53 protein-coding genes and 2 pseudogenes (1 of these 55 running past the window's edge) are annotated in these 57,671 nt (G+C 46.2%); 39 read left to right on the top strand and 16 right to left on the bottom strand.

What is annotated here, in order from left to right; translation table 11 throughout:
* Positions 1–1,341 carry the 3' portion of a YhgE/Pip family protein gene (locus tag ACFQ0N_RS34415; RefSeq protein ID WP_379334642.1) on the top strand. It extends 894 nt beyond the left edge of the window, so 1,341 of the gene's 2,235 nt are visible here — the last part of the coding sequence; its start codon lies off the left edge, out of view; it ends in the stop codon at positions 1,339–1,341.
* A 95-nt stretch (positions 1,342–1,436) separates the two neighbouring features.
* Here ACFQ0N_RS34415 and ACFQ0N_RS34410 read toward each other — a convergent pair whose 3' ends face one another.
* Positions 1,437–2,273: an AraC family transcriptional regulator gene (locus ACFQ0N_RS34410; RefSeq protein ID WP_379334641.1), complete on the bottom strand. Its 837-nt coding sequence runs from the start codon at positions 2,271–2,273 to the stop codon at positions 1,437–1,439.
* Positions 2,274–2,425: 152 nt separating this feature from the next.
* Here ACFQ0N_RS34410 and ACFQ0N_RS34405 point away from each other — a divergent pair, with 152 nt between their 5' ends.
* From ACFQ0N_RS34405 to melA, 3 genes are read left to right on the top strand one after another with little or no spacing between them, the layout of a single operon-like run.
* Positions 2,426–3,523: an FG-GAP repeat domain-containing protein gene (locus ACFQ0N_RS34405; protein WP_379334640.1), complete on the top strand. Its 1,098-nt coding sequence runs from the start codon at positions 2,426–2,428 to the stop codon at positions 3,521–3,523.
* The gene (locus tag ACFQ0N_RS34400; RefSeq protein ID WP_379334639.1) at positions 3,516–4,568 is read left to right on the top strand and encodes a Gfo/Idh/MocA family protein; all 1,053 of its coding nucleotides are present in this window, start codon (positions 3,516–3,518) and stop codon (positions 4,566–4,568) included. The genes ACFQ0N_RS34405 and ACFQ0N_RS34400 overlap by 8 nt, the downstream gene beginning before the upstream one ends.
* A 23-nt stretch (positions 4,569–4,591) precedes the next feature.
* Positions 4,592–6,004 (top strand): alpha-galactosidase, encoded by a 1,413-nt coding sequence (gene melA / locus ACFQ0N_RS34395; RefSeq protein ID WP_379334638.1) that lies wholly within the window; start codon positions 4,592–4,594, stop codon positions 6,002–6,004.
* 91 nt (positions 6,005–6,095) lie between these two features.
* Here melA and ACFQ0N_RS34390 read toward each other — a convergent pair whose 3' ends face one another.
* The 3 genes from ACFQ0N_RS34390 to ACFQ0N_RS34380 are packed head-to-tail and all read right to left on the bottom strand — an operon-like array spanning position 6,096 to position 9,861.
* Positions 6,096–7,220 carry a Ger(x)C family spore germination protein gene (locus tag ACFQ0N_RS34390; protein ID WP_379334637.1) on the bottom strand — a complete coding sequence of 375 codons (1,125 nt, stop codon included), beginning with the start codon at positions 7,218–7,220 and terminating at the stop codon, positions 6,096–6,098.
* Positions 7,217–8,317, bottom strand: coding sequence for a GerAB/ArcD/ProY family transporter (locus ACFQ0N_RS34385; protein ID WP_379334636.1), 1,101 nt, complete (start codon positions 8,315–8,317; stop codon positions 7,217–7,219). Before ACFQ0N_RS34385 ends, ACFQ0N_RS34390 begins: the two co-directional genes overlap by 4 nt.
* Positions 8,314–9,861, bottom strand: coding sequence for a spore germination protein (locus ACFQ0N_RS34380; protein ID WP_379334635.1), 1,548 nt, complete (start codon positions 9,859–9,861; stop codon positions 8,314–8,316). The genes ACFQ0N_RS34385 and ACFQ0N_RS34380 overlap by 4 nt, the downstream gene beginning before the upstream one ends.
* A 302-nt stretch (positions 9,862–10,163) precedes the next feature.
* Here ACFQ0N_RS34380 and ACFQ0N_RS34375 point away from each other — a divergent pair, with 302 nt between their 5' ends.
* The 11 genes from ACFQ0N_RS34375 (at position 10,164) to ACFQ0N_RS34325 (ending at position 21,792) form a co-directional block, all read left to right on the top strand.
* Positions 10,164–11,372: a sn-glycerol-1-phosphate dehydrogenase gene (locus tag ACFQ0N_RS34375; protein ID WP_379334634.1), complete on the top strand. Its 1,209-nt coding sequence runs from the start codon at positions 10,164–10,166 to the stop codon at positions 11,370–11,372.
* A gap of 30 nt (positions 11,373–11,402) precedes the next feature.
* Entirely contained in the window at positions 11,403–12,164 is a 762-nt protein-coding gene (locus tag ACFQ0N_RS34370) for a DeoR/GlpR family DNA-binding transcription regulator (protein WP_379334633.1), read from the top strand.
* Between the two features lie 39 nt (positions 12,165–12,203).
* Entirely contained in the window at positions 12,204–13,274 is a 1,071-nt protein-coding gene (locus ACFQ0N_RS34365) for an ABC transporter ATP-binding protein (protein ID WP_379334632.1), read from the top strand.
* Entirely contained in the window at positions 13,267–14,145 is an 879-nt protein-coding gene (locus ACFQ0N_RS34360) for a carbohydrate ABC transporter permease (RefSeq protein WP_379334631.1), read from the top strand. Before ACFQ0N_RS34365 ends, ACFQ0N_RS34360 begins: the two co-directional genes overlap by 8 nt.
* 30 nt (positions 14,146–14,175) lie before the next feature.
* Positions 14,176–15,009 (top strand): carbohydrate ABC transporter permease, encoded by an 834-nt coding sequence (locus ACFQ0N_RS34355; RefSeq protein WP_379334630.1) that lies wholly within the window; start codon positions 14,176–14,178, stop codon positions 15,007–15,009.
* Positions 15,010–15,087: 78 nt separating this feature from the next.
* Positions 15,088–16,449 carry an ABC transporter substrate-binding protein gene (locus ACFQ0N_RS34350; protein WP_379334629.1) on the top strand — a complete coding sequence of 454 codons (1,362 nt, stop codon included), beginning with the start codon at positions 15,088–15,090 and terminating at the stop codon, positions 16,447–16,449.
* Positions 16,450–16,499: 50 nt separating this feature from the next.
* On the top strand, positions 16,500–17,264 hold the full coding sequence (locus ACFQ0N_RS34345) for a glycerophosphodiester phosphodiesterase family protein (protein WP_379334628.1): 765 nt from the start codon (positions 16,500–16,502) through the stop codon (positions 17,262–17,264).
* A gap of 107 nt (positions 17,265–17,371) precedes the next feature.
* Complete coding sequence (gene ald, locus ACFQ0N_RS34340) at positions 17,372–18,490, top strand: alanine dehydrogenase (RefSeq protein WP_379334627.1); 1,119 nt, start codon at positions 17,372–17,374, stop codon at positions 18,488–18,490.
* Positions 18,491–19,179: 689 nt separating this feature from the next.
* Positions 19,180–20,439: a PucR family transcriptional regulator gene (locus tag ACFQ0N_RS34335; protein WP_379334626.1), complete on the top strand. Its 1,260-nt coding sequence runs from the start codon at positions 19,180–19,182 to the stop codon at positions 20,437–20,439.
* The gene (locus ACFQ0N_RS34330) at positions 20,436–20,891 is read left to right on the top strand and encodes a GNAT family N-acetyltransferase (protein WP_379334625.1); all 456 of its coding nucleotides are present in this window, start codon (positions 20,436–20,438) and stop codon (positions 20,889–20,891) included. The genes ACFQ0N_RS34335 and ACFQ0N_RS34330 overlap by 4 nt, the downstream gene beginning before the upstream one ends.
* 67 nt (positions 20,892–20,958) lie before the next feature.
* A complete protein-coding gene (locus tag ACFQ0N_RS34325) occupies positions 20,959–21,792 on the top strand; it encodes an amidohydrolase family protein (RefSeq protein WP_379334624.1) in 834 nt (277 codons plus the stop codon).
* Positions 21,793–21,966: 174 nt separating this feature from the next.
* On the opposite strand, the gene ACFQ0N_RS34320 is transcribed toward ACFQ0N_RS34325, so the two are convergent.
* Together ACFQ0N_RS34320 and ACFQ0N_RS34315 are read right to left on the bottom strand one after the other, a co-directional pair.
* Positions 21,967–23,670, bottom strand: coding sequence for an MMPL family transporter (locus tag ACFQ0N_RS34320; protein ID WP_379334623.1), 1,704 nt, complete (start codon positions 23,668–23,670; stop codon positions 21,967–21,969).
* A 65-nt stretch (positions 23,671–23,735) separates the two neighbouring features.
* Complete coding sequence (locus ACFQ0N_RS34315) at positions 23,736–24,041, bottom strand: hypothetical protein (protein WP_379334622.1); 306 nt, start codon at positions 24,039–24,041, stop codon at positions 23,736–23,738.
* 510 nt (positions 24,042–24,551) lie between these two features.
* Between ACFQ0N_RS34315 and ACFQ0N_RS34310 the strand changes: the two genes are divergently transcribed.
* The 3 genes from ACFQ0N_RS34310 (at position 24,552) to ACFQ0N_RS34300 (ending at position 29,210) form a co-directional block, all read left to right on the top strand.
* The gene (locus ACFQ0N_RS34310; protein WP_379334621.1) at positions 24,552–26,294 is read left to right on the top strand and encodes an ABC transporter ATP-binding protein; all 1,743 of its coding nucleotides are present in this window, start codon (positions 24,552–24,554) and stop codon (positions 26,292–26,294) included.
* Positions 26,295–26,432: 138 nt separating this feature from the next.
* A complete protein-coding gene (locus ACFQ0N_RS34305) occupies positions 26,433–28,499 on the top strand; it encodes an ABC transporter ATP-binding protein (protein ID WP_379334665.1) in 2,067 nt (688 codons plus the stop codon).
* A 303-nt stretch (positions 28,500–28,802) separates the two neighbouring features.
* Complete coding sequence (locus ACFQ0N_RS34300; protein WP_379334620.1) at positions 28,803–29,210, top strand: VOC family protein; 408 nt, start codon at positions 28,803–28,805, stop codon at positions 29,208–29,210.
* Between the two features lie 245 nt (positions 29,211–29,455).
* Here ACFQ0N_RS34300 and ACFQ0N_RS34295 read toward each other — a convergent pair whose 3' ends face one another.
* Both ACFQ0N_RS34295 and ACFQ0N_RS34290 read right to left on the bottom strand, forming a co-directional pair.
* On the bottom strand, positions 29,456–29,620 hold the full coding sequence (locus tag ACFQ0N_RS34295) for a zincin-like metallopeptidase domain-containing protein (protein ID WP_379334619.1): 165 nt from the start codon (positions 29,618–29,620) through the stop codon (positions 29,456–29,458).
* A gap of 190 nt (positions 29,621–29,810) precedes the next feature.
* Positions 29,811–30,798, bottom strand: a pseudogene (locus tag ACFQ0N_RS34290) (phage baseplate protein).
* Between the two features lie 1,278 nt (positions 30,799–32,076).
* Between ACFQ0N_RS34290 and ACFQ0N_RS34285 the strand changes: the two are divergent.
* Complete coding sequence (locus ACFQ0N_RS34285; protein WP_379334618.1) at positions 32,077–32,637, top strand: hypothetical protein; 561 nt, start codon at positions 32,077–32,079, stop codon at positions 32,635–32,637.
* A 77-nt stretch (positions 32,638–32,714) separates the two neighbouring features.
* Here ACFQ0N_RS34285 and ACFQ0N_RS34280 read toward each other — a convergent pair whose 3' ends face one another.
* The gene (locus ACFQ0N_RS34280) at positions 32,715–33,563 is read right to left on the bottom strand and encodes a lipoate--protein ligase family protein (protein ID WP_379334617.1); all 849 of its coding nucleotides are present in this window, start codon (positions 33,561–33,563) and stop codon (positions 32,715–32,717) included.
* Between the two features lie 89 nt (positions 33,564–33,652).
* Positions 33,653–34,126, bottom strand: coding sequence for a DUF6896 domain-containing protein (locus ACFQ0N_RS34275; RefSeq protein ID WP_379334616.1), 474 nt, complete (start codon positions 34,124–34,126; stop codon positions 33,653–33,655).
* A 535-nt stretch (positions 34,127–34,661) separates the two neighbouring features.
* Here ACFQ0N_RS34275 and ACFQ0N_RS34270 point away from each other — a divergent pair.
* Together ACFQ0N_RS34270 and ACFQ0N_RS34265 are read left to right on the top strand one after the other, a co-directional pair.
* On the top strand, positions 34,662–35,009 hold the full coding sequence (locus tag ACFQ0N_RS34270; RefSeq protein ID WP_379334615.1) for a hypothetical protein: 348 nt from the start codon (positions 34,662–34,664) through the stop codon (positions 35,007–35,009).
* 42 nt (positions 35,010–35,051) lie between these two features.
* Positions 35,052–35,522 carry a hypothetical protein gene (locus tag ACFQ0N_RS34265; RefSeq protein WP_379334614.1) on the top strand — a complete coding sequence of 157 codons (471 nt, stop codon included), beginning with the start codon at positions 35,052–35,054 and terminating at the stop codon, positions 35,520–35,522.
* Positions 35,523–35,604: 82 nt separating this feature from the next.
* Here ACFQ0N_RS34265 and ACFQ0N_RS34260 read toward each other — a convergent pair whose 3' ends face one another.
* The 3 genes from ACFQ0N_RS34260 to ACFQ0N_RS34250 all read right to left on the bottom strand — a co-directional run bounded on the left by ACFQ0N_RS34260 (position 35,605) and on the right by ACFQ0N_RS34250 (position 36,775).
* Positions 35,605–35,997, bottom strand: a complete 393-nt coding sequence (locus ACFQ0N_RS34260; protein WP_379334613.1) for a hypothetical protein — start codon at positions 35,995–35,997, stop codon at positions 35,605–35,607.
* 209 nt (positions 35,998–36,206) lie between these two features.
* On the bottom strand, positions 36,207–36,626 hold the full coding sequence (locus tag ACFQ0N_RS34255; protein ID WP_379334612.1) for an RNA polymerase sigma factor: 420 nt from the start codon (positions 36,624–36,626) through the stop codon (positions 36,207–36,209).
* 8 nt (positions 36,627–36,634) lie between these two features.
* Positions 36,635–36,775, bottom strand: a complete 141-nt coding sequence (locus ACFQ0N_RS34250) for a hypothetical protein (protein WP_379334664.1) — start codon at positions 36,773–36,775, stop codon at positions 36,635–36,637.
* A 341-nt stretch (positions 36,776–37,116) separates the two neighbouring features.
* On the opposite strand from ACFQ0N_RS34250, the gene ACFQ0N_RS34245 reads away from it, so the two are divergent.
* Together ACFQ0N_RS34245 and ACFQ0N_RS34240 are read left to right on the top strand one after the other, a co-directional pair.
* Positions 37,117–37,362 (top strand): hypothetical protein, encoded by a 246-nt coding sequence (locus ACFQ0N_RS34245; protein ID WP_379334611.1) that lies wholly within the window; start codon positions 37,117–37,119, stop codon positions 37,360–37,362.
* Positions 37,363–37,605: 243 nt separating this feature from the next.
* Entirely contained in the window at positions 37,606–38,223 is a 618-nt protein-coding gene (locus ACFQ0N_RS34240; RefSeq protein ID WP_379334610.1) for a hypothetical protein, read from the top strand.
* Between the two features lie 64 nt (positions 38,224–38,287).
* Here the strand turns inward: ACFQ0N_RS34240 and ACFQ0N_RS34235 are convergent, their stop codons facing one another.
* Positions 38,288–38,950: a hypothetical protein gene (locus ACFQ0N_RS34235; RefSeq protein ID WP_379334609.1), complete on the bottom strand. Its 663-nt coding sequence runs from the start codon at positions 38,948–38,950 to the stop codon at positions 38,288–38,290.
* Between the two features lie 478 nt (positions 38,951–39,428).
* Here ACFQ0N_RS34235 and ACFQ0N_RS34230 point away from each other — a divergent pair, with 478 nt between their 5' ends.
* The 6 genes from ACFQ0N_RS34230 (at position 39,429) to ACFQ0N_RS34205 (ending at position 47,438) form a co-directional block, all read left to right on the top strand.
* On the top strand, positions 39,429–40,472 hold the full coding sequence (locus ACFQ0N_RS34230; RefSeq protein WP_379334608.1) for an SRPBCC family protein: 1,044 nt from the start codon (positions 39,429–39,431) through the stop codon (positions 40,470–40,472).
* Positions 40,473–40,836: 364 nt separating this feature from the next.
* Positions 40,837–41,328, top strand: a complete 492-nt coding sequence (locus tag ACFQ0N_RS34225) for a hypothetical protein (RefSeq protein WP_379334607.1) — start codon at positions 40,837–40,839, stop codon at positions 41,326–41,328.
* Positions 41,329–42,000: 672 nt separating this feature from the next.
* Positions 42,001–43,038: a hypothetical protein gene (locus tag ACFQ0N_RS34220; protein ID WP_379334606.1), complete on the top strand. Its 1,038-nt coding sequence runs from the start codon at positions 42,001–42,003 to the stop codon at positions 43,036–43,038.
* A gap of 486 nt (positions 43,039–43,524) precedes the next feature.
* Positions 43,525–44,967, top strand: a complete 1,443-nt coding sequence (locus tag ACFQ0N_RS34215; RefSeq protein ID WP_379334605.1) for an N-acetylmuramoyl-L-alanine amidase — start codon at positions 43,525–43,527, stop codon at positions 44,965–44,967.
* Between the two features lie 10 nt (positions 44,968–44,977).
* On the top strand, positions 44,978–45,652 hold the full coding sequence (locus ACFQ0N_RS34210) for a GerMN domain-containing protein (protein ID WP_379334604.1): 675 nt from the start codon (positions 44,978–44,980) through the stop codon (positions 45,650–45,652).
* 1,417 nt (positions 45,653–47,069) lie between these two features.
* Positions 47,070–47,438, top strand: a complete 369-nt coding sequence (locus ACFQ0N_RS34205) for an SH3 domain-containing protein (RefSeq protein ID WP_379334603.1) — start codon at positions 47,070–47,072, stop codon at positions 47,436–47,438.
* Positions 47,439–47,696: 258 nt separating this feature from the next.
* Here the strand turns inward: ACFQ0N_RS34205 and ACFQ0N_RS34200 are convergent, their stop codons facing one another.
* Positions 47,697–47,975: a GerMN domain-containing protein gene (locus ACFQ0N_RS34200; protein WP_379334602.1), complete on the bottom strand. Its 279-nt coding sequence runs from the start codon at positions 47,973–47,975 to the stop codon at positions 47,697–47,699.
* Between the two features lie 118 nt (positions 47,976–48,093).
* On the opposite strand from ACFQ0N_RS34200, the pseudogene ACFQ0N_RS34195 reads away from it, so the two are divergent.
* The 6 genes and pseudogenes from ACFQ0N_RS34195 (at position 48,094) to ACFQ0N_RS34170 (ending at position 52,820) form a co-directional block, all read left to right on the top strand.
* Positions 48,094–49,388 (top strand): annotated as a pseudogene (locus ACFQ0N_RS34195) (IS1380 family transposase).
* Positions 49,389–49,766: 378 nt separating this feature from the next.
* On the top strand, positions 49,767–50,180 hold the full coding sequence (locus tag ACFQ0N_RS34190; protein ID WP_379334601.1) for a hypothetical protein: 414 nt from the start codon (positions 49,767–49,769) through the stop codon (positions 50,178–50,180).
* A gap of 42 nt (positions 50,181–50,222) precedes the next feature.
* Positions 50,223–51,029 carry a peptidase gene (locus ACFQ0N_RS34185; protein ID WP_379334600.1) on the top strand — a complete coding sequence of 269 codons (807 nt, stop codon included), beginning with the start codon at positions 50,223–50,225 and terminating at the stop codon, positions 51,027–51,029.
* 580 nt (positions 51,030–51,609) lie between these two features.
* Entirely contained in the window at positions 51,610–52,176 is a 567-nt protein-coding gene (locus ACFQ0N_RS34180) for a hypothetical protein (RefSeq protein WP_379334599.1), read from the top strand.
* A 100-nt stretch (positions 52,177–52,276) separates the two neighbouring features.
* Positions 52,277–52,417, top strand: a complete 141-nt coding sequence (locus ACFQ0N_RS34175; RefSeq protein ID WP_379334598.1) for a hypothetical protein — start codon at positions 52,277–52,279, stop codon at positions 52,415–52,417.
* 91 nt (positions 52,418–52,508) lie between these two features.
* Positions 52,509–52,820, top strand: a complete 312-nt coding sequence (locus ACFQ0N_RS34170; RefSeq protein ID WP_379334597.1) for a helix-turn-helix transcriptional regulator — start codon at positions 52,509–52,511, stop codon at positions 52,818–52,820.
* On the opposite strand, the gene ACFQ0N_RS34165 is transcribed toward ACFQ0N_RS34170, so the two are convergent.
* Positions 52,817–53,086 carry an AbrB/MazE/SpoVT family DNA-binding domain-containing protein gene (locus tag ACFQ0N_RS34165; RefSeq protein ID WP_379334596.1) on the bottom strand — a complete coding sequence of 90 codons (270 nt, stop codon included), beginning with the start codon at positions 53,084–53,086 and terminating at the stop codon, positions 52,817–52,819. The genes ACFQ0N_RS34170 and ACFQ0N_RS34165 overlap by 4 nt on opposite strands.
* Before the next feature lie 889 nt (positions 53,087–53,975).
* Between ACFQ0N_RS34165 and ACFQ0N_RS34160 the strand changes: the two genes are divergently transcribed.
* The 4 genes from ACFQ0N_RS34160 to ACFQ0N_RS34145 all read left to right on the top strand — a co-directional run bounded on the left by ACFQ0N_RS34160 (position 53,976) and on the right by ACFQ0N_RS34145 (position 57,304).
* The gene (locus ACFQ0N_RS34160; RefSeq protein WP_379334595.1) at positions 53,976–55,067 is read left to right on the top strand and encodes a YecA family protein; all 1,092 of its coding nucleotides are present in this window, start codon (positions 53,976–53,978) and stop codon (positions 55,065–55,067) included.
* Positions 55,068–55,165: 98 nt separating this feature from the next.
* Complete coding sequence (locus ACFQ0N_RS34155; protein WP_379334594.1) at positions 55,166–55,384, top strand: hypothetical protein; 219 nt, start codon at positions 55,166–55,168, stop codon at positions 55,382–55,384.
* Between the two features lie 801 nt (positions 55,385–56,185).
* Positions 56,186–56,746: a hypothetical protein gene (locus tag ACFQ0N_RS34150; protein WP_379334593.1), complete on the top strand. Its 561-nt coding sequence runs from the start codon at positions 56,186–56,188 to the stop codon at positions 56,744–56,746.
* Between the two features lie 369 nt (positions 56,747–57,115).
* Positions 57,116–57,304, top strand: coding sequence for a hypothetical protein (locus ACFQ0N_RS34145; protein ID WP_379334592.1), 189 nt, complete (start codon positions 57,116–57,118; stop codon positions 57,302–57,304).
* The last annotated feature ends 367 nt before the right edge of the window (positions 57,305–57,671 follow it).

The following is a 57,671-nucleotide window of genomic DNA, read 5'->3' as shown; positions in this document are numbered from 1 at the left end:
GCAGGCGGCGCATCGGATGCGGCAAACGCATCGAAGCAGCTTGCGGCGGGACTCGGCAAGGCCGAGACAGGCGCTGCCAAGCTGGAAGAAAGCGGAGCGAAAATCGCGCAAGCCCTTGAAGCGATGGCGAAGCAAAATGAACAATTAGCCGCTGATCCCGGCTTTCAGCAATTGCTGGCCGGCAGCAAGCAATTGGCAGCCGGATTGTCAGAATCGGCTAAAGCGCAAAAGCAGCTAAGCCAGGGAGCAGAGCAACTGGAGCAAGGGGTAGGCCAGTTGTCGGCCGGTGCCGCGACATTAAATGCGAAGCTGCAGGAAGCTTCCACAGGCGGCAAGCAGCTTGCTGCCGGCGGTCAAAAGCTGGAGGAGGGCGCTAATAAGCTGACGGCAGGCATGAAGCAGTTTGGCAGCAAATTCGCTGAGGCCAAAGCCGGCAGTGCGCAGCTCGCAAGCGGCGCCAAGCAGTTGTCCGGCGGCGCGGCAGAGCTTCATCAAGGCTTAAACACGCTGAAAACGAATGTCGCTCCGTTCGTCGACGGTTCGAAGCAATTGAAGGATGGCGCAGGCCAGGTCAGCTCCGGTCTGAATAAACTGCAGGATGGATCACAGGAGCTGTCAAGCAAGCTGGGCGAGGCGGCTGGCAAAACCTCCGATCTGCATGTCTCCGATTCGATGTACGATATGTTCGCAGGCCCTGTAGAATCTGATGTAAACCCAGTCAATGAAGTGCCGAACTACGGCACCGGCTTTGCGCCATATTTCTTGTCGCTAGGTTTATATGTCGGCGCTTTGGTATTGACAATTGTCTATGCGGTAAGAGAGCCTGCCATCAAGCCGACAAGCGGATGGAACTGGTTCTGGAGCAAGGCGCTGACGATGATCATTGCAGGTACGATTCAAGCGCTGGTCGCCGATGCGGCGCTGATGTACATTCTTGATCTGCAGGTAAAAAGCGTACCGCTCTTCCTGATGTTCTCAATCTTTACTAGCATCACCTTTATGATGCTGATTCAATTCCTGGTGACAACATTGCAAAATCCGGGACGGTTTATCGCGATCGTAATTTTGATTTTCCAATTAACAAGCTCGGCCGGTACGTTCCCGCTGGAGCTCATTCCCGAATGGCTGCAAAAAGTAACGCCTTGGCTGCCGATGACCTACTCGGTTTCCGGATTCAAAGACGTAATTTCGAGCGGCGACTATACCGCAATGTGGCATAACGCCGGCATGCTCGGCATATTTACCGCTTTGTGCATGATCGTGACAATGATCTACTTTATCATGGTTCATCGCAAAACGTCTTCTGCTTCAACGCAATCGGCAGAAGCGGCTATATCTTAATATTTCTTATGCGGCAGGCGCCATATGGTGTCTGCCGCGTCCATTTCTACCGAAGCCTTCACATTCGCTAGCCTGTGCGAGCGACAGAGCTCGCTTCATAGCTCCAGCCCCTCTCGCGTTTCCGACCGGTACCGGCCGGGCGACACCCCCGCCGTTTTCTTGAACAGGTTCTGAAAGTACGTCTCGCTTCGGTACCCGACCTTCTCGGCGATTTCCGCCATCGGCAGGCGCGTCGTCGCCAGATAGTGCTTGGCCACTTCCATCCGGTATCGGATCAGATACTGGATAGGCGTCAATCCGGTCTCCGATTTGAACACGTGGATGAGGTGATAGGCGCTCGTATGCGTCAAGTTTGATAACGCGCTGAGGTCAATATCGGTATGATAATTCTCCTCCATGAAGCGCTTCGCGAGGTGCACAAATTCCCTTGCCGGCCGTTTGCGGACTTCGTCTTCCTTGTAGTGCAGGAAGCGCACCAGTCGGCCCAACAGAACGCCCAGCAGTTGGTTCGCAATCAAGGTGGATTCCGGCCATGTGCTCTGCTTTTCCGCAATTATTTCCCCCAATAGCTGTTTCACCGGCAAGAAATGCTCCTTAAGCTCGATCATGGCCTCCTGATTCACGCCGAGCAAATGGTCCTGGGGCAAACCTTTAAGCTGTAAACCTCTAAAGCTGACGTACAATGCGGAAAATCGGTCGCCGTTGGACCGTTCTTCATGCCAAATGCCACGATTGTAGCACATCATGCATCCGGCTTGGGCATGATATGATTTGCCGTCCACGCGGAAATCCCCTTCCCCTTCCACGATCAACAGAAGCTCCGAGCAATCCTCGTGATGATGCAACGGATATTCGAAGCGGTCTCCGGCCTTCAATCGGAAATCCGCCCCTGCTAGCATTTCCGGCATCCTCGAGATTTTCGAATCGTCCATGTCAAGCAGCACTCCCCAATTTTCAATAGCCAATATTCGCAACTATGCGCATTGAACTTTATTTTACTCTTGATGTAAAGTGGTAGCAACAGCGGATTTAGAAGCGCTTCCACAAATAATGAATAAGTATCCGCTTGGAGAGGAGCGATGGAGTGGCTTTGAGGTTCAAAAAAAGACGGCTGAGCGACGAGACGTTCGAGGCTTGTTCGGTATTCGACGTCAATGGGAACGGACTGCTCGATATTGTCAGCGGCGCCTATTGGTATGAGGGGCCTGATTTCACCACCCGGCACAAAATTTGTGACATCTCTTCGCATGCACATTATCGGGACGACTTCTCTGACTATCCGATGGATGTGGACGGTGACGGCCGGATGGACATCATTACCGGCTCCTGGTGGAGCGAAGCGCTGCGTTGGCGCAGAAATCCAGGGGACAGCGGCTCGGAATGGGAGACGCTCACGATCGAGCCGACCTCCAACATCGAGACGATCCGCTACCTCGACATTGACGGCTGCGGTGTGCCCGAGATTTTTCCCAATACGCCGGGGACGCCTCAAGCATTCTACAAATTGATCCTGGATGAGCAAGGACGGGGAACGGGACAATTCCGCAAAACGGTCATCGGAGAACAGCCTAGCGGTCACGGGCTGGGCTTCGCGGACATTACGGGCAACGGCAAGATGGACGTTGTGTTAAGCGATGGCTGGCTGGAACAGCCTGACGATCCGTTCCACGGTCCGTGGACGTTTCATCCGGAATTTTCACTCGGCTCCGCAAGCGTGCCGATCCTCGGACACGACGTGAACGGAGACGGATTGTGTGACCTTATCGTGGGTCAGGCCCACGATTACGGGCTGCATTGGTACGAACAGGTTCGGGGGGAAGGCGGTACCCGCAGCTGGATCCGCCACGAGATCGACATGTCGGCCTCGCAGTATCACGATCTTGCGCTGGTGGACCTTGATCTCGACGGCGAGCTCGAACTGGTGACAGGCAAGCGGTATCTCGCCCACGACAACGATCCCGGTTTCGACGATCCGCTCGGGCTGTATTATTTTAAGATCAAGAATGGCCGGTTCGAGAAGTACGTTATCGATTACGGACCGGCGGGCGAAGCTTCCGGAAACGGGATTTACATGTGGATTCAGGATGTGACCGGCAACGGTTACCCCGACATTGTCGCTCCGGGTACGGAAGGCTTGTATTTATTCGAAAATTTAGGACCTGGGGAGAGAGACGATGGGTAAAATCAAAATTGGATTTGTTGGCGTCGGCGGCATGGGCCAGATGGCTCATCTGTCCAACTACGCCGTGCTGCGAGAAGAGTGCGAGGTTGTCGCGCTGGCGGAAGTGCGCCCGAAGCTGGCGCAAACGGTGGCGAATCGTTACGGCGTTCCACAGGTTTTCGCAAACCATGAGGATCTGCTGAACGGCGCGCAGGTGGATGCAATCGTGGCCCCACAGCCCTACCGTGCACATTATGCCATCATTCCGGATATTTTGCGGGCCGGTATTCCGGTCTTCACCGAGAAGCCGCTGTCGCTGACCGTCGAGAAGGGAGAGCAACTCGTACGCCTGGCCGAAGAGCACCGGGTATTGCATATGGTCGGCTACCACAAGCGGTCAGACCCGGCGATGGAATACGCCCGGAAACGGATTGAAGAATGGAAAGCAAGCGGGGAATACGGCAAGCTGCAGTACATTCGGGTGACGATGCCTCCCGGGGATTGGATTGGCGGCGCCGATGCTCCGCTCCAATCGGACGATCCGTATCCGCATTCCTCCATGGAGTCGGGACCCGAGTATTTCTCGGAGGAGCAGACGCGCGAGCTGGATTCTTTCGTCAATTATTACATCCACCAAGTCAACGCTATCCGTTTTCTATTGCATGAGCCTTACCGAATAACTTTCGGTGACCGGTGCGGCGTTTTGCTGACTGGAGAGAGCGACAGCGGTGTCACCGTCGCCCTGGAAATGGCCCCTTACCAGACCACCATCGAGTGGCACGAGAGCCTGCTGGTTTGTTTCGAGAAAGGGTTCGTGCGTGTCGATCTTCCGCCTCCGCTCGCCCGCCAGCAGGCTGGAAAAGTGACAATCATGAAGGACAACGGGCGGGAGCCTTCTTCCTATGAGTATCCCATCATGCCGAACCGTTCGGCCATGCGTCAGCAGGCAATGAACTTCATCGCCGCTGTGCAGGGTATCCGTCCGGTACCATGCGAGTCCAAGGAAGCGCTAGAAGATTTGAAGATTGCTCGGGACTATATCCGCTTGATGCAGCAGTATAAGTAAACCGGGAGAGGAAGGGTTCGCACATGAGAAGAATCGCGATTATCGGAGCTGGCAGCATCGTGTTCTGTAAAACACTTATCCTCGACATCATGGCAACACCGGAACTAGAAGACACTGAATTCGTGCTGATGGCGCCTTCAACCAGCAAAACCTCTCAGGTCAAGGCGTTCGCCGACAAGGTCATCGAAAAGAACGGCTTGAAATCCAAGGTCACGGTAACGACAGACCGTCGGGAGGCGCTTGCCGGTGCCAGCTACGTCATTACGTCGTTCCAAGTCGGCGGCGTGTCCGCCTTCGAACTCGACTACAAGATTCCGCTGAAATACGGCGTCGATCAATGCATCGGGGACACACTCGGTCCGGGCGGCGTGTTCCGGGCGCTGCGCAGTATTCCGGTCATGCTGGACGTGGCCCGTGATATGGAAGAGCTGTGCCCAAAAGCGACGCTGCTCAACTATGTCAATCCGATGGCGATGATCTGCTGGGCGCTGGGCGAGACGAACATTCAGTATGTCGGCCTGTGCCACGGTGTGCAGACGACGCTGGACCTGATCTCGGGGTACGTCGACGTACCGAAACACGAAATCGACTACGTCACCGCCGGCATCAACCATATGGGCTGGTTTATCGAGCTGAGCCATCAGGGTCGTGACCTGTATCCGCTACTGCGCGAGAAATTCGAGCAGCCGGAGTTTTATGTCAACGAGAAGGTGCGCGGCGAGGTGTTCCGCCATTTCGGTTACTTCATGACCGAGTCCACGGGACATCTGTCCGAGTATGTCCCGTGGTTCCGCAAAAATCAAAAAGCGCTCGATCTCTACTGCGACGAGCCTTCCTTCGGCGGAGAATCAGGGGCGTATTATAACTGGTGCGCCTACGTAGCCGACAAGTATAAGGAGAAGGACATACTCGCGGACGAATCGTACGACCTTCCCCCGCGGAGCGTCGAATACTGCGCCTACATCATCGAAGCGCTGGAGACGGGTAAAACGTTCAAATTCAGCGGTAACTTGCGCAACGACGGTATGATCTCGAACCTGCCGCCAGAATGCTGTTCGGAAGGAGCGGTTTTCGCCGACCGCACCGGCATCCATCGGACGATCATCGGCGACATTCCGCCCCAATGCGCGGCGCTGAACATGACGAACATCAACGTGCAGCGTCTTACCGTTCTAGCCGCCAAATCCGGCGACCCAGAGACCGTCGTGCAGGCCATCGCACTGGACCCGCTGACATCCTCGGTGCTGACGCTGAAGAAAATCCGCGACATGGTCATAGAAATGCTGGACGCCCAGCGCCATTGGCTGCCGCAATTCGGCAACCGCCGCCCGCGTCCGACGCCGGACATCGTCATTCCGGCAAACGTGAAGCGAGCCGAAGTGCCGATCGACCCCGCCCTAGCCGTCTTCTCGCGCTTCGGGGAACTGGCGAAATAAAACAAATTGCCTCGCATCTCTGCGGGGCGATTTGTTTTGTTGATAATCCGAATGAAGATCTTTGCCAAGCAGAAGAAGTGGCACAGCTCCCCTATTTAGTTACCCCTGTATCCATAATTTTCACGCTAACATCGACTCGGATGTCAGCCTCAGCCAAAGTTTCGTCCCAGTGCTTCTGCACCTTTTTCCAATTCTGATAAGTGTAGGCGCGCGCGTAAAGCCCGAGTCCGAGCGGGTCGACCTTTGCCCTTTGCAATTTGCGGAACAATGCCCCGTATTGGGCGCTTAGCTCTCTGGCAATCTGCTTTTCCAACTGGCCGGTATCTCCCTTAGCAGCGGGAAAAAGCTGCTCCGTAAGGTGAATTTGCAATTTAAGGCGCATACGATATTGATACTTGCCGTTCAGCAAGGATACTTTCGTGCCAGAGGAAACGCTGGAAGCGGTAAAGCTGGTTTTATCGTGTTTATAAAAGCTGCGCGAGTTTTCGCGTTCCGGCAAAGCAAGTGTGAACGGAAATTCTCCGCTATGGTGGACCTTTAAGAGCGAAAGCAATTTATTTTCCATCGGATTGAGAGTGAGGGCGTAGGTGCCGTCTTTTTTTAGCAATGCTGTCCCGACGATAAATAGATCATCATCCTCTTTAGTCAATCTGGTAATACTTGGTGTTACTGCCCGATCTGTCATTGTCCGGTGTAAATCCCGCAGCGTGGTCTTGACTGTAATATTCCGTTTCACTGCCGTAGAAAGCAATTGACTCAAATAGGTTGGCAGGCGCGGCTTGTCCTTGGGCGCAAAGGTAATGATATCTTTCACCTTGCCGTCAATCATAATGACGCGGGGAAGGATCGTGTTTTTATTGTCCCGGTAGAAAGGGTCCAGAAACTCAAACCAGCCGGCATGCTGCAGCACCCGTTTGCTGATAAAAACCGCTTGCGCTTTGCCGCCCATTGTCATGGCGATTACACGACGGTCGAACTCTTCCCTCGATTGCCGCAAAGAAATCGATTTGATCTCTATTTGCTCTTCTTTGGTCTTGGCTTCGTTGCTGAAGACGGGGCTGGATGAGGAGAAAAGCAGCTGATTATTTTCATCCAGATCGATGCCGATCAGCAGCGGAAAAGTAACATCCTCTACACTGGTCTGGTCTTTGCAGCCAACGAGCAGAGAGAGACAGATGAACGCCGTCAGCAGAGCTCTTAGCATGCGAATCGTCAAGGGAGCACCTCCTTGCGGAAGCGGCGGTAAATGATCACATACAGCCACAGCAAGACTGGAAACAGATAGGCGATGCCGATGCTGAATTGTCCCAGCCAGGTTTGCCATATACTCGTTTCATCCCATGACGGCTTCAAGAAAGCTACAGCCAGCACGGAGATGACAAGGAGAACGATAGCATAGGGGCTATGGTCCTGTTTGCCCAGCATTTGGCTTGTGCTAAAGGCGGCGCAAAACAAATAGGGAGCCCAGGAGGTAGAAACGACCAGCAAATAAAAAGCAAGAAAAATAAGGTCGAACCGCTCCAAAAAGCGGAATTCGAACACTTTCAACAGGCTGAGCAGGGGCTGGTTGTAATGGGTAATTTCATCCGGGCTGAAAAAGACAAAACAAATAACAGTCACATAGATGTAGAGCATTGCTGTCAGCGAATTGGCGGCGATGACGCCTAGCGGAGCCCATTTTTTTTTGTTCAGGAAAGGATAGAGAAAAAATGTAATTTCAAACCCGACAAGCGAGTACGCTGTTTTATTGACGCTTTTCAGCACCGGCATTACCCCTTCTTTGAAAAAAGGCAGCAAATGCAGCCAATAGCTCTCCTTCAGTACAAGCAGGAAAATAAAAGGCATAGCGAATGTCAAGTAAAATACCAGCTCACTGTATCGGCCCAGCACCGTCCAGCCGCTTCGCACGACGAGCAGGGTAGATATGGCAAATAACGCCATAATAATATAATCGGAGGTCATCGGCAGAAACCAGGCTTTAATATAGAGAAGGGCTTTTACTTGAATAAACCAGCCATAATAAGCGAAATACAGGGTAATCGGGATCAGGAAGACAAGCGAAAATATTTTCCCGAACAACCGTCTGAGCAAATCATACAGGGTATCGTCAGGATAATGCTTGAAAATGCGGATGATGATCAGGCTGGCAGCAATATTGAGCGCCCAGCCGATCAAGAGCGACATCCATCCGTCTGTTCCGGCTATCTCTGCCAGTTCCCGCGGGAGTGACATAACGCCCATACCGACTTGAGCGCCATGAATAAGGAAGATGAACTGCATGATTGTAAGATTGTTCATCGCATATTTTTTCATGGAGCATCTCCTTTGCTGCGGCTGTTGCCTGCTCGTTTTGACTGGATTGGCCGCGCGCCCTTTGGTCGCTTGATCATCGTCCAGACCGGCAAACGAACGAAGGTGTCCTTCATATCCGGCCAACGAAACGGAGCAAGCGGGGTGCCGTATGGCGTACCGAGCGATTCAAGCCCAGCCAGATGGGAAAGCAACACCATAATGCCGACGATGATCCCGACAATACCGAACATAGAGGCGATGAACATCATCGGAAAACGGAGCAGGCGTATGGCCGTCCCCATGTCGTAGTTCGGAATAATGAAGGAAGCGATGGCGGTTGAAGCGACCACAATGACCATAATGTTGCTGACAATGCCGGCTTGTACAGCCGTCTGGCCGATAATGATGCCGCCGACAATGCCGACGGTCTGGCCTACAGGGGCCGGCAGGCGCACACCGGATTCTCGCATCATCTCAAGTGTAATCTCCATCATCAGCGCTTCGAGCAGCGGATGGAAGGGGACGCGGGTTCTGGATTCGGCAACTGAAAATAAGAGCTGGACCGGCAAAACCTCGTAATTAAATGAGATGAAGGCAATGTATAGCGCGGGCAGCAGCAAAGCGATAACAAAAGCGAGAAAACGCATTAGACGGATAAAAGAAGAGATGAGCCAGCGCGTGCTGTAGTCATCGATGTTTTGAAAAAAGGAAACAAAGGTAGTCGGTGCGATTAATACGTTAGGAGATTTGTCCAAAATGACGACAAATCGTCCTTGCAGCAATTGCGAGACGGCGGAGTCCGGACGTTCTGTCAAAATGAACTGCGGGAAAGGCGAGTAAGGGTTGTCCTCGATATATTCCACAAGCTCCCCTGTATTAAGGACCGCATCGACTGTAATGTTCTGCAGGCGATCCTCTAATTCTTGCAATACTTCCGGATGAGCTACGTCTTCCAAATACATAATCCATGCTTTGGAGCGGCCGCGGCGGCCGATTATCAGCTCTTTCGCTTTTAATTCCCGGCTGGGGACGTATCTGCGGATTAAGGCAATATTTTGCGTGCCGGTCTCGACAAAGCCTTGATGAGCTCCTTTGAGCGAAGTCTCAATTTGCGGATCTTCAATGGAGCGCTGCGGCCATCCCTTTGTATCCAGAATGATGGCTTTCTGCTGGCCATCGATAAAGAGCGCCGTGCTGCCATGCAAAATGCTTTCATCGATTTGCTCCCACGATGAAGTCGTAGTAAAGCTGCCGATATTGGGGAAAACGGGCAGCTTTGTTGCTTGCTGTGAATGATCCTGCTGCGTAAGCGTTTGGAGAATATCGCTGTTGATCGTCCTTTTATCGGTCAGACTGTCAAAGAAGACAATCGCTGCCGCTGTATCCGTACCGCCGATTGTCAATTGCCGGATGACAAGATCGGGTGTCAATGGAAAACGGGAGTGAACCATTTCCAAATTGGCGGCGAGATTAGGCTGGGTTTTCTCCTGCTGACGGGGGCGGTTAGAGCCGGAATTTCGCTTCGGTTTAAGCAATTTTAGCAGTAAGCCAAGCATAGATACCATCCTTCATGTTGAAATGAGCTAACGAATTGGATGCTGTTCTATATTGTGGCTGACGATTGAAAAATTATCCCTCTTTTGCCATGCTAAATGTCGAATGAGCTGGAGCTATGGGCAAAGGTATCCGGCCAAAATGATTAAACTCACTCTCGGCTTTCATCCGTATTTACAAATTTTATACTTGGAAATAACATTCGCATAATATTGCAGAATTATAGTATAATACGAGTGAAAGAGAGCAAAAGTGGACATCATATTGCAAAAATGTGCGCATTTGTGTTCATTTCACGAGAGGTTGGTACAATATGACTGATTTAGTTAGCAAAATCAAGCAATCGGCAAGAGCGCTAGGCGAAGATGCTTGCCGGCAAGTGGCGCTGGATATGATTTGTATTGATCCTGGCGCACTTGCGCAGGTCGCTCCTTATATAGCGGGCAAATCCTATCAGCGGGTTGCGCTTGCGGCAGATGAGGCGACCTATGCAGCAGCGGGCAAGGAACTGGAAGACATGCTGGCAGCAGCGGGGATTCATGTGCAAGTCACACTGATTAAACCGGACCTGCAAGGCGATGTAGTTGCGGACGAGCGCGCAGTCATTCAGCTTATACTGGCGATTCAGCAGCAGCAGGCGGAAGCAGTGCTCGCTGTAGGCGGCGGAACGATTCACGATATTGTCCGCTATGCGGCTTACACGACAGGACATCCTTTTATATCCGTCCCGACAGCGCCGTCGGTAGATGGCTTTAATTCCAAAGGCGCACCGCTAATCGTCCGCGGAGAAAAAATAACGATCCCGGCCATCGGACCGGACGCCATCTTTGCCGACCTGCATGTATTGGAGAAGGCCCCGGCCTCATTAATTGCCGCCGGGTTTGGCGATATGCTGGGCAAATACACATCGCTGTTTGATTGGAAGTTCGGAGCGATTATCGCCGGCGAGCCATACTTGCCGGTATCGGCAGAGCTTACTGCCGAAGCGCTCCAGCAATGTGTGGCGCAGGCCGATTTGATTGCAGCGGGCCGCGAGGAAGGAATACGGACGCTGATCACCGCACTTGTTCAATCGGGTCTTGCCATGCTGCTTTTCGGCAAATCGCATCCGGCATCGGGTTCCGAGCACCATTTGTCCCACTATTGGGAAATGGAGTATTTGCGCCTCGGCAAACGGCAGCTGCTGCATGGCGCCAAGGTAGGCGTCGCTTGTTTGCAAATCAGCAGGCTATACCACCAGCTCGCTGAACAAGGGATAGCGCTGGCGGCAGAGCATTGTACAGAACAGCAATTGCAGCAGGCCGAGCGGCTGACAAGCAATTGGACGGAAATTGCCAGCAGCATCAAGCAAATTCCGCAGGAGGAGACGCTGCGCGCCTTGCTGCAAAAAGTAGGGGCGCCGGTAACTACTGCCGAGCTTGGAATAGAAGGCGAGCTGCTGGCAAGAAGCTTGCGCGAAGCGCATCTGGTGCGGCCTGAGCGTTATACGCTGCTTCGTCTTAAGAACGAATGGGGTCAATAGACTTCTGCTGAATCGAATGGAGGAACTGCCGTGCTGCCAGTTGAACGAAAAATGAAAATTGTCGAGTATGTACGAAAACATAGAACAGCAACGATTGTTACATTAGCCCGGGAGTTTGGCGTGCATGAAGCGACGATTCGGCGGGATTTGATGGAGATTGAACAGGACGGCTTGCTTAAGCGGACGCATGGCGGCGTCATTGTCGAGCAGTGGACGCATGACGAACCATCGTTCAGCGAACGATCGACCCATAAGCTTGATCAGAAGGAGCGGATCGGCCGGCAAGCGGCAAGTCTTGTCGAGGACGGGGATCATATTATTATCGATTCAGGAACGACAACCGTGCATATTGCCAGAAATCTGGTTTATCGCTCCAACATTACAGTCGTCACAAATGATATCAATGTAGCGGCAGAGCTGCGTGATGCTGCCGGTGTAAAAGTAATATTGACTGGCGGCGAGCTGTATCCGTCAAGCTATATGCTCAATGGCATGTTTACGGATTATGTGCTGCAATCGCTCCATGCGTCAAAAGCATTTATCGGCACGCCGGCTCTGCATCCACAGCACGGACTTATGCATCCGGAGGCGGCGCTTGTGCCGGCCAAGCAGGGAATGATCCGGGCGGCAAGCGAAATTATTGTCGTCACCGACGACAGTAAAATCGGCAAGCTGTCGCTTCATACTGTAGCGCCTAATAGTGCGATTCATATGCTGATTACCGGAAAAGAAGCCTCCGAGGAAACATTGCAGCAGTTCCGGGAAAGCGGGATAACGGTGCATGCCGTCTAAACTGAATTTTTGGGCCGAATAGGACGAGGAGGGGTTTTCGTGGCGTCGATAGAATTGGTCCGCGTAACCAAGACGTTCGAAAAGAACGATGTCATCAAAGATTTGCATTTAACGATCGCGGATGGAAGCTTTACGGTCCTTGTTGGACCTTCGGGATGCGGCAAAACGACATTGCTGCGGATGATCGCCGGTATTGATCCTCAAACTGCAGGATCGGTGCTCATTGGCGGCAAAGATGTCACCAGCATTGCGCCCGGAAAACGCGGAGTGGCGATGGTATTCCAAAACTATGCCATCTATCCGACTATGAGCGTTAGAGAAAATATTGAGTTTGGCCTGAAAAACAATAAAGTAGACAAAGAAGAACGGAAGCGGCTGGTCGAGACGATCAGCGCTACCGTCGGCCTGGCAGATTACCTCGATCGCAAGCCGTCAACCTTGTCCGGCGGACAAAGGCAGCGCGTTGCGCTGGCCAGGGCGATGGTGAAGAAGCCGTCGGTCTTTCTGATGGATGAACCGCTGTCCAATCTGGATGCCAAGCTGCGGGCGCAAATGCGTCTGGAATTGATCGAGCTGCATAAGCAGCTTGGCACAACGTTCGTCTATGTAACCCACGATCAGGTGGAAGCGATGTCGATGGCGGACAATATCGTGCTGATGAACAAAGGGGTTATTCAGCAGGAAGCTCCGCCGGATGGAATGTACCATGATCCGAGCAATTTGTTTGCTGCGCAGTTTATTGGCGTTCCGCCTATGAATATCGGCGAGCTGAGCATGAATGGCGCGAAGTTCGGCTTCCGGCCGGAACGGGCGCAGGTGAGGCCGGCCGGGCAAGCTGGCGGAACGAACCCGGATCATTTTTCGATGACAGGTATGATCGTTACTAGAGAAATGCTCGGTTCGGAGACGCTGTATCAGGTTCGGAGAAGCGATGGAAACGCATACATGGTCAAATGTTTGGAAGATTTGTTCGCGGTTGATCAGGAAGTGCAGATCGATGTCGCGCCTGAGCACTTATTTTTCTTTGCAGAGGACGGCAGCCGCATTCGCCGGGATGATCGGTCCTATGCGGAATATATGAGGGCATTGAGAGGGATGCGCAATGGATAACCGGAGCAAATGGGCTGTTGTGCGGCCATATGTCATGATCGCGCCTGCGATGATCGGGATTTTTGCTTTCGTCGTTTATCCAATCATGTATCTAATCTATCTCAGCTTTTATAAATACAACTTGATGAACAAGGCAAAGAGCAAGTTTATCGGACTCGACAATTTCTCGCAAATTTTCACACGTCCTGATTTCTATAAGGCGCTATCGAATACGTTTATCTACACCGTTTGTGTTGTTGTGCTGACGATCGCCATATCGATGGTGATTGCGCTCTGGCTGAGTAAAAAGAGTAAAATCAATACGATTGTACAAGCGGGCATTTTTACACCTCATATCGTATCTGTCGTATCGATCTCGCTTGTGTGGCTATGGATGATGGAGCCGAATCTCGGATTTCTTAACTATGTGCTGAAAACGTTCGGTTTGCCGACCTCGCAATGGCTGCAAAGCTCCAAAACGGCGATGGCCTCAGTTATTATAGTGTCGGTGTGGCAAGGAATCGGCTATTATGTGCTCATCATTGTGGCCGCCTTACAAAGTATTCCGCCAAGTATTTACGAAGCAGCTGCACTGGATAATGCCAGCAAGTGGAGAGTATTTTACAAAATTACATTACCGATCATTTCGCCTCAGCTGTTCTTTATTCTTGTTATTATGACAATCGGATCATTCAAAGTTTTTGACACGGTGCAAGTGATGACCGGCGGGGGCCCGAATGGAGCCACTAATACGATTGTGTACTATATTTACGGCTTCCGTACAACAAATATTGGCTACTCGGCAGCTACTGGTGTTGTCCTATTGGCGGTGATCGGGCTGCTGACCTTCCTTTACTTCCGGCTGTTGTCGAAAAAAGTACATTATCAATGAGTAGGAGCTCGAGAAAGGAGAGCGTATACGTTGAAGACGATGGAATGGAAATATGTAAAAGGGACGGTCAGCCTGCTGCTGAAGGCTGTTGTTATGCTAATTTTTATTTTTCCGTTTTTATGGATGATTTCGACTTCACTCCAGACGTTCCGCGAGACGATGGCCTTTCCGCCAACATGGATTCCAGCTGTGCCGCAATGGAGCAATTTCATAACAGCACTGAATGCCGGGCCGTTTCTGCTGTATGCGCGCAACTCGGTGATTGTGACAGGATCGATTATCGTCATCCAATTGCTTGTCATGATTCCGGCTGCATACGCCTTTGCCAAATATAAATTTGCCGGTAAAAGTATACTGTTCGGACTTGTGCTGCTCGCGTTTATGATTCCGTCCCAGGTTACCTTTATTCCTGTATATATGATGATGGCGGACTGGGGCTTAATCAAGACATTGCTGCCGCAAATTTTGCCGTTCATGTCCAGTGCATTTGGTATCTTTTTGCTTCGACAATATTTTATGCAAATTACGAATGAGGTGGTGGAAGCGGCACGGCTCGATAACGCCAGTGAATTTAATATTATTTGGAATATTATGATTCCGATGGCCAAGCCTGCACTGGCGACAATCGCTTTGTTCAGTTTTGTCAGCCACTGGAATGATTACTTCTGGCCGTTAATTATGACCGATACGGCGTCGATCCGTCCATTGACGCTCGGTATTGCCAAGCTGCGCGAGACTGAAGGTATTAGCAACTGGCATATCATTATGGCCGGCAATGTCCTCCTGGTTGTTCCGATACTCGCTGTATATCTGTTCTGCTCCAAGCAAATTGTGAAGGCTTTCGTTTATTCCGGTATCAAATAACGGGATAGCTGCTGGCTGCTGGCAGAAGCATTCCCTTCAAAATAAAAAGCTGTACCATATTATGGGAGGTAAAGTGAGATGAACAGAACAAAAACATCCGTATTACTTACATTAACGATGGTGGTTGGAGTGCTTGCCGGTTGTTCCGGCGGGAATGGAGGGTCGAATGGCGGGGTGGTAAACAAAAGTACAAACACGGGTGTTAATACAGGTACAAATGCCGAGAAGTCTAGCGATACAACGCAAACAAATGACACAGCTGACAAAGTGACGGTTCAATTCTGGCATTCACTGGGTGGGAAGAATGGGGAGTATATCGATGGTTTGATCAAGCGCTTCAATGATTCGCATCCTGATATCGAGGTTGTCGGCACCTTCCAAGGCAATTATGACGAGACGGTAACGAAGCTGCAGCAAGCCGTTGCTTCCAATACTGCGCCGGATGTAACGATGCTGGAGCGTGCCTATGTCCAAATGTTTGCCGATTCGGAAGTGCTTGAGGATTTGACGCCGTTCCTAACCTCTTCGAGCATGAGCGCTGATGATTTTACTGCTGGTCTGATGGGACATTCCACATTCAATGACCAATTGGTATCTTTGCCGTTAAATCGTTCTACACCAATTTTGCATGTGAACAAGACATTGCTAGATGAGCAGGGACTGGCGGTGCCAACGACTTGGGAAGACATGAACAAAGTGGCGAATGCGATGGTGATCAAAGAAAATGGCGAATTCAAGCGTTACGGTCTGACGATGCCGTATGACACTTGGTATCCGATTGCGATGATTACGCAAGCTGGCGGCAAGTTCTTCAACGATGATGTCAAATCAGAAGGATTTGTCGATAACGGTGTTGGCGAGCATGTATTCAAGGAACTGAAGGAAATGCAAAATTCGGGCGCGCTCTACTATCCGCCAGCTCAGGATTCCGGCAACATTACGAACCAAATGTTCGTTGGCGGTAAAGTGGCAATGATGTACCAATCTACTGGCACAATCGGCAGTCTGACAGATACAGTCGATTTCGACTATGTTACAGCGTTTCTGCCGAAAGATAAAGTTCATGCTACACCTACTGGCGGCGCCAATGTGGCGATGATGGCCGGCTCGCAAAATAAAGATGCAGCATGGACATTCATTCATTGGATGGAAACTGATTCACAAGGCGCCCTGCAATTTATATTGCAATCCGGATATCTGCCATTTACGAAAAAAATGGTAGAGTCGGAAGAGATTAAAGCGCTTTGGGCAAAAGAGCCGAATCGCAAAGTTGCCTATGACCAGCTCGAATACGCGATCGATACCAATAAAGCGGTCGTTTGGCCTGAAGTGATGCATGAGTTTTTCTCGGCGATCGAAGCCATCATGTATGACAGTAAAGACATTCCGGCAACGCTCGCGACGTTCAAGAAGGAAGCGGACCGTATTTTGACTCAATAAAATGAACAAACACCGATCGATGTCGGGTCTTGGTGCAGGAGGAGATCATTATGACAATCGAAAGCTTGGAGCAAACCACGTCAATCGTCGTATCCGCCCATCGCGGGTACAAGTCGGACTATCCGGAAAATACGCTGCTCGCCTTTGCCGAAGCGCTGAAGCTGGGAGTTGAAATGCTTGAATTTGATCTGCATATGACCAAAGACGGGACGGTCGTCGTCATTCATGACAAAACTGTCGATCGCACGACCAATGGCACAGGCGCGGTGAGCGGCTTTACACTGGAGGAAATCAAGCGCCTGGATGCAGGCAGCTGGTTCGGCAAGCCATTCGCAGGCTTGCAAATTCCGACATTGGCCGAATTATGCGATTTACTGGCCGAGTATCCTGCCGTTCTGCTCAATGTTGAGGTGAAGAGCGGCCCGCGTGCAAAGGAAGTAGCAGATGCTGCGATTGCGATGCTAAGGCAGTATAATTGCTTGGAACGTTGTGTCTTTACTTGCTTCGATGCTGACATTATCGCCTATTTCAATGATAAGCATAGTGTAAAAACACAAGGCTTTCCGGGCGACGTAATGAGCAATTTCCAGGCTGGCGAACAAGGCACCTATTCTAAAATGTGGGCAATCGGGCTGGAAATGAGCCGGATGACGCCGCAAATAGTTAAGGAGTACCGCGCAATGGGGCTGCAGGTATGGTGCTACTGCCCGGATACTGTGCAGCAGGTTTATTATGCGCTCGGCTGCGGCTCGACTGTTATGACGTGCAACAACCCGCTGCCGGCCCTGAAACTCAGAGAGCTGTTGATTGTGTAAATATACAAAATTTCTTTGGCATCTTCATGTAAAACACTAAATGCAGCGCTTACAATCTGTGGTACGATCTCTACAGCACTCATTCCGCCACAGAAGGAGCAACGTTCATGCGAATTGGGATTCCAAAGGAAATCAAAAACAACGAAAATCGTGTTGCTATTACACCGGCAGGTGTAATGACGCTGCATAATGCCGGCCATCATGTCATGGTTGAAGCGGGAGCGGGCGGCGGCAGCGGGTTTAGCGATGAGGATTATAAACTGGCAGGCGCCGAGCTCATAGCAGAAGCATCTGAGGTATGGGGCAAGGCCGATATGATTATGAAGGTCAAAGAGCCGCTTGCCAGTGAGTATGGCTATTTCCGCCCGGGGCTCATCCTGTTCACTTATTTGCATTTGGCTGCTGAGCCGGCGCTTGCGGCAGCGCTCAAGGAAACAAAAGTAACCGCAATTGCTTATGAAACGATTGCGGTCAACCGCACATTGCCGCTGCTTACGCCGATGAGTGAAGTTGCTGGCCGCATGGCGATCCAGCTGGGCGCTCAGTTTTTGCAAAAGCCCAATGGCGGGCAAGGCATACTGCTTTCGGGCGTTCCGGGCGTTGACCGCGGCCGCGTCACCATTATCGGCGGCGGCGTCGTCGGGACGAATGCGGCGAAGATGGCGCTTGGCTTGGGCGCCGAGGTTACCATTATTGACTTGTCGGCGGATCGCCTTCGCCAACTGGACGACATTTTCGGCGCGCAAATTCAAACGTTAATTTCTAATCCCTACAATATAGGCAAAGCTGTAGCCGCAGCGGATTTGCTGGTTGGCGCCGTCCTTATTCCCGGCGCGAAGGCGCCGCGACTCGTTACGGAGGCGATGGTCAAAGCGATGCGCCCGGGCTCCGTTATCGTCGATGTCGCGATCGACCAGGGCGGTATTGTCGAGACGATCGACCGGGTGACGACTCATGACAATCCGGTATTCGAAAAGCATGGCGTGCTGCATTATTCGGTAGCCAATATGCCGGGCGCAGTGCCTCGCACTTCCACGATTGCGCTGACGAATGCAACGGTTCCGTATGCACTGCAAATCGCCAATCTTGGCGTCTCGGGAGCAATTGCCGCTAATCCTGCGCTGCGCAGCGGCGTCAATACTGCAGGCGGCCATATTACATGTCCGGCAGTAGCGGCTGCTTTCGGCGAGCCGTGTGCGGAAGTAGAGGAAATGGTCGTCAATTAAAAAAAAGATGGGGCAGAACGTTGCGTTCTGCCTCATCTTTTTTTAGTTGCGAAAGGGTGGGACCCGGCAACTGTGAGCCATGCGGACATACGATCCGTTACTGGCTCGAAAAACAACGATTCTGACGATTCTATATGAAAAATCATACAGAATTGGCCTTAGGGAAGGCGAAATCGATGAATCTGTATGAAAAATCATACAGAATTGATCATTTTGCGCTAATTCTGACGATTCTATATGAAAAATCATACAGAATTGACCTTAGAGCAGGCGAGATCAATGATTCTGTATGAAAAATCATATAGAATTGTGGGATTTTATAATGAACGAAACCGACATCCCTCTTTTGCATCACGTAGATTACTTTTGGCGAGAATGGTAGTAAGAAAAACCATCACCCAAAAAGCAGAGCTACAAACAAAAAAAAGGAGTCGGTTTACTATGAGTATGTCCACAAAATACATTGCTTATACGTGACCAAAGCAAAAATTGCAGTGGCTTTTGCAGAGGAAGGAAGTAACGGAACCACGATCCGCTCAGGCCCGCTTTGCCCACACTTACAGCTGTCCACAATTAATAGACTGCCTCCTCTGTTTCGTAGCGACCACTCGTCAGCGCTTTTATTCCCTGCAAGCTTCGTAGTATACTTAATCTGATAATGTTACAGTCTGCTTGCGGAGGAACGAAGGATGAGAGAAGCGGAAGCTGAGTTCAAGGGTGTCTATGATAATTTGGAGTCGCTTGCCGATACACTGAGTGAGACGCTGCAAGCGCAGCTGACGATCGAAGATAACCATCATAATGTTATCGCATACAGCTCTCATCCGTTTGAGAATGATCATGCCAGGTTGGCTACGATTGTAGGAAGGCGGGTGCCGGAGGCGGTTATCGCCGGGCTGCGCAAATGCGGAGTGATGCAGCAGCTCGAAGCCTCTTTGCAGGCGGTGAGAATTCCGGCAGTAGCGGAAGTGGGGCTGGGCCCGCGGCTTGCTGTTTGTGTGAGAAGACAGGAGGAAATTCTTGGATATATATGGGTCGTTGATAGAGGCAATCTGATTCCGGGCGAAGCGGAGCGAGCATTGGAAGGGGCTGCAGAAGCAGCCAAGCATTTTTTGCTTAAGCGGCGCAGCCGGCGTACGAAGCAGGAGCATTTACAAAATGAATTTTTATGGAAAATATTGACACATTCCTATGCGAGCTCGGAAGCTTTGATTATGCAGGATGCCGCTGAACTGGCGATTACACTGCCGCCATCCTACTGCATCGTTATTTTTGATTTCCAGCATGCTGTGACGGCAGAGCAGCTGGACCGCATTCGCAACGGGATAGCGGCGGCAGAAGCGCAGATGCAGCCTATTATGCTGACGGCTGACCATACCCAAGTGATTGGCGTATTTTCGGCGAAAATGATGCAAGCAGGCAAAGGGAAGATGGCGCAGATGACAGCTTTGCTTGCGGGCCGCTTGCAGGAGCAAGGCCGGCCTTCTGTGATGGCAGGGTGCAGCCGGGTAGAAGGATCCTATACGCGCGCCGCCCAAGCATATAGTGAAGTTAGCGAGCTGCTAACGGTCAAACGGCTGCTGCCCGTCCAGACAAGACAGATCTGGCACTATGAGGATCTGGGATTTCTGATGCACTTGCCGCTTATTATGGAGCAGAAAAGAAGAAAGGGACTGGCCAGCCCTCTGCTTGCGCAGCTGCGGGAGCATGACCGCGAGCATAAAAGCGATCTGATTAAAACGATCGCCGTCTATCTGTCCTGCGACTGCAATCCGAAGCAGACCGCTTCGCTGCTGCATGTTCATATTAATACGCTTCATTACCGTCTCAATCGGGTCGCAGAGCTGACCGGACATCATTTGCGGGAAACTGGCTATTTATTATCGCTTTATGTAGATTTGCTTACAGAAGAGACGGAATTAATGAAAGGAGTGCATCATGCGTTATGAAGATCAGACGTTTGCTGCCGGAGGAGCCGCTGCCGATGGGGTTGCTGCTGCTGGCCGATCCTTCTGAACGGCTTGTTAAGGAGTACACAGCGCGCGGCCTATGCTTTGTCGCCGAGCTGGAGCAGGGGCAAATTATCGGGGAGTATGTATTGGTCCCGACACGGCCGGATACGGCCGAGCTTGTTAATGTAGCGGTAGATGAGCACTACCATGGGCAAGGAATCGGGAAGCAATTGGTGCTGCATGCCGTGGCAACGGCAAAGGCGGAGGGTTATAAGACGATTGAGGTCGGAACAGGCAATTCAGGCGTTGTCCAGCTGGCCATGTATCAAAAATGCGGCTTCCGCATGACGGCGATTGATCGCGACTTTTTTATACGGCATTACGATGAGCCAATCTATGAGAACGGCATTCAGGTGACAGATATGGTCAGAATGTCGCAGGATTTATAGGAGTGCCGTACGAGGCGCTGTAGCAATTGCTGGCTGATTGGAAGAAAAAGATGGAGGCTGCACCACTATGAATATCGATGCTCACCAACATTATTGGCAGCCTGCGCGGGGGGATTACGGCTGGCTGCAGCCGGCATCGGGGTGTCTATACGCTGACTTCATGCCGGAACAATTAAAGCCGCTGCTGACCAGGCATCAATTTGATCGCTCGATTATTGTGCAGGCGGCGCCGACCGTTGCCGAGACGGAGTTTTTGCTGGCTATTGCCGCCAAGGAAGACACAGTTGCCGGAGTGGTGGGCTGGCTTGATTTGACTGCCCGCGATTTTATCGGACAATGGGAAAGGCTGCTGGAAAATCCGCGGTTTGTCGGCCTTCGGCCGATGATTCAGGATTTGCCGTCCGAATGGATCTTGCGGGAGCGTGTAGTCGAGCACCTCCGAATACTGGCCGATGCCGGGTTCCCTCTTGATCTGCAAGCCAATCCGCGGCATCTTCCGTACTTGCTCCGTTTATTTGAGCAGGTTCCTCACCTGCGGGCTGTAGTCGATCATCTAGCCAAGCCTAATATTGAGGATGGAGCGATGGAGCCGTGGGCGGCGCAAATGACGGCAATTGCCGCTTACCCGAACACGATGTGCAAGCTTTCCGGGATGGTGCCGGAGCGGCAGAACGCCAGTTGGTCGACGGCATCAATTGTGCCGTTTGCTGCACATGCTATCGCCATATTTGGCGCGGAGCGGGTAATGTTCGGCAGTGACTGGCCGGTATGCTTATTATCGGCTTCGTACGATCAGGTGGTGGAGCTGCATGAAGCTTGTCTGCCCGCTGCATGGGGCGAGGCGGAAAGAGCTAATGTGTGTGGCCGCAATGCGGCGCGCTTCTATCGTCTTGCAACCTAATAAACGAGAAGCCCGGAAGAGTCACTGATGCAACGACCAGTGCTGTCCCGGGCTTCTTTATCATTCGTCGGCAGCAACTGTACCGAAATTTTCACTCACTTTTTCAAAAAAGCTCGTTGGCTGCACACCGCAGAACTACCGGTACTATTACGCTTAACGATGTTTTTCCGCTGCCTACCGATAGCCGATAAAATTGCGAATCGCGCGAAAGAAGAGCAGCAGCATGAGAATAAACACGACCAATATTACCGGTATTAGCACGATTGAGGCACGTTTGGATGCCGAGTAGCGGTCGTATTGCGCCGCTGTCGGTCCCGCAAGCCAAAAGTTTTTGCTTGCGGCATTGAGGCTGGCGGCCGTCATGTCGGGCGCTAAATATTTTTTGATGACGCTGCGTATATCGGTCAGGTTCTCCATCGCCATGAGCGAGTAAGGATTGCCGGCCAGCCGAATCTTGTACCAAAACATATCCGGATTGATTTTGCTCCGCATAGGGTGTGTTACTAAAGTGATAGATGGCAGCCACTGCAGTGAATGCCGCAAGTTTTCGGCTTCGGCTTGATTCATTTGCCGGTTTACAAGGAGCTGGATCGGCGCCAGCTTGCCGAGGTCCATATGCCCTGCCAGCAGAATCATCCCTTCCCGGGAAGGAGAAGGCGAATTGGCCGAATAGGTTGATAAAGTATCGAAGGTATACTTCATCTGCAGGGTTACCCCGGCGCCGATGGCGAGGACCAGCATCATATTAATGAAAGCCGGCCACGTTTTCGTAAGCGGCAGGCGTTCGTCGTCAACAGAGCGTTCAATTGCCGGATGTTCAAAGCCAAGTACATTTTTCAATGCAGGCAGCAGCGCAGCGCTTGCCAAAGCAATAAGCAGCGCGGCCGCATGCGCCCAGGAATAGAATCGCTCGATCGGCCCGTACTGGGCGATAAGCAGCAAGAACGTTATTAAGGTAACGATCAATCCGAACGCAGCAAAGATAAAGGAGGATTGACGCACTATTTTACCGATGGCATGCAAAATAGTCCCTTGTTCCTTGCGGTGAATACGATAGGACGAAAAGATAAAGAATAGATGATCGATGACCGATACGGCCAGCACCATAAGCACGATTGCCGAAAAGCGTTCCTGATACGAGATCCAGCCGCGGGCAAACATTTCGGCAAGCAGCGGGGTTAAGGCCAAATAGGCAGCGACAATGGCCGTGATCGGAGCAGCCGCCCAGACCGGCGAACGATACACCAGCAATTGGATGATTACAATGAATGAAAAGACGGCCAGCAGCAATAACAGGTCGGGACTGGTACGCTCGCTTTCCTCAACAATAATCGGGGCAGGTCCGCTGATGCGGACAGATAGCTCTTCTTTATTATTTACGGAAACGTTTAAAGGGTTTTGAATGAATTGTTCCCCAATGACGGATGCAAGTTCGCGCAGTGAAATTTTTATGTCCGCAGGCAGTATGCCTTTCTTCAGGTAGAGCGGCTGAACGAAGATTCTTCCGTTAATGGATCCCCGCATGTCATCGTAGAGCCCGCCAACATGTTTCTGATTATAAATCGGCTTTTCATATAGTGTTTGAGACAGAAGGTCAATTTCGGCATAGTCCTTTTTCGTCAGACCGCTTTGGCGCTGCCAGACTAGTAAAACAGGGGGCTGTTCGTCGGTCGGATAATGTTTTTTGAGCAATTGCTCTGTTGTTCTTGAGGGCAAGCTGGCATTAAATTGACTTTGCATATTGTCGACCCGCGGGGCAAGCCACGGCATCGAAGTTTGCAGTAAAACGATAATGATCATCCATATGGTAATGACCGCCCAGCTGCCTTTGTTGCTGCTCACAGAACGGGCGAGTCTTTTGACTCCGTTTAAAAGCATTGCTGTACCTCTCCTGCTTATAGTAAATTAGTGAAAAAAGTTGCTCTGTTTTTCTTATCAGCTGTCTAGAGCAGTTTGAAGCGGACGATCTGATCGGACAAGCCTTCTTGTCGCAAGACTTCAAGCTGCTTCGCCCCGATCAAATCGAAATGCGGGAAGGCCGCGCGCCGATGTATATAGTCGGGATTCAGGCCGTGTTGCCTGCACCACGAGGCAAGCCGCTCCAGATTGCTGCAGCCCACCTTCGTCACTGTGCGCAGTCCGGGGAAACGCTCATCATCCCGCCAATAATGCGTCAAAAAAGCAATCTCTCCCCGTATAATAGCCGCTTTCCACTCATTCAATTCTTCCCGCGTAACGCCAAACGCCATACTGCCCGATTCCTGCCTTTCTGTTTCACATGAGCTATCTTCTATTCTAGCAGATTAATCTTCATTCGGCGCGGATCGTCCTGTATAATAATGGCGATAACCGAACGATTTTCTTAAGATCGTCTGCTATGCACAAGCAAGACAAGTAACAAATAATTATAATTGAAAAAGGCGGTTGACAATCTTTTGTCCGCCATGTTAAGTTACGAAAGTAATCCCATTAATTAGATGAAGAGGTGAACGACATGTTGCTAATAAATCCGCGTCAGATTGCAGTAAAGTTTAACCGCGCAATGCTTACAACTTCATACATGTCGTGGCCTATTTAATAACTGGGCGGATGCAGCAGCATCTTGTTCATTCCTTGTTGATGCAAAGTTTACAGTGCAGGCCGCGCTCTCGCGACGTGCGCTTTATCAGTATATGGCAGAAGCACACCGTACGTATATAGCGGTGTGCTTTTCATTTTATCATATAGATTATTTGGATGGAGAAAGGAGTACAGCCTGTATGCTGTCTGTGTTATTTAAGCTTGGCTGGTTTTTCAAGCTTGAGAAAAAGAGATATATTATGGCGATTTTGATTTTGACCTTCTGCGGCATACTGGAAGTATTTCCTCCGATGATGGTCGGCAGCACAATTGACTCGATTCAGCTGGGAAGCATTTCATGGAGCAGTGTGTCGCTGACCCTGATCCAGCTTATTGTGCTCACCATCGTCACCTATTTGTTGTCGTATATGTGGCAGTATAGGCTGTTTGGCGGAGCATTTGTGGTAGAGAAAATGATGCGCTCCAAAATGATGCGGCATTTTCTGAAAATGACGCCGTCCTTTTATGAGCGGAATCGTACCGGCGACCTGATGGCGCGGTCGACCAATGATTTGCAGGCGCTGTCGATGACTGCGGGCTTCGGCTTGCTCACCTTTGTCGACTCCACGCTGTGGATGGTGACTTTGCTTGTGACGATGATCGTATTTGTGTCGTGGAAGCTGACGCTGATTGCGATTTTGCCGCTGCCTTTCATGGCTGTGCTCGTCTCGATTTACGGCTCGCGGATTCATAAACGGTTTTCGGAGGCGCAGGATGCTTTCGGCGATATGAACGACGGGGTGCTGGAGACGATTTCCGGGACGCGGGTTACAAGAGCCTATGTGCAGGAACGGGCGTCGGAGAAGCGCTTTGCGGACGTTACACAGGATGTGCTTCGTAAAAATATCGCCGTTGTGCGCATCGATTCGTTATTTGAGCCGACAGTAAAAATATTTGTCGGAGCAAGCTATTTGATCGGTCTCGGCTATGGCGCCTATCTGGTCTACCATAATGAGCTGACGATCGGGGGGCTGGTCTCCTTTAATGTTTACCTCGGCATGCTCATATGGCCGATGTTTGCAATCGGCGAAATGATTAACATTATGCAGCGCGGCAACGCCTCGCTCGACCGGGTGAATGAGACGCTGGGCGTCAAGCCTGATGTGCCGGACCCGACAAATACGACGCCGGTGGGAGAAGCGGGCGCCATTGAGTTCAAAGATGTCAGCTTCCGTTATCCGTCCTCACAGGCCGATAATTTGCAGGGGATTTCATTTAAGCTGGAGCGCGGACAGACGCTGGGAATCGTCGGCCGCACAGGCAGCGGAAAGACAACGCTGGTGAAGCAGCTATTGCGCGAGTACCCGACAGGGGCAGGAGAAATCACGATTTCCGGGACAGAAATTGCGCAGATTGACATGGATCAGCTGAAATCTTGGTACGGTTATGTACCGCAGGAGCAATTTTTGTTTTCCCGTACGGTGAAAAACAATATTTTGTTCGGCCGCGAAGGGGCGGAGGATCAGCATTTGGAGCAGGCGATACACGCCTCGGCCTTTAAAAAAGATTTGGCCTTTCTGCCATCGGGTTTATCCACGCTGGTAGGCGAGAAGGGTGTCGCGCTTTCCGGCGGGCAAAAGCAGCGCGTTTCGATTGCCCGCGCACTAATTGCCGATCCGGAAATTTTGATGCTGGACGATGCGATGTCGGCGGTCGATGCGCGAACGGAAGCTGAGATTATTGCCAACATTCGCAGGGAGCGGGCAGGCAAAACAACGCTAATTACGACGCATCGCCTGTCGGCTGTGCAGCATGCGGATTGGATTTTGGTGCTTGATGAGGGCAAGATTGCCGAGCAGGGCACGCATGACATGCTGATGGAGCAGGGCGGCTGGTACAGTGAGCAATATATCCGTCAGCAGATTGAATCGGCGGATGAATAACAGATAAAAGGCGGTGAAGCTATTTTGGGCAAGGAACAGGATTTGGAGCTGATTAAGGAGCTGACCCAGCATGATCCGGAAGCGAATCGTCCGCCTGCGGATACGAAAAAGACGGTAAAGCGGCTCGTCCGTTATGCGATGAACGTGAAGGGCTGGCTAATTGTCGCTTTATTGATGTTAACTGTAGCGGTGGCAACCGATCTGGCGGGGCCGCTAGTGGCTAAACGGCTGATCGATGTGCATATTACCGGGATTGAGCAGCCGTGGTATGCGACAGCGGACAATAAAACGGACGATTATACGGTTGCTTACAAAGAGCAGCAGTACAAACGCGCCGATCATTTTGCCGAAGGAGAGGCGCGCGGCGCGGAGGTGCGGATTTTGCAGGCAGGCAAAGCCTACTATTTCATCCCGTCGACTATTGCCTTTGACGGCAGCCGGACAGCCGACAGCGATACGCATATTACAATTGCCCGCGGAGACAAGAGCGCCGGTTATGAGGCGCAAAAGCTGAGCAACGGTGAGCTGTATCAGTTTTTTCGACCGGAGCTGGGCGGTTTGATCCAGCTTTGCTGGTTTTATTTTGGCCTGCTGCTTGTGTCGGCATTGTTCTCATACGGCCAGCATTACTTTTTGCAGGCTTCGTCGAACCGCGTGATCCGCAATATGCGCAATGAAGTGTTTGGGCATATTAACAGGCTGCCGGTGCGATACTTCGATAATTTGCCGGCCGGCAAAGTGGTGTCGCGGATTACGAATGATACCGAATCGATTCGTGATCTGTATGTGACCGTACTGGCTAACTTTTTTACAGGCATTATTTATATGACCGGTATATTCGTAGCCTTATTTCTGCTTGATGTCAAGCTGGCGGCAATTTGCTTGTTCATCATTCCGGCATTGGTGCTCTGGATTGTGCTGTATGGCAAAATCGCCAAACGGTACAACCGGATTATCCGCTCTATGCTGAGTGAAATTAACGGGCGGATTAATGAAACGATTCAAGGGATGCCGATTATTCGCGCTTTCCGCAAAGAGAAAAAGATGGAGCGGGAGTTCGAAGCATTTAACGAGCAGCATTTTACGTATAAAAGCAAGCTGCTCAGCCTGAACGCGTGGACGGGACATAATCTTGTCAATGTAATCCGCAATACGGCTTATGTGGCGCTGATTTACTATTTCGGCGCAGGCGCGCTGGCGGGGCCGGAAGCGATCGTCTCTTTAGGGGTCCTCTATGCGTTCGTCGATTATTTGAACCGTCTGTTCCAGCCGATGGTGAACATCGTCAATCAATTGCCTAATCTGGAAACGGCGCTTGTATCAGCGGAGCGCGTGTTCGAGCTGCTGGACGAAGAGGGCGAGGATGTATCGGATGAGGTGATGGAGCGCTATAAAGGCGATGTCGTGTTTGACGATGTGTGGTTCGCATATAAAGATGATGAGTATGTGCTGAAGGGGATTTCCTTTGAGGCCAAGAAAGGGCAAACGGTCGCCCTAGTCGGCCATACTGGATCAGGCAAGAGCTCGATCATTAATTTGTTGTTCCGGTTTTATGATCCCAGCAGCGGCAAGGTGACAATCGACGGAGTTGACACCCGCACGATGCCGCGGCAGACGATGCGCAGACATATGGGCATTGTGCTGCAGGATCCGTTCCTGTTTACAGGAACGATCGCTTCGAACGTGTCGATGGATGACCCTTCGATTACGCGCGAACAGGTGCAGAAGGCGCTTAAGGATGTCGGGGCCGACCGGGTAATGAAAAATTTGCGAAAGGGCATCGACGAGCCGGTGATCGAAAAGGGCGGCACGCTGTCGGCGGGGCAGCGGCAGTTGATTTCCTTCGCGCGCGCACTCGCCTTCGATCCGGCGATTCTTATTCTGGATGAGGCGACATCGAATATCGATACGGAAACCGAGACGATTATTCAAGATGCGTTAGAGGTTGTGAAGCAGGGACGGACAACGTTTGTTATCGCGCACCGTCTGTCCACGATCAAAAACGCCGATCTCATCCTCGTGCTTGACCGCGGTCAGGTGGTGGAGCGCGGCGATCATGAGACATTGCTTGCTCAAGGCGGCAAGTATTATCAAATGTACCGCCTGCAGCAGGGCGAGAAAGCTGCCGCTGCCGCTTCAGCAGAGTCCGAGTCCGGCGATGTACAGCAACACTCAAGATCGGTGGACGGCGTGTTTTCAGTGTAAGCTAGTGACCGTTCAGCCGGCTGTTATGCAGCCGGTTGAGCGGAGTTGGCTGCTATGCGGCCCACTAGGAGCTCCAAGCGACTGGAGCGGCCCCCAAGCGAACCCAAGCAGGCTCAAGCGGACCGTGGCCGAAGAATGCAGGATCAAGTGGCAACCCAGTCACGATCAGACGGTCATCTGTCATAACATTGGATTGATAATGGAAATTCCCATGCGCCCTATATTCATATTAACTTGCTCTTATGTATGTCTAGTTGAGATTAAACCTATATGGGGTGTGGCTTTACTGTGAGGAGATCATCAATGAAACTTAACCATTTAAATTTATGTGTTTACGATCTGTCAGAGGCAGTTGTATTTTTTCAAAATCTTTTCGACTTTCAACTATTAGGTCAAAAAGGGGACTTCATAGCCGCTATGACCGACGGCCATGGGTTTAGCCTGGTCCTTAGCAAATTACGGTCTGACCAAGATGAAGTCACCACTTACCCTAAAGACTTCCATCTAGGGTTCTATGTCGAAACGATAACGGAGGTCGATCAGTTCCACGAGAAACTTGCGTCAGTCGGCATTGCATCGGAAGATGAACCTAGAATGATAGGAATTGGTTACACCCTGTATTTCAGGGCTCTGGGCGGAATTCTTTTTGAGGTAACCTGCCATACAATTAGTTTCGACGCGCTCGTTGACATTAATGATTATTTGAATTAATAAGGGTTATCGGGAACCCCGCCCCAACCGGGGCCCCTTCCCCGGTTGGGGCGACGCATTTCGCCGCCTATTCGATTACATCCTCTAATTTATCTAAACCAGTAACTGCAATTCAATCCAATTGCCCCGAAGCGTCCGAACAAACAAGCGGCCATTCATTAATTTTCCATTCCTGTACATAGTGAAATTTCCCCATGAATTATATTTTAGGTTTAGTTGCCGCCCCCGATAAGGGGGCGGTATTGCTACTCTATGGAATTTTCAAATGTAGCGCCTAAAATATAATCAGCCGCTTTCTGCGCTTGCGCCGCTGCCTGAATGATTAGCTTGTTGTCCTCTTTCAACTTCCTAAGCCAGCCCCCAATATAGGCGGCGCTGTTTTCTATCGTGCTGTTGTTGATTCCGGCCACTCAGCAGAGCATGGCCGCGCCAATCTCCGCAACAAGTTCCTCTTTGCTGTAAGACTCGTCACCAAATGCGGCAATTTCGGCAATTCCTGAACGATTCAAAAGGATGGTTTGGCATGAACTAAGCTCGATTCTACACGAGTTGTAGAAAAAAAGCCGCCAACAAACGGCGACTTTTGATACATACAGTTATTTAAAATATAGTATCCGGCACATAGTAAATTTTCTGTGTGTTCTTCTTGTTCTTGGGATCCGTCACAATTGTAAAATAGACTTTCCCGTTCTTGGTCTGAACTCCCTCGATTTCATGCTTTCCCACATTCGTAATTTTCACCAGGCTCTTGTACGCACCTGAGCTGGTCATCATGGCGATCTGAGGGGTTTGTCCTTCGGCACCCCCTGAAGTGTAAATTTTAGTGCTCCCTAGCATATCTGCACCCTGAAAAGATCCATTCGGTCTAATAATACGGCTGCCGGATTGTGTGAAGCTCGCTACGCTCGCTTTTACCGCGGCGGCACTGTCCATTCGAACCTGCTTTTTACTGTCCAAAAGCTTGTTCAAGGCCGCTGTGCTGTATATGGACCAGGTGACGGTCTTTTCGTTTGTCTGTACACGGAAAAACGTATATTTGCTGTTACCGCCGCCGTCAACCCTATAGGTGGTGCCTAATCTTTTGCCTGTCTTATTAGCGTAATTCATATAGGTGAACCGATCAAGCTTCGTATAATCGACTTTTGAGCCGGCTTTATATTGAAGTCTTGCCACCTGGAGCGACCAGTACTGGTCTGTTGAAGGATCTGCTTTAGAACTGAAGTAGAAATAATTTTTTCCTTTGTATGTGTACATATCAAGTGTTTGGCAATGGCCGGTATTGGTTACAGTCATTTGGTCTACGTACTTCGCGTCTTTCCCGTTTATGCGCAATCTGGAAAGATAGCATGTACCCTTAGACCGCTGTGTAACATAGATATACTTGTCTGCGATATATGCTTTTTGTACTGCACACATTGTGCTTGAGCCCTTTTAGGTTATATGCGAGCTTTGCCGATGCATTCACGGTTTTGCCAGGTGATGCTGCCGCCGCAGGCAGGACTGGCACGATGAATAAAAGAATGGCAAGAAATACAGATGTAAAAATCTTTAAGTTCCTTTCGTTAAGAGCTAAATGCTCCTGAAACATTATAATGCCTCCTTTGTGCAATGACGCATCAGGGTGATCTTTAATTCCACCTTGCTTAGTTAAACTATTAGACGTATGTACAGCCTATATCGTTGCGCTAATCTGCCCGTTAGCCCCCCATGCCGCGCTTCGCGGCACCACAGATGATGAAAATTTGGAGTCGACGTACCGATCGTCAACCTGTTCGAGGCCGAGGCTTGAAAACCTAGGCCTTACCGTTACAATATCCAACCCCACTGCTTCATAACATTTGATCCACCCGCATACAAAATGAAGGCGTAGCTTCAAAAAAAACAAGTTTGCTACGCTTAGTTTCGTATTGCCATTTTTGAGTGTCCAGCATTAATGATTTTCAGGGTAGCTTACGAGCTGCCGACATTTACAGTCTACATAGGCAAGGTTCGAATTACAAGTACCCATACAGGAATGTTACCAAGTTCTTGTCCTTATACGGCAATGTTATCAGGTTCTTGTCTGCACTTTGGACAAGAACTTGCTGTCATAAATGACAAGAGCTTTATACCATTTGCCATTTTATTCGAAAGGGAAGATTGAATACCTTACTGAAGAGACAGCAAAGTCTTTCAATGAGGGTCATCACCCTTGGTAAGTACACGGTAAAATATTAAGGATTTTACTTAAGAGGTTCTCTTAGTGTCAACAATCTTATTTCCCAAAGTTTGGAACTTTATTGCGCGACAACTCGTCAGAGAAATGAAAAAACGTTCTATCGAAAGAGTAGTTATGAAGAAAATCTCAGTTGTAACTGCAATTGTAAGTATTTTTTGTTGTGGGGGGATCAGTGTATGCATATACGGAAAATGCTTCTCACCCGAAGCCTCTTTATCGACAGATCATAAGCATGGAACAATATGAACGAATGATAGGCATTATTCAAGACGTTAATGCCGGAAAGCTCCCTGTATCGGCTCTTTAGGAAACTTTGCCGGCCAAGCCGAATGTAGTCTTGCCCAATTCAAGTTTTCCGTCGTAGGAACGTTAGATTTTATCAATCGACTACGTTCTATATTGTAGAGGCATTTCACCAGCAGCCCAGCACATATAATCAATTGTATAAAAATGGTGTATTACAAGGAACAAAGCAAAGTGACAATACTAGACCATTTGAAGCAAAGGCATTAATCACCAACTGTCATCATCCTTCATCTCAGAACTATGAATTGGTATGGGATATAAAAAAATAGAGCATTGAAGCACCAAATACGCCACAGGATGAACATTTATCTGAGATAGAAAAATGGTAAAGGAGAGAATTAAATGTTAAATAAAAAGATTTTACTGACAACAAGTGCAGCAATGTTGGCTAGTGTTGTAGTAGGGGCATCTGTCTGGGCGAGTATTGAAAAAAACGACTTTACCCCAACGGAATTAGTGAATGGCCACAAAGTGACTACCCATGTTAATAACCATGAATCTTTTCAGGAAAGAAACTCACCTGAACTTTATAAATCCATGATGGAAAAGTGGGAAAGAGCCAAAGAAATAGCAATTAACGATATAATGTCTAGAGATGCTGCTATTATGAAAGAAATATGGACGATTGTGCCAAGCACTGACATTGACTTGGAACTAACCAACCATCTTTCAAAAGAAGAGTCTAATTCATTTAAAGATGCATTGTTCAGCGATGAACGCAAAAACAACATCTCAGTTGGTGACTATATGCCGGCCGTACTTCTTAACGAGAAAAAAGATAGGGCAATTTTGACATGGTTGAAAGGAACTGGTGAAACAGTCGTAATTGATATTAAATCTAAGAAGGATGAGTCTGGAAACCGTATTTGGTATATTGATGGCAAAGCTAAAATTAAAAAGTAGTTCGCTATTTTCCCATAACTTCCTGACAGAGCTTTCGAACAAGCGAGCAAGTGTGCGAACAACGGCAAACGCCCCGGCTATTCCGGGGCGTTGTCGTTGTTGTCATATCGTTCCCGCAGCAGCCGCGCCATCTGGTCCAACTGCTGCATGGACGGCTTATCAGGGTGGCGGCCTTCGGCGCCGCCCCATTCTGTTAGCGTTGCAATTAGCGACTGCGTAAACGAACGCACGGTAATGCCGGCTTCGCCAAGCTCTCCCAGCGTTGCCATCACTTCCGGCTTGATCTCGGGAACACTGCTCAGCACTGTCTCGTCTGGCTCATGGCCTTCGGCAGCGCCGGTCGCAATACTGTACCAGTTGCGAATCAGTTCGGCGTTGCGCCTGACGTGTCCTCCTACATTGACAAAAGAATTCACGATGAACGCTTTCATTTGCCGCCGCTGCGAGATGCCGCATACTTTCCGCCCATTCACACTGACATCGTACTCTCCCGGACAATAGGAGCCGACGACCTCACCTTTATCTACTTTAATGCCCAGCTTGTCCAAGGTTTGAGTAATAAGCTCATACATCAGCTCAAATTCATGCTTAAAATCGAGCCGGCCTTCCGGATTGGGTGCAATTACTGAAAGATTGACGACGCCCGGATCGAGCGGCACCGCGGCTCCGCCGGAGTTGCGTACCCCGACTGCATAGCCTTGCAGGCGCATCCATTCCATGGCTCGCTCCGCATAGGGCAAGCGCCGGTCGCGCGGCCCGAGCACGATCGCCTTTTCATGCCGCCAAATATGGACAAAGGGTGCTGCCCCCTTGGCGACGCCGCTGCAAATCAGCTCATCATATGCGAACGGAAATAGAATGTCCCCTCTTAGTGTGCGTTCACTCGAATTCTGAATATAAAAAGGGGCGGGGATATACTTATTCATTGCTCATCTTCTCCCATTTCTTGCTTATTGGATTTTTCGTCATTAATCAACGACTTTCGTCTAACGTCCTCTTTATTCACGAACCAAAATTATTTTTCATTCTGAAGAATCTTTCTGTATTCAACACCGTGAATATGTATAAGTATTTTTCGCTTTTCTAATACTTCGAAAAAATTCAACATATCACCAAATGGATTTTCAAAATGTTGAATTAAGTGTTTAAAATTCTCAGTTGATTTCAAGAAGTCATAAAAAAAGTAGGGATCAACATTTCCAATATCGTCTGTATTCCCGAGGGAAACCTCCAATTTTTGTCCAGTATCTAAATTTTCAAACATGCAATGCTCTCCATGAACATCAAAGTGCCAATTACCGGTTAAATGTTCTTCATCGTTTAGTAATTCCGCATTTGAAATTAAGTAGTAACTTCCTTTTATTATCTCTGATTTTTCAGGCTGGTTCGTTTCCAATATTAATTTGTCAATGAGTTCTTGCGCAATTACTTTATAAGCGTCCATTGCTGCCAATAATTCATCTACCGTTTCTTTTGTTAGCGAGTTCATACATTACCGCCTTCTATGCTATTTTTCACTTTTCAAACTGGCGTAGTGGTTATCCGGCTTTCTCTGAGTATCATTTCACGAACATGCAATTGGGCAATTTCTGATAACGTCTTATTCACGAACTTCGAAAATAATTCCATACGTAGAGTATTCGCGAAATTATTGAGCTATCCTGCCCGTGAGCCAAGGCTGCCGATCGTTCCCGACAGCCTTGTGGTGTAGTCATTGTGCTATCGTGTCCTGTTAAGTAATGGGCTAAAGGGTGTTCTGACCTTAGTAGCCTTATTCTAGAAGTCTAGGAATGATTAAGGAAACAAATATTGTTCCAACCAAGAATGAGATTAATAATATTTTTAACTTAAGTTTTTTTATAAATATTACACCAAAAATAGCTAAGATAGCGGGGATGCCCCATAAGAAATAAATCAAGTGCTTCATTCCAATGTTGAAGATAGCAAGTGCTGATAGTGAATTAATGTAAAGAATAGTTCCAATTAATATCCAGAAAGAAGACAAGAATAAGAGCCCAACCATTATGTTAGAAAGAAATCTAACTTTGCTCACGAAATCCCCCTCGCTTGATGATTACGTCTTGCTATTTATTATACCAATCCATTACTTGGAAGTTACGTTATCCTGCCCGTTAGTGAAACAGACAAAAATACATTTGTTGAAACAGATGTCAAACCAGACGAGCTTTATAAGTATGTTATTGCTGCCTATGAGAGATAATTTAGTTGACATTGTTAGAATTTCCACAAAAGCAAAGTCTTCCTTGAATCATACATTGCTAAAAACAGATGATACCGAAAGCGCTCCTGATATGACATTTGAAAGCGTTGCTGGGGCAGATTTTGTTACTAAATTTGCCGGAAATTCCTGACGACGACAACCTTTACGAATTTATAGAGAAGGTACAAAAACCTTGCAAAATATTGATGTCACTTTTGACGAGCCGTCTTACAGCACATATAATCAAAGAACTGCCGTTGATTCCACCACCCTTGTAGACAAGAATGATAAACCAGTTTGGACTGGTCAAGCTAAATGCACACTCGAGAACAATGCTTTTAGACTGTACTTGATGTCACCGAATAGTTACGGAAAGGATAAGAAACAATTTGGGGCTGGAGGGGACTGTGGAATTCCATATCGTGATAATCTTTCTCCTGACATCACTTATTACTATGATGCTTGGATAGAAAGAGACGGAGATTGGAGAGTCAAAGGCTCTCATGATAAGGCACCTTCACACGAATTCTATATTTATGATCATGCCACAGGTAACTATAAGATGATTTTCCAACACTCTGCTGTGCGAAAAGCAAATGGTGATGTTGATTTCTTGTACTTACTTCCCATATATCCAAGTTGGTCATTTGATATAAGTGGTTAAAATTATACCTTCATAGTTCGTACATTCGACATAGTAAAAAAGGGGTATCCAAAGTCAACTGACTATGGCCCCCTTTTTTCAATTATCTTTTTAAAATGAGTAACCTTTTTAGGCAAGTATCAAAAAGCCACAAACCTAATGCTGCTGCAAAGACCGCGAATATAAAAACATTATATATAAGAGTTTCATCAGCGATAGCGAACAAATATACAACAATTCCTGCAAAAATGAGGTGCAATGTAAGTCCTGTAGTTAGATAAAAAACGGATTTTTGTATCTTATAAGTCACCAAATCGATAACAATTGAGGAAGGTACGCCAATAATCAAGGTAAATACGAAAGAATACATAAATATGGCAATAAAATTTGAGAACTCGGCATGATCGTAGCCAGTATAAGTTAGGAGTAATGAAATACACACTGAACATACTATACTGGCTAATATTTTCCTACCGACACCAATTACTGTAATCAATTTACGGCCTCCTTTCAAGAAATAAAAGACCTCATTTTTATTTGAGTATATCCCAAAGTTTCTGTCTATAGGAGAGCGAAAAGCAAATTTTCAACAAAGCCAAGCCTGCATTGAAGATGTTGAATATCACGTGGATCGTAAGCTGGACCGAACCCAAATCCTTCGCTTGGCTACCGGCTCTTACATTCAGGATAAACTCAATATCATCATCATGGGCAGGAAAGACTTATCTGGCCTGCGCCTTTGGCGTGGCAGCCTCCAAACATGCAATGCTCCCCATAAACATCAAAGTACCAATTACCGGTTAAATGTTCTTCATCGTACTGACTGCCAATTTGAATTTCCTTTATACTCCCTGCTTCTTCATGAACATCTGTTTTGATTCTCGCCGTATGCTCGTCAATACGTTGCTCAGAGAGCTGAATTATGAGAAGCTTCTTCCTAGCTCTGGCTGACCGTTGGGTCATGACTTGCTCGGAGAGGCGAAGTTCTCGGCATATTTCTTTGTACGATCTTTCTTCCAAGTAAAACATGATCAGTAGCGTTCGATGTTCCGGTTTTAGTTCTTGGATTGCGAGATGCAACATTTCGTTACGTAGCTTGTTTTCGACTTTATCAGCAACGGACATTTTGCTATCTAAAATATTAACGGTTTCAGTATCGATTTCCTGACGATTTTTTTATATTTTCTTAACCAATCCAGCGCCGTATTCCGCGCGATTTGTTTAACCCAGGATGATAGATTAGCGGCATGGGCGGTTTTTGGCCCCTGTGTTATCGCCTTTACAAATGATTCATGTATGATGTCTTCTGTAACTGCATGCTCCCGCGTAATAAAAAAATGTCCTTATACACATATTTGTGAAAAGATCGATAGATGTCCTCCTGAACTTCGGCATTCAGTTCACCTATGTATAAAATTTTGGATGCTTTGCGTCAGATTTTGTTAGTTCGTATCGTTTATAAAGGTAGACACCTAGAACGGAAATTGATGGCTAAATGTCAAAAAGAAGTAGCTCTCTTATTGTGAGGGCTGCTTCTTTTCGTTAATTAATTTTTTGAAGTTTTTCGTCAGATAGTGGAGCTAACATGTTGATAATAACAAGGGGATGAAAGCAAATGGATGTGCGAGAAAGGGCACGAATATTAAGGCAGTATGAAATATATTGTTTTCAGCTCTCTTTTTATCTTCTTCAAGATGAACAACTTTCCACAAGAGCGACGATGGCGGCTTTATTGGAATTGGCCTTCGATCCTCACTTTTTAAAAGGGAATCGTGAAATACAGAAGGAGGAAGCTAAACAAATTGTCATTCGTTCCTCATTGAGAGCCATGCAAGATGCGAATACGGAAGTTGTATCATAAAGAATAAACATTAAGGATCATTTTATTTTTGTTGATAAGGAGAACGTAAAGATTTTCAGTTCTGCCGCGTTATCGGAAGGGGGCGAAATTGCTTGTGAGGAAAAACGTTCAGTAGACCCAAGTAGAAGCTATAAATAAGAGTTTGTTACACTGGCACCAACAATGCAAAATCAGTAAAAAAGATGCAACAATATCCAGTGTTTTGCGTTTATATTTTTATGATTTAGAGATGAGGTGGTTACTTTGAGCAGATGGTCTGTATTAATTGCGGTGATTTTGGTTATGTCCGCTTGTAACAACAACCCCGCGGCCGTGAACGATGGCAAAACCCAAAGTGAATCAGAAGCTAATAAAACACCAAAAAATCAATCTACAAGCCCGCAGGAACCTGAAAAAATAAATAAAGCCAATAGTGAGAAGGGTACAGAGAATCTCTTTGATTTTAAAGAATACGACGGCACTAAAGAAATTACTCTTGAATGGGGAGGACAGCAATCGTCTGCTCAATTTATGAAAGCCCCCATACTGCCATTAGGCCTTTATATTCCCGATAAGATGGAAATCTATGAATTTGAAGACGGCAATAGATGGGGATATGACCAGGACAAGAACTCTATTTCTATACTGGAGTTTAGTGATACTTATCTTACAGACCTAAATATACAGAAAAAAGAACTGCAAAAGTTCAAAGAATATGTTGGGTCACACCAAGAAGGGGTACTCATTACGGATGCTTTTGTAGTTGAGAAGGAAAAACATCAGTATTACGTTGAACTTCGTTATTTTGAAGATGAGCAGGATCAAGCTTTACCCATGTTTTTAGAAGTTGTCAGGCATATCCGGCATGTTGCAGCCCAATAAATCAGCCCCGAAAGGGGCTGTTGCTGATTCCATCCGTGTTAAAGACAAAATGTTGTTATTCTTTCTAAGTGTTGGCTTGGACAAGACGCATTGCTTTTTCTTTCAAATCAGGCTTGAAAATGAGTTCTTTTTTTGTTTCACTTCCAGCGGCTTGCCCTGGCTGAATCACTAATTGATCATTTATAACTTTTAACTGTGTATTCGATGCATAATGAAATGAATCGGAAGCACATTCATCTGTTATAAACTTAAATGGAAATACATCATTATCTTTCGCTCCTATTAAATAAAAAGATACCCCATGGCAATCTGTATATTGAGGGGCAATTACCACAGCCTGAAATTCTTTAAAATCAAGTGTAGGCAAAGTAATCTGTGTGTTATCTGGTCTAATAAATGTATCAATTTTTGGGAGCTTAATAACTGATTCATTATCATCCTTATCTTTGAACATAACCTCGTAATCTGATTTGAATAAATAGTCTTCCGCTTTTCCCAAACAACTCGGAGCCTCTAACTTTTCTATTGTTTCATTAGTTTTTGGTATTACCAAAATTTCTCCAGAATTAATAGTTCCAATAGCTCTTATCTCCATTTGTGATGACGAGGAAGAAGAAGATTCTTCAGGCACAGATAATGGTGAATTTGAAGATGGGTTAGACTTTGAACCACATCCGGTTAGGGCAATAACGAATACTAAAAGCAAAATGCTTACTAGACGGGGCATGAAATTGTATTCACTCCTATTTGTAAATTAATATTACCTAGTTCACGGCATTCTCCTTCTTTTTTGTATTAATTGCTAGACGCAGGTTAAAGTCTGAAGGTTGCTTTAATTTTAGAATCCTTATTTGGTAAAAGGCTATTTGTTTTGGAGCAGCCGCAATCCGGTTCAACGAGGGGCAGTCCGCTCAATGGATCGACTTGAGAGAGAAGCATAAAGCTTTCGCAATTCCTGTAGCTGTATGGAAAGCTCCAGGCAAAATTTAAAGAAAATTTCCCGATCTTCTTCCGAAATATCGTCACATAAGCAGTTGGCGTAGTCGACGACTGCGCCATACGCTGCTTGAATGCTTTTCAATAGCTTTTCTCAACAAATATTGGACATCAGAAGTTCCTCCTTCATTGGAATTTAATTGGCAACTTATTGAATCGCCGACACGTCTAAACGTATATAATGAAACGAAATGGAGTGCAGGCAAATAATGAGAGTCCGAACAATATTATCAGGAGTTGCAATAGCTATTGCCTTAATCGGCTGTTCAACCAAATCGGCCCCTTTAGATGCAGAGCAGCCTCGTGCTTCCCCTGTAAATCAAAGCTCGAACACGGATAAAACGAACCTACTGTCAGCCACTTCGACGCCAGGCGAAGAAAACGAAACCGGTAGGCCAAAACCGGTTCAGCAGGAAGAAAAGAAGGTGCTTACGGAACCGATCACGCTGTTTGAAGTGGATGCCAGGGAGTTTTTGAAAAAGACAAGCGAGATTCCAAGTTATTTCAAAGGCCAAATTTCCTATGTGACACAAGCCCAAATAAAGAACTTTAATGAAGGTTATAATGTAGAACTAGCAAGTCCTCTTGAGCGTACGATTAAGGGGATTTCCAACCTGATTCCCTATGATTATTTGCCGGACCCGACCATCGATGAACAGTTTGCCAACGCACAAGGGGGGACCCATCCTGATAAAATAATTACTATAACAACAACAAACGGTATTGTATTTACAAAGAATCCTTATAACAAAGAAACAGAAACGACTAGTGTTGACGTGCAAGTACCCAAATGGGGAATGTACTCCGTAACTTGGAGAACAGGTCAAGGGTCGGGCTTCGAGATTATCCAAAAAATCACGTTTCAACCTCACGCTCAGCAGGAAATGAAAGGAAGTATTACAATCCTGGATCTGGATGATAGCTGGTTCGAAAAAAAGACTAGTCAAATTCCTAGTTATGGTCAAGGCAGTTTTACATATTATGAGCAAGCCTCAGTCGATAGTCACAATCAAGGCCATAGCGTTCCCTGGAGTGACCCACTTGTTCAAGGCATGATGAGAATAGCCAATCTGATTCCTTTCGATTACCTTCAAGATGAAGCGATTACTCAGCAGCTTTCGGATCGAAAAGACGTTATTATGTCATCCAACGGCATTCTATTCACTCCAAAATACAAAAAGTTTCCAGGAACGACCGGCTGTGGTAGAAGTAAAAGTGCCCAAACTCGGTACCTATACGGTCACCCTCAATAGCGGTATAGATTCGGGTATTGCACTTATTCAAAAAATCGAGTTTGACGCCGAATAAGAAAAGTTTAGCTGCACCCGGTTAGGTACAGCTATTTGATTGATTACGTGAAACGCCAAGCAGAGGTAATATCTCCACTACCGCCAAGAGAAGACATCATGGCAGAGCTTATATCGATGATAGCATCTTTGATTTTAAATTTGTCTAACCCTTGTTGATGATGACGGCAAAACCGTTTCGATGAATGTCGGAGTATGGGGACTAAATGAGATTAAAACTGTTTAATATGTATATATGAAAAGGGGAGGGAATCATGAGTAGAAGTAACGTTCGTAAATTATAATTATTCTTTGTGTCACTCTTGGTTTCATGGTACTGACTGCATGTACTGCCGAAAGAGCTCCGTCTTCCGAAACAGCGCAGTTAAACTCTAACGAAGTAAAAGAAGAAACACCAGGCCATGAACAAACCCAATTCACTACAACGATCTATTCATTGGATTTAATCAACTTTAAAGGTGCGAAAATAAATGAGTTACCATTTTATTCGAACGGAGAGATCAAACATCTTACTGAAGATACAGTAAAGTCTTTCAGCGAGGGTCATCACCCTTGGTTGAGACATGTAGAAACCTTTATTGCATCTCAGGTAACAAATCTTGTTCCTGATGACTACAAAAAGGGTGGTGGGATTAAGAGTGAATTTATTAAAATCAAGAACCTTTCCGATGATGCCGCAATAGCTACAATTACTCTAGGAAGTAGTTTCTTTTACGAAATAACCATAGAGGCATCAGAAAACACAGGTAATCTTTTCTTTATAACAAATATTGTTCTACATTCGACCATCGATAAAAAATAAAAAACGAGGAGGGTGTCCTCCTCGTTTAGAGCGGGGGATCTCCTCCTCAATCTATGCCCAGCGCCATAAAGCACCATAGATAGAGCGGTTGTTTGCAGGCCCTGAAACACCAGGTCATCCATGATCTTTGTACTCAAGTCAATAAAGGCACCATTTACAGTTAGATTGCATGTATTTCCGCACAGCGTGGAACGAGCTTTTTTGTCGTTTGTTTCTGCCCGAGGAATAGTTCCAGTATTCCAATAAGGATCTAGTGGACAAGTACCACAAGGCACCGATGGGCCAACATCTTTAGCCGCGGCCGTAACAGACTTTTATTGTCAGGATTTATAACAATAACATTATCGTTACAATGCAGTTCTTGAGGAAGGGCAACATATCGGGTAGGCAATGTCCCCGAGCATGAAACATCAGTATCATTAAATTCCGATGCCTTGCCTTGGAACCATACGCCTACTACTCTAACACCGATCTTTTTCCGAAATATCGTCACATAAGCAGTTGGCGTAGGCGACGACTCTCCATGGGTTGCTTGAATGCTTTTCAATAACTTTTCTCGACAAAATTTCGACATTAGAATTTCCTCCTTCATTTGGAATTATATTGGCAACTTATTGATTCGTTGACCCGTCTAAACGTATATAATGAGACGAAATGGAGTGTAGGCAACTAATGAAAGCACGAACAATATTATCAGGAGTTGCAATAGCTGTTGCTTTAACCGGCTGTTCAACACAATCGGCCCCTTTAGATACGAAACAACCTAATGTCTCCCCTGTAAATAAAAGCTTGAACACAGATAAAACGAACCTACTGTCAGCGACTCCGGTGCCGGGTGAAGAGAACGGGACTGGGACAACGAACCCAGTTCCGCAGGAAGAAAAGAAGATGCTTATGGAGCCGATCACGCTGTATGAAGTGGATACCAAGGAGTTTGAGAAAAAAACGAGTAAGATTACGAGCTATAACAAAGGGGAAATTACGTATCTGGCCGATGCTGATGTTAAAAGTTTTAACAAAGGGCATAACGTTACATTGGGCGATCCACTATTCCGTACTATCATGCAAATTCCCAACTTGATCCCCTATGAATATTTACCGGATTCCACAATTGACGAACAATTGGGCAAGGTGCAGGGAGGCTCTACCAATTCAACCTTTACCTTAACGACTAAAGCCGATGTTACCTTTACAAAACAGCCTTATGACAAGAAGACAGGGGCGACTGTAGTTGAAGTAAAAGTACCAAAATGGGGCGACTATCATGTAACTTTGAGAAGTGGTCAGGATTCGAAAATCCAGATCATTCAAAAAATCATTTTTACAAAGGCCGCTGATTTCGATGCTGCAAATAAAGGTCAACTACTCCTTTACAAGCTTGCCAAAGATAAGCTTGCCAAAAAAATTACTGAAGTCCCCTATTATTCTGGGGGGAAAATGAGTCGCATGTCTATGGGAGCAATAAAAAGTAATCGAGAAGGACATTCCGTCTGGATGAATAACGGCGAACTAACGGCTTCTTATATGACTGGCAACTTGATTGCTAATGAAGTTCCAGCGGAAACCATTCAATATAAAACATTGAGCGCTAAAGATGATCCAGTCACCAAATGCTTAATTATTGTCCCAGACTGGGGCACATATGATGTGACTGTCGTTGAAAAAGAGGGTATCCACTTTGTTAGTGAAATAAACTTTAAATTAGAATAGGGAAGAAGGGCGAAGGAATGATGAAGATCAAACCTATCGTGTACGTTGGGATAGCGCTTTCCGTTATAGCAATATCACTGAACCCGACCTAGCGACTAAGAAAGAGATCGCCGATTCTATCGATCCTGTTACCGGAAGGCCTAAGAAAGAGTTTTTCCCAGAGGCTATCAGTCTTAATAAGAATGATGTTATTATAGATAACTCATTTTTTGCGGACTTTCTACCTTCCTAGGGGAGTTAATCGTATTCGTGTCCTTCAAGGAATTGGTGCTGCCATGTTACAGGCGATAGCGGTATCTCTGCTGCCCAAGACGCGAAAATTGCCGGAAAGCGGAATTTGTTGGCGCGCCTCTTGTCTGCAGGAAAAAACCGGGAAAATATTCCCTTCAAATGCAACTTTTTCTGACAAATTGCGTCTAATTAATCGTCTGTATGGAACGGCTTGTTCAGGCCTTCTTGGAGGCGAAAAAATTTCCGAGGTGAAAGATGAAGAAGTTTGTAACCGCTGTAATGCTGTTGTCGTTGCTATGTTCTTTAATTATCGGTACCGGCAGTGGATCCGCGGCGGCCGCGCTAACTGTTCCTAAGCTGTATTTGAACGGCGAGCGGCTGCAAACACCGGTTGATCCGCGATTTGTGGGTCAGTACACATTTGTCCCGGTGCGGATCGTATCTGAGAGTCTCGGATTTAATGTCGAGTGGGCCGGAAAAAACGTCAATATCAGCAATGGGAGTAACAAGATTGTATTGACGCTGAGCAGCAAGACTGCTGTCGTTAATGATCGGGAAGTAACACTCGACGCACCTCCATTTGCGGACAAAAATACTACGCTTGTACCGCTGCGCTTTGTAAGCCAGCAGTTGGGACTGAGCGTGTATTGGGAGAAGGAAACGCAATCCGTCCATATGTCTCAGCAGGAGCCGCCTAAAAGTCCGGAAGAGGGATCAGATTCGACCGGCAGCGGCGAGACTGGGCAGAATCCAGGTGATGCTGGCGCTCTTGGAACGTTGAATTCCATTAATTTCGATGGCACCAGCGGTGTGGATCTGTGGTACAGTGGCGAAATTAGCAAAATCGAAACAGAAGTATTACATAATACGGAACGTTTCGTCATTGATTTGCGTAATACTGTTATGGACGGTATCCTGGCAGCGAATTTGGAGAACGGACAGTCATCCATTGCGACTGATACCCATCCTTCCTTTACAGGTATCCGGTACTCCAATTTCAAGGACAAGCCGACTACGGTACGCATAGTGCTGGATTTTACAGTCGAAACGCCAGTCAATGTCGTACAGGAGAATGGACATATCCGACTGGATATTCTCGAACCGGGATCTGTAGTTGTACCGCCGCCTGTAACTGCTCCTGGAAAGGACAAGCCTTCCACTGGCAAATTCAAGGTTGTGATTGATGCGGGGCACGGTGGCAAAGCACCAGGGGCTTCGGCAATTAATGGAAAAAAGGAAAAGGAGTTCACCCTGGCGCTTGTACTGAAGATTAAAGCGCTGCTGGACAAAGAGCCGCAAATTCAACCTTATTTGACGCGCGAGGATGATACTTCTGTGGAGTTGATGGACCGGGCGAAATTTGCCAACGATTTGGGTGCGGACATTTTTGTTTCCATTCATGGCAACAGCGCTACGCCGTCGGCTTCAGGTACAGAAACGTGGTACACAAGAGACAACAGCAAGGCGCTGGCTGAAGTGCTGCAAAAGCATCTTATCAAAGCGACAGGGCTCAAGGACCGCAAGGTGAAAACAGCGGGCCTTGTGGTAACGAAGTATACGACGATGCCTGCCGTGCTGCTTGAAGTAGGCTTCCTGAGCAACAAAACTGATGTGGAAATCATGTTCAGCGAAGAGAAGCAAAATGAAATCGCGCGCGAAATAGTAGCCGGAATCAAGGAATATTTGAAGGTGAGCTAGGAGGGCTTCGATGAAAAGACATGTCACCTCAACTACGTTGTTCGCACTTATTATGATGTTGGTGATGCTGACTGGGGCATGCGGTCAGAAGGAACTCGTTCAGCCGGATACAGTGACTGGCTCGGGCGGTCAGGTAGAAGATGGAGCTGAAGGAACGCCGGACAATACGGCTGGCGAAGAACAGCCTGATTCGGATGCGAATTCTGGCAATGCTGAGCAGCAGCCTGAGGGGAATACGAATTCCGGCGTAACCAGACAACCTGAGGCGCAGCCAGATGCCGGGGCTGCCCAGCAAGAGAAGCGGCAAATCAAAGTGTATGTCACCGATGATGAGCTGATTGATCTGATTGAGCAGGATGCCGAAATTTCCTTCGACAGCGAAGAGACGAAGCTTAAAGCCGCTTTTGCAGCTTTGGCGCAAAGCAAGGAAGAAGGCAAGATGTCGCTTTGGAATAAGATTGAACTGCTAGACGCCAAGTTTGACAACGGTGCAGCAGAATTAAATATCCATATGCCGGATGAGGCAAGGCTGGGCTCTTCGGGCGAGGTGCTCGCAGTGGATGCGATCCAAAAAACAATGTTCCAATTCGTAGAGGTAACCTCTCTGAATATTTTGGTCGATGGCGAAGCTGTCGAAAGTTTGATGGGACATGTTGAGCTGGGGCATCCGTTTAAGAAACAATGAGGGGTCCCACCAACATTTTGACGAAAATATACGCTAAGCCTTCGGATGTGACCAGCTTAGCGTCTTTTCTTACACTAAGCCCAATAGTCAGGAGGCCTATAAGTCTCTTAGCCGTCGTTTGCGTTTACGATTCACCGCAAAGCCCTGATCCAGAATGAAGCGAGTCGATGAACGATGGTAGTTCTTCCATATACTTTTGCAATTAAAACTGTCACTGATGTAGGGAATCCATATGTCAATTATATTACGCAGTCATTTCAACGGATATTGAAAAAACAAAACCAGAAATCATTAATGCTCCATTAAACTCCACGCAATACACCGGTATCAATGGAGGTTTTTTTGATGGTAACTACACATGTCCTCCAACAACCCTAAAAGCAATATCTTACTGGAAAGGTGAGACTAATTCCTACATCTACAATGAAACGGCACAGTCGGTCATTTTAAAAGAGGCAAAGGTTTATGGTGGAAGGAAGCAAGTATGGAAACGACTATGCTAGTCGTCGTGTGAGAAAGAAGTCCCGAAATGAAAAAAAGCTAAAAACCTAAAATGCACCGCGCGCTGGGGGCTACGCGGGGTGCAGAAAGTAGCAATATACCGTTACGCGTCCATTCCTTATTTCATTTGTGCCTGTTTGAAGTAAATAAAATTTTTATCCTCATCTGAAATAATAGATCGACACTCACGATAGAAAGCCATTTTTGTACTTGGAGAACTCCAAACTCAACAATCCCACAGGCCGCGCTTTACCGGTATACTCCTCTGTTGATGCAACTAATCATTTCCCTTTTGCATTGAGCTGTCTCTAATATGTCTTTATGCTTTGTTTTATGACAAAATACGACTTTCAAAATTCATACAAAAATACTATGGTTTTACATAACTGATTACAATAGAATTGATGGTAGGGTTATCCCGATTAGTAAATTACATTTAATAAGTGGGTTAAGAGGGGGGGTAAGGTCGTATGAAAAGCACGATCCGAGCTGCTTTTTTCAAGATAAGTCAGCATACCCTTGCTGCCTGCAATATTTGGTATCTTTACTCATATAAAATTCCGTTTTCAAGTTTGCGATTTTTGTGGTAAACCTCGCCTTAATGGGCTCATCTCTTATGGGTGATGTGTTCTCGTCAAACACTATTCTACCGAAGGGCAGGACACTTTTTTATATTTTTATGAGATGTTACTATTCGAAAGTCAGGTTCAAAGAAATCTTGCAGGGTAAACAGGGCCTCACATCAAATATACTTATTGAGGCTTATTTTTAATATTATGTATTTACAAATTATAGGTTTATATGTTATATTAAGTGTGTAATCTTATTCCACTAAATAAGATATATAGTAAATAGAAAGGAGGAGAACTCTGGGTTTTTAAGTTTTAACAAATTATGGTGAAAAGGAGATCGAACGATGAAAAAAATTGTAGCAGTTTCTTTGATAGCAGCAACTATGGTAATTCCTGCAACAGGTGCATTTGCATCTGATAGTACTGATCCAATCAATCTTAATACGCAAATTACACAGGATTCTCGCATTACTTCGGAAGCTGGAGGTATTTCCATTTTGAGTACTACGTGGAAAATCAATGCGGCTTGTAATATGAGAGCAACTCCATCACCCACCGGAACGTATATTGGATCTCTTTACCCCGGAGACTTGGTGAACGGCAATGAGACATCCGTTGTTAATGGGGTAACTTGGGTCAAAGTTTATAGCGAAAAATTTCAAAAAGAGGGTTGGATTCAAAGTACTTACCTGACTGAGTATGGTTTTCTCTGATCTGACCTGATCTAGATTGCTTCGCACTGTTACTTATATAAACGATTTCATTTGCTACTGGCGAAGAACACAAAGAGCTTTTAGAGGGGCCAATTGATAAAATGCAAAGAGACCCCTGCAATTGTCCTTTTAAGAAAAAGATCTTGAACACCGGACATTTTCAGTAGAATAACGGGACGCCATGATGAGCGTACATCTATAAAAAATCCTTGCCCACCCTTAGGGTGACAAGGATTTTTTTGTGCTTATTATTCATCCTTATTGATTGTTACGAGAAATTGGATGCTCCAATTCAGAGTGACCCATGAAACATTCTAAGGTTTTTCCATCAATAAGAAGTTCTAAGTTATTTATCTCCACAAATTGAAACATTGTCTCTTTTAATGCATCCAAGGCTAACAGTTCAGCGCCAGACCCAAATCTTGCCTCATCAGGAATACGAACATCTATTGCTAACACTCCTTCATTGAATTTCATAGAGTTTAACTCGATTTTGTTCCATAAGGATACAAGATCAGAATGACTATTACTTTGCAAAGCTTTAAACCTGAATTTCGAAAGTAACGCTTCATAAAAATATAAAAAAGTGTCCTACTCTTTGGTAGAATAGTGTTTGACGAGAACACATCACCCAAAAGAGAGGAGCACCTTTAAGGTGAAGTTTACCACAAAAATCGCAAACTTGAAAACGGAATTTTCTGTGAGAAATACTACAAATATTGCAGGCATCAAGGTTATGCTGGCTTATCTTGAAAAAATCGGCTTGGACCGTGCATTTCATACCCTTGGGTTTTCAAAAGCTACTAACGCCCTCTTCCCGACTTATCGCATTCTTCTGTATTTCATTGTCGGATGGATGCTCGGCTGCGAGCGTCTCTTCCACTTTAAACAGTTGCAAGATGATGCCTTAATTCGCCGCTTTCTGGGAGGTCGTTGCCCTCATCATAGTTTACTGTATAAGGAATTGGCGCGACTGGGACAGTCGGGTTCTGCTTTTAATTCCCCATTGAAGAAGCTCAATATCGACATCATTGCGCCTGCATTGCCGGCATCCTCCATTCTCGATTTTGACTCGACCGTGGAGACGCTTTACGGGAACCAACAAGGCGCTGCCATTGATGTCAACAGTCATAAGCGGGGACGCAAAAGCTATCACCCTCTTCTCGTTTATGAAGGACAATCACGGCTGCTCATCAATGCAGAGCTTCGACCCGGCAATACAAGCAGAATGTTCTCCCCTTTGCAGAAGAAACGCTGGATTTGCTGTCTTCCCATAAGGTTCGCTATGCCCGTTTCGACAAGGGCTTTGGCGGGGAAGACTTTTATCACTTCTGGGAATCCGGTCAGATCGGTTATGTTGGGAAACTAAAGTGGACCAGCCGTCTTGAGCAACAAGTAAAAGCCTGCGAACATTGGACGCGCTTTGTCGATGAAGAGTGGATTATTGAAGGTCTAGTCCTGTGTTACAAAGCCACAACATGGAAGAAGACTCGTCGTGTTGCCATCATTCGCAAGATGCAGCGCTATGACGATGACCAACTTCAACTCGAGTTGGATTTGCTTTGGCAATATGAAGCGATGGTTACGAATGAAGCATGGGAAGCCATCGACATTTGGCGGTTTTACAACCAGCGCTGCTGTATGGAGAACTATATCAAGGAAGCCAAAACGGGTTTTTCAATCCACCGGATTCCAACACATCAATTCGCTGCAAACGAAATTGACCTGCTGCTGAAGCTGCTGGCCTACAATTTGTTTGAACGATTCAAGATGAACTGCTGCGAGCCGGTGCACCGTTCGTTTACGATTCAGCGCTTTCGACGAGAGTTCTTTTTTTGCGCAGGCGTGTTGGTTCGACATGGCCGCCAGTACACGTTAAAAATGGCGCAATCGTTTACGAATCGGTATAACTGGCAGCGGATCGAGCGAAAAACGATATTACACGAATGAATCAAGTAATCCCAAAATAATACTTGGAAATAACGGAGCCCCTTTGAGTGGGGAGGGGGAAGCTGTATGCAAAAAAGCGGCAATATTCAGAAAAAATCAAATTGGATGACATATTTGGATGAAGTTTCCTGATTCACAATCCGCTGACTACTATAATTATGGGCTTTCGAAATTCAGGTTAAAAGGTTAATCAACTTCTCTCTAGCGCTTCCGACTTCTTTTACACTCTGACGCTTTGCAATCCCTCCACCCCCACCAACTCGCACTCTCTCAATCAAATTAGAAAAATTTTCATTATATCGCAACTATTAGCTCTGGAAAGGCGTATATTGTATAGGGTACCTAAAATTGCCCAAATACCAAAGGAGGAGATGTGAGGTGAAAAAAAATGTTATCAGAGGAGTTAACCTAGGATTAGCTTTAGTATTCTGTTTAACAATTGTTTACACCATGAACTCTTCATCGAATGCAAAAGCATATGTAAATCAATCATCTAAGGTTGAAGGGGAAGCTCCTAGTTATTCTGTCAATAAGAATGGCCAAACATATGGGCATGGTCCATATCCAGCTGGAGAGGCACAAGAACCAGACTTAATTAGAGCACAAGGAGAGAATGGGGTAGTAGGATATATCAAATCTTCTGATATATCATCATCTTATTCATCGCCGGAAGAAGCAATTGCCCATCAAAAGGAAGTTGAATCAGTCGGTTATCAATCTATTCCGCTTTATGAGTCAGATGGTACAACTATAATTGGAGAATTTAAACTGTATAATTCAAACATTGATTAATTTTAAGAAACTTGCCAACTTTTTTTAAGGGAGGAAAAACAATTGAAAAAGAAGACGTTAAGTGTCTTAGTAGTCTATATTTTAGCAACCGTATTGATTACATCAACAGTATTTGCAAATACCCAGTCCGACCCTTATAAGACTTCACACATATATGATGGATATTCATATGAGTTTATATCACAAGTAAGGGTAGGATGGGCTGGTACATCGAAGGCCACAGTAGAAGCTACTGCCCGTGTAAGTTGTCAGGAAGGGAATACTAAAGTAGGTTACATGGGTGGCCAAGCTCGTCTTTTTAATGAATCCGGAAATCTTGCGGCTGCCAGTACTTTTGAATATAATACATCAGCTGTTGCTACTTTTTTTGTGAATTCTCCTACAATAAAGACTGCAGGCAAGTACTATTCTCAAAGTAAAGGTCGGTTTTATAATGGAGATGGCTATACAGAATTTACCGGATATAAATCCCCGATTCAGCAATTTGACGTTCCTACGTTGACAAGCACAATTAATAAATCTGTAGATATAACTGCCGATATTACTCCCATAATGCTTCTTTCGGAATATGGTGTAAACGACAATGGGGAAACTTACGGTTCTGCGTTGTCCGAATATTCCATAGGAGTTGAACCAGACTTGGTTTCTGCAATCGGTACTAATGGAGTTGAAGGCTACGTTAGAGCTACTGATCTGGCCCCTAATGTTTTATCACCAGATGAGGTGATAGAGTATATGAATGAGAAAGGTAATTCTCAGACAATTCCGCTGTATGCTGATAACGGAACAACCGTACTAGGTGAATTTGTGCTGGAAAGTCACTACACAGTTATGCTTGATGCAGAATAGCAAAGTATACTGTTTCGTAAGCATCAACAAAAAGTCCCCACCTTGTGCATGAGATGGGGACTTTTTGACGCTTACATCTTAAATACCACCCAAAAATTTGTGTGCCGCGCTATAGCGCCGATCAAGTTTCTCAGATGCTAAAAAAATTGAATTTCAAATTCATTAAAAACCCGCTCTATTCATTTATTTTCAATCACAACAATTTGGTATAACTTACTAGAAACCTAGGCTGGTCTGGGAAAAAAGAGGAATGGTTTTACATATGTTTAACACGTTCTATAACATGTTGTTTTGCGGATTGTTAAACATGCGTTATACATTGAAATTACTAGCTTTTTAACCATCATTAACTTTTCAGTATTGTCAGAAGAAAATAAAGTTCTAGACTAAAATAAAGTGTTAGACTTGGCAAATAAAGTTGTAGACTGAGAAAATAAAGTAATTGACCGACGATGCTTCATTAAGCTAAAGGGCAGGATAGTTTTAACGCTTCGCGAATAACTCCAAGTATGGAATTAATTGCGAAGTTCGCAAATTAATCGTTTGGTGAAATTACTGTGAATATTTTAAGGAGAGTCAAATGAAGAAAAGAAAAATTCTATTTATAATTCTATTAATCTACGGTTTAATTTATTTTATTTCAGATTACAATAGGTCATTTAAATCTATTAATGATGTACTCTATAACGAAGAAGGTTCCTCAAATTTCATGCAGATAAATCAAATTATTGGAGGGAGTGAATATGGAAGAAAAGCCTTTTATTTTTTCTTGAATAAAGAAAACCAAATAGTTGGAGTAAGATTAGATAAGGGTATTTTCGGATGGAAATTTGATGGATCTTCCACGGGGACTGGTTTAGAAATTGATATAGAACAGAAATTATCAATGGCGAGTACTGGTGCATCGAATGACTCAAATAAATTCTATTTTGGTCTTACCTCCTTTGATAATCTTGAAAAGATTATTATAAATGATATTCACCAAGCGACATTGATAAACTTGAAAGATAGTTTAACGGATGTTAAGGACGTTCCTAACACATATTTATGGTATGGATATTTTAAAGAGGAATCATCTGATTACGTAGTAGAAGTCTTTGACAAACAGAATAATTTAATCTATCGGGACACGATAGCTCAAGAATAAACAACAGGCTGCCGCAGCGGCCTGTTACGCTAACGGGAGTTTACAGGAACGGCATGGTAAAATAAGGTTAGTAGTTATTTACAATTCAAGAGGTGATTGTATGGCAGTTGTTCGATTGGCCACGCTTGAGGATGTAATGCAACTTGCTCGAATGCGTTGGGACTTCTCAGAAGAGGAAAATACAAATAAAAAAGTTACATTTGAGGAATTTAAGCAGGTTTGTTGTGTCCATACATCTTGATTGCCCGAAGGCTCATTATGTTGCCGCGTGGAAATCCCGTCACATCCATATGTGGTTTTCATCGCAAACGCTATGAGTTGAGCTCCGCACTGTGTTACAACGTATAGGCAATATTGTACGTGTTTGCCGACAGAGCCGGAACCTTACACAAGAGCAGTTAGCTGAATTGGTTGGTACTAGTTACACTTATCTCGGATCCCTGGAACGCGGTGAGCGGAACGTTACAATCCGGACATTGGAGCGAATCTCAAAAGCATGTAATGTAGATCTTTTTACGATGTTTAAAATGGAACAAGAAGACGAGACATTACTTGCCATTAATGCCCTACTACTTCAGCGTGACGACTTTGATCGAAAGCGCTCCCTTGAAGTTCTAGAGGCTGCTCTGCAAATCCGATCCTAAGACTTTACTTTAACATTTGGGTTGGTTACTTCATCCAAACATTTATGACATATTAAACGATCACGGATAATCGTAATTTGATCAGGTGAAAAACAGAAAATGCACTCCATGGCGCGATACTTTCGCAGTAAAAGACGGCCATTTCTTTCATCATCAAAAAATTCGAGCGAATCTCCAATTTGGATGCCTTGAGTACGCCGAAGCTCAACCGGCAATACGATACGCCCCAGTTCATCCAATAGTCTCACCATACCTCGACTATTCATAAAACCCCTCCTTTTACACATTGTACCATATCAGGTAATAACAAAAAATCTTGTTAGCCGCTGTAATGCTACTTATAGATGAAGATGATTCCAGGACCGCAATCGTTGGTAATGGAATCATTTGTATTCTGAGTGTATCTTTTTCTTCATTAGAGACTATTCATCTAATAAGGTCCATGGTATAATGTACGTATAGCCCTTAACTGTGGTGGTTTTGGGGAGATGAACTGTGCGATAAGGGCAGTTTATTTTTTTTAAAAAATGAACACTGCTACTGAGCGGCCCAATACGCCTGAAAATTCCTTCGAAGATTCCCTTAAACAAGGATGTTCATTCGTCTAGGGAAGTTGATCCAGGCATCCTGACAAGCAGCCGCGGAGGTACGCCGATCACAGCGGCCACCTTCACAGGAACACTGCAGCTCACAATCCTGATTGTTCTTCTGCCCTGATTTTTCCATTTATAACGGCCCGCCCTAAGTGTACAATAGAAAACGACCATACTCTCGATAACGGCCTGTCCTTGTAGGCATTTACCCGCAAGCTTTATATTTATTTAAATAAAGAACGACCCTTAAGTCCTGGCGGACAATGGTCGTTCTTTATTTTTCTGTTTTCGAGCTTAACATATTGTTCTTCCAGGTTGTCTTGGCTGTTGGCAGCCACGCTACCCATACTATCAGCCTTAATCCCGATCTTGTTGATCTGGTGTGCAGTGATTGTCCATAGTTGTATACTGAGAAAATAAAGTGTTAGCTGTCAACACTTCATTTACCGGGCTGGTAGCGGCTGTAGTCCCAATATGTGTTAAGATAAGGGCAGTAGGATAAAACTACTAAAGTAAGTATTTAAGTAGACCATGAATTTGCAACTGTAAAGGAGCCTGCCAGATGAATAATAAAATCGGTAGAAACGATCTCTGCCCTTGCAAGTCCGGAAAGAAGTATAAGAAATGCCATGGAAATATTCAGGATCAGCCTGTTTTAGATCCAAAAATACCCCTAGAGTCAGCAATGAAAAAGAGAATAAATGAATCACGAATAAAGCATTGTATCCACCCTAATAAATCGGAATGTTCAGTTAATATAATCAGGGCGCATTCTATCCAAAATAATAGAATTTTAACCCGTATTGGCGAAAAAGGTGAAGTATACATGGTGAAAGCTTCCCCAACGAAAATAAGGATGAAGTACAATTTCAAACGTGTCGGACGATCAGTTGCAACAACGTTTACCGGCTTTTGTGGTAAACACGACACTAATTTGTTCTTGCCAGTCGAGGTTACAGACTACAGCGGAACGGATCAACAGAAATTCATGTTTGCATATCGGGCATTCTCATTTGAATATCACAAAAAACTAGAGGCTCATAATGCTCATAAGAAACTCGGTGATACCAAACCAAGCTTGATGAAGAGCGATCAGTACTTAGACTTGGCAGAAGGATACGATCTCGGGATAAACGATTCTTTACGGCATAAAGGAATCCTGGATGATGCACTCCTTAATAGCAAATACGACATCATAGAAACCGTAGAAATATCATTTGATGGACATGCAACTATCGCAGTATGCTCCGGTTTCTATCTAGAATACGATATTAAAGGAAATCAATTGAATCGTTTAGATGACCCAAAAACAATAATGAAGATCCTTTTGTTAAACATATTCCCTCAAGATGATAAAATGCATGTTTTGTTCAGTTGGCTTAAAGAAGATGATGCAATGTATCAAGGGTTCAAAGATCAGCTGCTTTCTCTTTCAAAAAATGAACAATTACAGATGCTCAACAATATGATACCTGCATATTCGGAGAACACAGTCTACAATCCAACTTTTATAGATGCTTGGAGTGAGAAAGAAAAGAAGCAATATTTGTGGAGGTTTGAAGGAACAGCAATGGAGGTTCTTTCCGATACATATATAAAATCATCCTTACTAAATAAGACTGACTATAACCTTTTTCAGGGGATACAAACTTAAACCACAGCGGCAAACGAGGGTAGAAACTTGCCTATGATGGTCTTGAAATTGAGTTGTTTTCACCAAAAGATAATAGCAAAACATTCTGGATAATGACCATGAGTGTTTCTAAAAAAGGATATATAACTACTAAAGGGATTGAAATTGGTGATTCTGTTCAAAAGTTGAAAGAGGCTTATCCAGATATCCGAATGAATAGTGGAGATTCCAACGATGGTGAATATGAAAAAAGCAAAGAGGATCAGTACGACTATATGCGCTTTGAAGTAAAAGAAGGTTTGGTTACAAAAATAAAAATATTTAATTTAATTCCTTAATTGAAAAAAGAAAATTTTAAGAAACGCACCTCCTTACTGAGGATTGGCTTATATTTTTGCTAAACCTGAATTTCGAAAGTAACGCTTCATAAAAATATAAAAAAGTGTCCTACTCTTTGGAAGAATAGTGGTTACAGAGAAGATATCACCCAAAAGAGAGGATCACCTTTAAGGTGAAGTTAATATTACTAGTTCACGATTCCGACATATCTTTGGCATTCCCCTTTTTTTTGCATTAATTGTAGACGCAGGTTAAAATCTGAAGGTTGCTTTAATTTTAGAATTCTTCTGATGAAGACGAAAAAATACCCGAATATTCGGACACTTCATGATTTAATTGATGATCTTTTCTCAGGCATTAAAGTGATACGACACCCATTTAGCAAGATCATAAACATTATACGTTACTGTATTTCCATCTGGAGCGACCCTATCAATAGAACCTGCGATAAAATTGAGACCCGCGGCGCCTGGAGTACGAGCAGGATAATGCCAATTCTGCAATCTTGCATTTGTAAACATCATTTGAAGGAGTTTTTTGTAGATGATCGAACAGGCATATTATAGCATTGAGGGTTCAATGATCCGGCCAAGACCAAACGAGGAAGAAATCATGAGCTAATTTCGAGCGGTTTCGGGACGCGATAAAGTCGAGTTTGGCAATTTTGCATTCTCATTAGATGGGGTGAACTGCAAAAGTCATGTCATATATAACAATTGTGGTAGAATTTTTTTCGGGTAGTAGGTTGGGCTAAATGAGATTAAAACTGTTTAATATGTATATGAAAAGGGGAGAGAATCATGAGTAGAAGTAACGTTCGTAAATTACTAATTATTCTTTGTGTCACTCTTGGTTTCATGGTACTGACTGCATGTACTGCCGAAAGAGCTCCGTCTTCCGAAACAGTGCAGTTAAACTCTAACGAAGTAAAAGAAGTAAAAGAAGTAACACCAGGCCATGCACAAACCCAATTCACTACGACGATCTATTCATTGGATTTGAGCAGCTATGCGGGCAAAAATATTAATGAGATCCCATATTATTCGGCTGGTAAGATCGAATACCTTAGTGACAAAACAGTAGAGTCTTTCAATGAGGGTCATCACCCTTGGCTTGCACATGCAGAATCCTTCATTAGCTCTAAGGCACTCAATCTTGTTCCCGATGAATGCAAAGAGCAGCAAGGTGGAATTAAGAGCGAGTTTATTAAAATCAAGGAACTTTCCGATGGGTTTGCAATGGCTATAATTACGATAAGGAAAAATTTCTTTTACGAAATAACCTTGGAGTCATCAGAGGAGACAGGAGGTCTTTTCTTTATCACAAAAATTGTTCTACATATGACCATCGACAAAGAGTAAAAAAACGAGGAGGTGTCCTCCTCGTTTTAAGGTCAGGTCTCCTCCTCAAATTTATGCCCAGCGCCATAAAGCACATAGATTGAGCGGTCGTTTTCAGGCCCCTGAAACACCAAGGTCATCCATGATTTTTGTACTCAAGTCAATAATGGCACCATTTACAGTTTGATTGCATGTATTTCCGCACAGCGTGGAACGAGCTTTTTTGTCGTTTGTTTTGCTCAAGGAATAGTTCCAGTATTCCAATAAGGATCTGCTGGACAGGTTCGATGCTGCAATAAAGGTCAACTACTCCTTTACAAGCTTGCCAAAGATAAGCTTGCCAAAAAAATTACTGAAGTCCCCTATTACTCTGGGGGGAAAATGAGTCGCATGTCTATGGAAGAAATAAAAAGTAATCGAGAAGGACATTCCGTCTGGATGAATAGCGGCGAACTAACGGCTTCTTATAAGACTGGTAACTTGATCCCTAATGAAGTTCCAGCGGAAAGCATTCAATATAAAACATTGAGCGCTAAAGATGATCCAGTCACTAAATGCTTAATTCTTGTCCCAGACTAAGGCATATATGATGTGACTGTCGTTGAAAAAGAGGGTATCCACTTTGTTAGTGAATCAAAATGAGAGCGTCGATTAATTTCAAATGTTAAGGCTCCCCGTATCTGTTTTGAAGATTTCTTGAAATTTCAGGAAGATTTCCATCTAAACGTGGCCTTCGAGTAGACTCGAACTATACATTTCACATCGTCCTTCAGCCTTTTTCAGGCTACCGGGCTGACGAATCGGCCTTTATGCGCATGCGGAAGCGCCCCTCTGTCTTCGGCTTTTTTGCCGGACAAAGGGGTCCTTGTAAGAGTAACCTAGTTTTTTCACGATCAATTTGATGTTGACCGCCATCCCCTTGATTTTGGCGAAGACCCGAACCTTG

The sequence above is a fragment of the Paenibacillus sp. GCM10027626 genome (assembly GCF_042676285.1).
Classification (GTDB): Bacteria; Bacillota; Bacilli; order Paenibacillales; family Paenibacillaceae; genus Paenibacillus_Z.
This window is presented reverse-complemented; position numbering and strand designations above follow the sequence as displayed.

Coding starts and splice junctions, on each gene's coding strand:
- ACFQ0N_RS34410 (WP_379334641.1), bottom strand. CDS start 2,273: ATGGACGATTCGAAAATCTCGAGGATGCCGGAAATGCTAGCAGGGGCG.
- ACFQ0N_RS34400 (WP_379334639.1), top strand. CDS start 3,516: ATGGGTAAAATCAAAATTGGATTTGTTGGCGTCGGCGGCATGGGCCAG.
- melA (WP_379334638.1), top strand. CDS start 4,592: ATGAGAAGAATCGCGATTATCGGAGCTGGCAGCATCGTGTTCTGTAAA.
- ACFQ0N_RS34385 (WP_379334636.1), bottom strand. CDS start 8,317: ATGAAAAAATATGCGATGAACAATCTTACAATCATGCAGTTCATCTTC.
- ACFQ0N_RS34380 (WP_379334635.1), bottom strand. CDS start 9,861: ATGGTATCTATGCTTGGCTTACTGCTAAAATTGCTTAAACCGAAGCGA.
- ACFQ0N_RS34375 (WP_379334634.1), top strand. CDS start 10,164: ATGACTGATTTAGTTAGCAAAATCAAGCAATCGGCAAGAGCGCTAGGC.
- ACFQ0N_RS34360 (WP_379334631.1), top strand. CDS start 13,267: ATGGATAACCGGAGCAAATGGGCTGTTGTGCGGCCATATGTCATGATC.
- ACFQ0N_RS34350 (WP_379334629.1), top strand. CDS start 15,088: ATGAACAGAACAAAAACATCCGTATTACTTACATTAACGATGGTGGTT.
- ACFQ0N_RS34345 (WP_379334628.1), top strand. CDS start 16,500: ATGACAATCGAAAGCTTGGAGCAAACCACGTCAATCGTCGTATCCGCC.
- ald (WP_379334627.1), top strand. CDS start 17,372: ATGCGAATTGGGATTCCAAAGGAAATCAAAAACAACGAAAATCGTGTT.
- ACFQ0N_RS34335 (WP_379334626.1), top strand. CDS start 19,180: ATGAGAGAAGCGGAAGCTGAGTTCAAGGGTGTCTATGATAATTTGGAG.
- ACFQ0N_RS34330 (WP_379334625.1), top strand. CDS start 20,436: ATGAAGATCAGACGTTTGCTGCCGGAGGAGCCGCTGCCGATGGGGTTG.
- ACFQ0N_RS34325 (WP_379334624.1), top strand. CDS start 20,959: ATGAATATCGATGCTCACCAACATTATTGGCAGCCTGCGCGGGGGGAT.
- ACFQ0N_RS34320 (WP_379334623.1), bottom strand. CDS start 23,670: ATGCTTTTAAACGGAGTCAAAAGACTCGCCCGTTCTGTGAGCAGCAAC.
- ACFQ0N_RS34315 (WP_379334622.1), bottom strand. CDS start 24,041: ATGGCGTTTGGCGTTACGCGGGAAGAATTGAATGAGTGGAAAGCGGCT.
- ACFQ0N_RS34310 (WP_379334621.1), top strand. CDS start 24,552: ATGCTGTCTGTGTTATTTAAGCTTGGCTGGTTTTTCAAGCTTGAGAAA.
- ACFQ0N_RS34305 (WP_379334665.1), top strand. CDS start 26,433: ATGAACGTGAAGGGCTGGCTAATTGTCGCTTTATTGATGTTAACTGTA.
- ACFQ0N_RS34300 (WP_379334620.1), top strand. CDS start 28,803: ATGAAACTTAACCATTTAAATTTATGTGTTTACGATCTGTCAGAGGCA.
- ACFQ0N_RS34285 (WP_379334618.1), top strand. CDS start 32,077: ATGTTAAATAAAAAGATTTTACTGACAACAAGTGCAGCAATGTTGGCT.
- ACFQ0N_RS34280 (WP_379334617.1), bottom strand. CDS start 33,563: ATGAATAAGTATATCCCCGCCCCTTTTTATATTCAGAATTCGAGTGAA.
- ACFQ0N_RS34275 (WP_379334616.1), bottom strand. CDS start 34,126: ATGAACTCGCTAACAAAAGAAACGGTAGATGAATTATTGGCAGCAATG.
- ACFQ0N_RS34270 (WP_379334615.1), top strand. CDS start 34,662: ATGTTAGAAAGAAATCTAACTTTGCTCACGAAATCCCCCTCGCTTGAT.
- ACFQ0N_RS34255 (WP_379334612.1), bottom strand. CDS start 36,626: ATGTCCGTTGCTGATAAAGTCGAAAACAAGCTACGTAACGAAATGTTG.
- ACFQ0N_RS34245 (WP_379334611.1), top strand. CDS start 37,117: ATGGATGTGCGAGAAAGGGCACGAATATTAAGGCAGTATGAAATATAT.
- ACFQ0N_RS34235 (WP_379334609.1), bottom strand. CDS start 38,950: ATGCCCCGTCTAGTAAGCATTTTGCTTTTAGTATTCGTTATTGCCCTA.
- ACFQ0N_RS34230 (WP_379334608.1), top strand. CDS start 39,429: ATGAGAGTCCGAACAATATTATCAGGAGTTGCAATAGCTATTGCCTTA.
- ACFQ0N_RS34225 (WP_379334607.1), top strand. CDS start 40,837: ATGGTACTGACTGCATGTACTGCCGAAAGAGCTCCGTCTTCCGAAACA.
- ACFQ0N_RS34220 (WP_379334606.1), top strand. CDS start 42,001: ATGAAAGCACGAACAATATTATCAGGAGTTGCAATAGCTGTTGCTTTA.
- ACFQ0N_RS34215 (WP_379334605.1), top strand. CDS start 43,525: ATGAAGAAGTTTGTAACCGCTGTAATGCTGTTGTCGTTGCTATGTTCT.
- ACFQ0N_RS34210 (WP_379334604.1), top strand. CDS start 44,978: ATGAAAAGACATGTCACCTCAACTACGTTGTTCGCACTTATTATGATG.
- ACFQ0N_RS34205 (WP_379334603.1), top strand. CDS start 47,070: ATGAAAAAAATTGTAGCAGTTTCTTTGATAGCAGCAACTATGGTAATT.
- ACFQ0N_RS34180 (WP_379334599.1), top strand. CDS start 51,610: ATGAAGAAAAGAAAAATTCTATTTATAATTCTATTAATCTACGGTTTA.
- ACFQ0N_RS34175 (WP_379334598.1), top strand. CDS start 52,277: ATGGCAGTTGTTCGATTGGCCACGCTTGAGGATGTAATGCAACTTGCT.
- ACFQ0N_RS34165 (WP_379334596.1), bottom strand. CDS start 53,086: ATGAATAGTCGAGGTATGGTGAGACTATTGGATGAACTGGGGCGTATC.
- ACFQ0N_RS34160 (WP_379334595.1), top strand. CDS start 53,976: ATGAATAATAAAATCGGTAGAAACGATCTCTGCCCTTGCAAGTCCGGA.
- ACFQ0N_RS34155 (WP_379334594.1), top strand. CDS start 55,166: ATGAGTGTTTCTAAAAAAGGATATATAACTACTAAAGGGATTGAAATT.
- ACFQ0N_RS34150 (WP_379334593.1), top strand. CDS start 56,186: ATGAGTAGAAGTAACGTTCGTAAATTACTAATTATTCTTTGTGTCACT.
- ACFQ0N_RS34145 (WP_379334592.1), top strand. CDS start 57,116: ATGTCTATGGAAGAAATAAAAAGTAATCGAGAAGGACATTCCGTCTGG.